This is a genomic window from Gemmatimonadales bacterium, from assembly GCA_041390145.1.
Lineage (GTDB): Bacteria > Gemmatimonadota > Gemmatimonadetes > Gemmatimonadales > GWC2-71-9 > SPDF01.
In genome coordinates this window covers 1-57142 of record JAWKQM010000002.1, presented here as the reverse complement: position 1 = coordinate 57142, position 57142 = coordinate 1, and the positions used below count along the sequence as shown (strand labels likewise).

At 68.1% G+C, this 57142-nt stretch carries 54 protein-coding genes and 1 tRNA gene (1 of these 55 cut by a window edge); 30 read left to right on the top strand and 25 right to left on the bottom strand.

Going from position 1 to position 57142, the window contains the following annotated elements; genetic code table 11:
* The 3 genes in view from R2910_00285 to R2910_00275 are tightly spaced (at most 32 nt apart) and all read right to left on the bottom strand, a layout consistent with a single transcriptional unit that may run on beyond the window.
* A protein-coding gene (locus R2910_00285) for a hypothetical protein (protein ID MEZ4411405.1) crosses the window boundary here: on the bottom strand, positions 1 to 327 show its start. The gene continues 330 nt to the left of window position 1, outside the view; 327 of the gene's 657 nt are visible here — the first part of the coding sequence; its start codon is at positions 325 to 327; the stop codon falls past the left edge of the window.
* Positions 324 to 932: a hypothetical protein gene (locus R2910_00280; protein ID MEZ4411404.1), complete on the bottom strand. Its 609-nt coding sequence runs from the start codon at positions 930 to 932 to the stop codon at positions 324 to 326. The genes R2910_00285 and R2910_00280 overlap by 4 nt, the downstream gene beginning before the upstream one ends.
* 32 nt (positions 933 to 964) lie before the next feature.
* On the bottom strand, positions 965 to 1879 hold the full coding sequence (locus R2910_00275; protein MEZ4411403.1) for a deoxyribonuclease IV: 915 nt from the start codon (positions 1877 to 1879) through the stop codon (positions 965 to 967).
* Between the two features lie 17 nt (positions 1880 to 1896).
* On the opposite strand from R2910_00275, the gene R2910_00270 reads away from it, so the two are divergent.
* Positions 1897 to 3351 (top strand): diguanylate cyclase, encoded by a 1455-nt coding sequence (locus tag R2910_00270; protein ID MEZ4411402.1) that lies wholly within the window; start codon positions 1897 to 1899, stop codon positions 3349 to 3351.
* Positions 3352 to 3356: 5 nt separating this feature from the next.
* Here R2910_00270 and R2910_00265 read toward each other — a convergent pair whose 3' ends face one another.
* From R2910_00265 to R2910_00210, 12 genes are all read right to left on the bottom strand, one after another.
* Positions 3357 to 4496, bottom strand: coding sequence for a peptidoglycan DD-metalloendopeptidase family protein (locus R2910_00265; protein ID MEZ4411401.1), 1140 nt, complete (start codon positions 4494 to 4496; stop codon positions 3357 to 3359).
* Positions 4497 to 4581: 85 nt separating this feature from the next.
* A complete protein-coding gene (locus R2910_00260) occupies positions 4582 to 5451 on the bottom strand; it encodes a permease-like cell division protein FtsX (GenBank protein ID MEZ4411400.1) in 870 nt (289 codons plus the stop codon).
* Positions 5448 to 6140, bottom strand: a complete 693-nt coding sequence (gene ftsE, locus R2910_00255) for a cell division ATP-binding protein FtsE (protein ID MEZ4411399.1) — start codon at positions 6138 to 6140, stop codon at positions 5448 to 5450. The genes R2910_00260 and ftsE overlap by 4 nt, the downstream gene beginning before the upstream one ends.
* Positions 6141 to 6153: 13 nt before the next feature.
* Complete coding sequence (locus tag R2910_00250; protein MEZ4411398.1) at positions 6154 to 7308, bottom strand: PLP-dependent aspartate aminotransferase family protein; 1155 nt, start codon at positions 7306 to 7308, stop codon at positions 6154 to 6156.
* Positions 7305 to 7844: a hypothetical protein gene (locus R2910_00245; GenBank protein MEZ4411397.1), complete on the bottom strand. Its 540-nt coding sequence runs from the start codon at positions 7842 to 7844 to the stop codon at positions 7305 to 7307. The genes R2910_00250 and R2910_00245 overlap by 4 nt, the downstream gene beginning before the upstream one ends.
* Positions 7841 to 8743, bottom strand: coding sequence for an ATP-binding protein (locus tag R2910_00240; protein ID MEZ4411396.1), 903 nt, complete (start codon positions 8741 to 8743; stop codon positions 7841 to 7843). Before R2910_00240 ends, R2910_00245 begins: the two co-directional genes overlap by 4 nt.
* On the bottom strand, positions 8740 to 9690 hold the full coding sequence (locus tag R2910_00235; protein ID MEZ4411395.1) for a PfkB family carbohydrate kinase: 951 nt from the start codon (positions 9688 to 9690) through the stop codon (positions 8740 to 8742). The genes R2910_00240 and R2910_00235 overlap by 4 nt, the downstream gene beginning before the upstream one ends.
* Positions 9691 to 9692: 2 nt before the next feature.
* Positions 9693 to 10664, bottom strand: coding sequence for an ROK family protein (locus R2910_00230; protein ID MEZ4411394.1), 972 nt, complete (start codon positions 10662 to 10664; stop codon positions 9693 to 9695).
* A gap of 1 nt (position 10665) precedes the next feature.
* Positions 10666 to 11676, bottom strand: coding sequence for a lipopolysaccharide heptosyltransferase II (waaF, locus tag R2910_00225; protein MEZ4411393.1), 1011 nt, complete (start codon positions 11674 to 11676; stop codon positions 10666 to 10668).
* 21 nt (positions 11677 to 11697) lie between these two features.
* On the bottom strand, positions 11698 to 13497 hold the full coding sequence (gene lepA, locus R2910_00220) for a translation elongation factor 4 (protein ID MEZ4411392.1): 1800 nt from the start codon (positions 13495 to 13497) through the stop codon (positions 11698 to 11700).
* Between the two features lie 25 nt (positions 13498 to 13522).
* Positions 13523 to 13882 (bottom strand): carboxymuconolactone decarboxylase family protein, encoded by a 360-nt coding sequence (locus R2910_00215; protein MEZ4411391.1) that lies wholly within the window; start codon positions 13880 to 13882, stop codon positions 13523 to 13525.
* A 118-nt stretch (positions 13883 to 14000) separates the two neighbouring features.
* Positions 14001 to 15545 (bottom strand): M20/M25/M40 family metallo-hydrolase, encoded by a 1545-nt coding sequence (locus R2910_00210; GenBank protein ID MEZ4411390.1) that lies wholly within the window; start codon positions 15543 to 15545, stop codon positions 14001 to 14003.
* Positions 15546 to 16156: 611 nt separating this feature from the next.
* Here R2910_00210 and R2910_00205 point away from each other — a divergent pair.
* The 6 genes from R2910_00205 to pdxA are packed head-to-tail and all read left to right on the top strand — an operon-like array spanning position 16157 to position 25896.
* On the top strand, positions 16157 to 17113 hold the full coding sequence (locus R2910_00205; protein MEZ4411389.1) for a DUF58 domain-containing protein: 957 nt from the start codon (positions 16157 to 16159) through the stop codon (positions 17111 to 17113).
* The gene (locus R2910_00200; GenBank protein ID MEZ4411388.1) at positions 17110 to 18894 is read left to right on the top strand and encodes a BatA domain-containing protein; all 1785 of its coding nucleotides are present in this window, start codon (positions 17110 to 17112) and stop codon (positions 18892 to 18894) included. The genes R2910_00205 and R2910_00200 overlap by 4 nt, the downstream gene beginning before the upstream one ends.
* Positions 18891 to 22163, top strand: coding sequence for a transcription-repair coupling factor (gene mfd, locus R2910_00195; GenBank protein MEZ4411387.1), 3273 nt, complete (start codon positions 18891 to 18893; stop codon positions 22161 to 22163). Before R2910_00200 ends, mfd begins: the two co-directional genes overlap by 4 nt.
* 33 nt (positions 22164 to 22196) lie before the next feature.
* Entirely contained in the window at positions 22197 to 23654 is a 1458-nt protein-coding gene (locus tag R2910_00190; protein MEZ4411386.1) for a peptidylprolyl isomerase, read from the top strand.
* The gene (locus R2910_00185; protein MEZ4411385.1) at positions 23654 to 24970 is read left to right on the top strand and encodes a peptidylprolyl isomerase; all 1317 of its coding nucleotides are present in this window, start codon (positions 23654 to 23656) and stop codon (positions 24968 to 24970) included. The genes R2910_00190 and R2910_00185 overlap by 1 nt, the downstream gene beginning before the upstream one ends.
* Positions 24967 to 25896 (top strand): 4-hydroxythreonine-4-phosphate dehydrogenase PdxA, encoded by a 930-nt coding sequence (pdxA, locus tag R2910_00180; GenBank protein MEZ4411384.1) that lies wholly within the window; start codon positions 24967 to 24969, stop codon positions 25894 to 25896. The genes R2910_00185 and pdxA overlap by 4 nt, the downstream gene beginning before the upstream one ends.
* Positions 25897 to 25899: 3 nt before the next feature.
* Here pdxA and R2910_00175 read toward each other — a convergent pair whose 3' ends face one another.
* The gene (locus tag R2910_00175) at positions 25900 to 27297 is read right to left on the bottom strand and encodes a hemolysin family protein (protein MEZ4411383.1); all 1398 of its coding nucleotides are present in this window, start codon (positions 27295 to 27297) and stop codon (positions 25900 to 25902) included.
* Positions 27298 to 27389: 92 nt separating this feature from the next.
* Between R2910_00175 and typA the strand changes: the two genes are divergently transcribed.
* The 9 genes from typA to R2910_00130 all read left to right on the top strand — a co-directional run bounded on the left by typA (position 27390) and on the right by R2910_00130 (position 37273).
* On the top strand, positions 27390 to 29252 hold the full coding sequence (gene typA / locus R2910_00170) for a translational GTPase TypA (GenBank protein ID MEZ4411382.1): 1863 nt from the start codon (positions 27390 to 27392) through the stop codon (positions 29250 to 29252).
* 43 nt (positions 29253 to 29295) lie between these two features.
* Positions 29296 to 29538 carry a hypothetical protein gene (locus R2910_00165; GenBank protein ID MEZ4411381.1) on the top strand — a complete coding sequence of 81 codons (243 nt, stop codon included), beginning with the start codon at positions 29296 to 29298 and terminating at the stop codon, positions 29536 to 29538.
* A gap of 87 nt (positions 29539 to 29625) precedes the next feature.
* Positions 29626 to 29699 (top strand) — tRNA-Ile (locus R2910_00160).
* A 489-nt stretch (positions 29700 to 30188) separates the two neighbouring features.
* Positions 30189 to 30335, top strand: a complete 147-nt coding sequence (locus tag R2910_00155; GenBank protein MEZ4411380.1) for a hypothetical protein — start codon at positions 30189 to 30191, stop codon at positions 30333 to 30335.
* 13 nt (positions 30336 to 30348) lie between these two features.
* A complete protein-coding gene (locus R2910_00150; GenBank protein MEZ4411379.1) occupies positions 30349 to 31164 on the top strand; it encodes a c-type cytochrome in 816 nt (271 codons plus the stop codon).
* Positions 31165 to 31176: 12 nt separating this feature from the next.
* Entirely contained in the window at positions 31177 to 32544 is a 1368-nt protein-coding gene (locus tag R2910_00145) for a cbb3-type cytochrome c oxidase subunit I (GenBank protein ID MEZ4411378.1), read from the top strand.
* Between the two features lie 4 nt (positions 32545 to 32548).
* Complete coding sequence (locus R2910_00140) at positions 32549 to 33385, top strand: AAA family ATPase (GenBank protein ID MEZ4411377.1); 837 nt, start codon at positions 32549 to 32551, stop codon at positions 33383 to 33385.
* 117 nt (positions 33386 to 33502) lie between these two features.
* Positions 33503 to 35386, top strand: coding sequence for a VWA domain-containing protein (locus R2910_00135; protein ID MEZ4411376.1), 1884 nt, complete (start codon positions 33503 to 33505; stop codon positions 35384 to 35386).
* A gap of 120 nt (positions 35387 to 35506) precedes the next feature.
* Entirely contained in the window at positions 35507 to 37273 is a 1767-nt protein-coding gene (locus R2910_00130; GenBank protein MEZ4411375.1) for a chloride channel protein, read from the top strand.
* A gap of 71 nt (positions 37274 to 37344) precedes the next feature.
* On the opposite strand, the gene R2910_00125 is transcribed toward R2910_00130, so the two are convergent.
* The 5 genes from R2910_00125 to R2910_00105 form a co-directional block, all read right to left on the bottom strand.
* The gene (locus R2910_00125; GenBank protein ID MEZ4411374.1) at positions 37345 to 37899 is read right to left on the bottom strand and encodes a hypothetical protein; all 555 of its coding nucleotides are present in this window, start codon (positions 37897 to 37899) and stop codon (positions 37345 to 37347) included.
* 222 nt (positions 37900 to 38121) lie between these two features.
* Positions 38122 to 38883, bottom strand: coding sequence for a hypothetical protein (locus R2910_00120; protein ID MEZ4411373.1), 762 nt, complete (start codon positions 38881 to 38883; stop codon positions 38122 to 38124).
* The gene (locus R2910_00115; GenBank protein ID MEZ4411372.1) at positions 38880 to 39497 is read right to left on the bottom strand and encodes an SCO family protein; all 618 of its coding nucleotides are present in this window, start codon (positions 39495 to 39497) and stop codon (positions 38880 to 38882) included. Before R2910_00115 ends, R2910_00120 begins: the two co-directional genes overlap by 4 nt.
* On the bottom strand, positions 39494 to 40969 hold the full coding sequence (locus R2910_00110; protein ID MEZ4411371.1) for a cbb3-type cytochrome c oxidase subunit I: 1476 nt from the start codon (positions 40967 to 40969) through the stop codon (positions 39494 to 39496). Before R2910_00110 ends, R2910_00115 begins: the two co-directional genes overlap by 4 nt.
* Positions 40966 to 41508: a hypothetical protein gene (locus R2910_00105; GenBank protein ID MEZ4411370.1), complete on the bottom strand. Its 543-nt coding sequence runs from the start codon at positions 41506 to 41508 to the stop codon at positions 40966 to 40968. Before R2910_00105 ends, R2910_00110 begins: the two co-directional genes overlap by 4 nt.
* A gap of 122 nt (positions 41509 to 41630) precedes the next feature.
* Here R2910_00105 and R2910_00100 point away from each other — a divergent pair, with 122 nt between their 5' ends.
* From R2910_00100 to R2910_00050, 11 genes are read left to right on the top strand one after another with little or no spacing between them, the layout of a single operon-like run.
* The gene (locus R2910_00100; protein MEZ4411369.1) at positions 41631 to 41999 is read left to right on the top strand and encodes a DUF488 family protein; all 369 of its coding nucleotides are present in this window, start codon (positions 41631 to 41633) and stop codon (positions 41997 to 41999) included.
* The gene (locus R2910_00095; protein ID MEZ4411368.1) at positions 41996 to 42625 is read left to right on the top strand and encodes a helix-turn-helix domain-containing protein; all 630 of its coding nucleotides are present in this window, start codon (positions 41996 to 41998) and stop codon (positions 42623 to 42625) included. The genes R2910_00100 and R2910_00095 overlap by 4 nt, the downstream gene beginning before the upstream one ends.
* A gap of 3 nt (positions 42626 to 42628) precedes the next feature.
* Positions 42629 to 43711, top strand: coding sequence for an Mrp/NBP35 family ATP-binding protein (locus tag R2910_00090; GenBank protein MEZ4411367.1), 1083 nt, complete (start codon positions 42629 to 42631; stop codon positions 43709 to 43711).
* A complete protein-coding gene (locus R2910_00085) occupies positions 43708 to 44970 on the top strand; it encodes a hypothetical protein (protein ID MEZ4411366.1) in 1263 nt (420 codons plus the stop codon). Before R2910_00090 ends, R2910_00085 begins: the two co-directional genes overlap by 4 nt.
* A complete protein-coding gene (locus tag R2910_00080; GenBank protein ID MEZ4411365.1) occupies positions 44967 to 45281 on the top strand; it encodes a metal-sulfur cluster assembly factor in 315 nt (104 codons plus the stop codon). Before R2910_00085 ends, R2910_00080 begins: the two co-directional genes overlap by 4 nt.
* Positions 45278 to 46156 carry a DUF2249 domain-containing protein gene (locus R2910_00075; GenBank protein MEZ4411364.1) on the top strand — a complete coding sequence of 293 codons (879 nt, stop codon included), beginning with the start codon at positions 45278 to 45280 and terminating at the stop codon, positions 46154 to 46156. The genes R2910_00080 and R2910_00075 overlap by 4 nt, the downstream gene beginning before the upstream one ends.
* Positions 46156 to 46893: a hypothetical protein gene (locus R2910_00070; GenBank protein ID MEZ4411363.1), complete on the top strand. Its 738-nt coding sequence runs from the start codon at positions 46156 to 46158 to the stop codon at positions 46891 to 46893. Before R2910_00075 ends, R2910_00070 begins: the two co-directional genes overlap by 1 nt.
* Positions 46890 to 47141, top strand: coding sequence for a DUF2249 domain-containing protein (locus R2910_00065; GenBank protein ID MEZ4411362.1), 252 nt, complete (start codon positions 46890 to 46892; stop codon positions 47139 to 47141). The genes R2910_00070 and R2910_00065 overlap by 4 nt, the downstream gene beginning before the upstream one ends.
* Positions 47141 to 47512 carry a cupin domain-containing protein gene (locus tag R2910_00060; protein ID MEZ4411361.1) on the top strand — a complete coding sequence of 124 codons (372 nt, stop codon included), beginning with the start codon at positions 47141 to 47143 and terminating at the stop codon, positions 47510 to 47512. Before R2910_00065 ends, R2910_00060 begins: the two co-directional genes overlap by 1 nt.
* Positions 47509 to 48021, top strand: a complete 513-nt coding sequence (locus tag R2910_00055) for a DinB family protein (protein MEZ4411360.1) — start codon at positions 47509 to 47511, stop codon at positions 48019 to 48021. Before R2910_00060 ends, R2910_00055 begins: the two co-directional genes overlap by 4 nt.
* Positions 48018 to 48872, top strand: coding sequence for a bifunctional 5,10-methylenetetrahydrofolate dehydrogenase/5,10-methenyltetrahydrofolate cyclohydrolase (locus R2910_00050; protein ID MEZ4411359.1), 855 nt, complete (start codon positions 48018 to 48020; stop codon positions 48870 to 48872). Before R2910_00055 ends, R2910_00050 begins: the two co-directional genes overlap by 4 nt.
* A 115-nt stretch (positions 48873 to 48987) precedes the next feature.
* Here the strand turns inward: R2910_00050 and R2910_00045 are convergent, their stop codons facing one another.
* The 4 genes from R2910_00045 to R2910_00030 form a co-directional block, all read right to left on the bottom strand.
* Complete coding sequence (locus R2910_00045) at positions 48988 to 50820, bottom strand: CocE/NonD family hydrolase (GenBank protein MEZ4411358.1); 1833 nt, start codon at positions 50818 to 50820, stop codon at positions 48988 to 48990.
* A 19-nt stretch (positions 50821 to 50839) separates the two neighbouring features.
* Complete coding sequence (pepE, locus tag R2910_00040; GenBank protein ID MEZ4411357.1) at positions 50840 to 51574, bottom strand: dipeptidase PepE; 735 nt, start codon at positions 51572 to 51574, stop codon at positions 50840 to 50842.
* Between the two features lie 664 nt (positions 51575 to 52238).
* The gene (locus R2910_00035; GenBank protein ID MEZ4411356.1) at positions 52239 to 53648 is read right to left on the bottom strand and encodes a cytochrome b N-terminal domain-containing protein; all 1410 of its coding nucleotides are present in this window, start codon (positions 53646 to 53648) and stop codon (positions 52239 to 52241) included.
* 3 nt (positions 53649 to 53651) lie between these two features.
* Positions 53652 to 54164 carry a ubiquinol-cytochrome c reductase iron-sulfur subunit gene (locus R2910_00030; protein MEZ4411355.1) on the bottom strand — a complete coding sequence of 171 codons (513 nt, stop codon included), beginning with the start codon at positions 54162 to 54164 and terminating at the stop codon, positions 53652 to 53654.
* A gap of 360 nt (positions 54165 to 54524) precedes the next feature.
* On the opposite strand from R2910_00030, the gene R2910_00025 reads away from it, so the two are divergent.
* The 3 genes from R2910_00025 to R2910_00015 form a co-directional block, all read left to right on the top strand.
* A complete protein-coding gene (locus R2910_00025) occupies positions 54525 to 55199 on the top strand; it encodes a hypothetical protein (protein MEZ4411354.1) in 675 nt (224 codons plus the stop codon).
* Positions 55196 to 56842: a glucose-6-phosphate isomerase gene (pgi, locus tag R2910_00020; protein ID MEZ4411353.1), complete on the top strand. Its 1647-nt coding sequence runs from the start codon at positions 55196 to 55198 to the stop codon at positions 56840 to 56842. Before R2910_00025 ends, pgi begins: the two co-directional genes overlap by 4 nt.
* Positions 56839 to 57142: transketolase (locus tag R2910_00015; protein ID MEZ4411352.1), on the top strand; the 304-nt coding region annotated here is incomplete at its 3' end. The genes pgi and R2910_00015, both read left to right, overlap by 4 nt.

The window sequence follows — 57142 nt, the reverse complement described above, 5'->3', positions numbered from 1 at the left end:
CTTGGCAGGCAATGTCGTGACGCGGACCACCACGTCGGCGCTCGAGGAGTCGGTCACCAGGACGGCGTCGTATTCCCCGTAGAGGAACACCGTCTTCCAGGCGGAGATGGCCTCCTGCACCCGGGCCGGCATGTCGAGCGAGTCTTCCACCCAGATCTTGACCGGGAGCATACTCGCCGGCCAGTGGAAGCTCAGGGTGTCCGTACCCAATTCGGGGCCGAAGAGCCGCCACTCGTAATTTGGCGCGCGCGTCGGCGCCGTCGCCTCCGAGCAGGAGAGCGCCGCCATGGCGAGCAGGGCGAGCGAAATGGTGCGTCGAGCGGTCATGGAACCCAGCCTGCGCCAAGCGCGACCCCGAACCGGGAGACCTGCTGCGAGCCGGAGAATCCGGCGGTCTCGAGGACGGGCGTGGTGAAGAGATGGAAGTCGTATCGAAGGCCGATCAGTCCGGTCCAGCGGTCCGACAGCGGTTGACGCCAGTCGAGCCCCGCGCCGAAGAGCGCGGCGAGTGGTACGCCATCGCGGAACACGCCGGAATCCTGCGACGGCATGTACTGCAGGATACCCAGGCTGAGCCGCCAGCCGAGCCGGGACACCAGTGGTCCGCTGAGGGCCGCCGCCGCCGTCAGGACACCGATCGAGCCGATGTCGGTCGACGCGTCGCCACTCTCGGCTAGGTCGGCGCTGCTGCTCCCGTAGCTGAGGTCGAGGCTGGCGCGGAGCTTGGTGGCCACGGGGAGGGAGGCGGAGAGGAAAAAGGTCGGCGCGAGCGCCGGCTTGAGCTCAATATCCTGAACGATCTGGTCGTTCACCAGCGAGGAACTGCCGGTCACCCCGAGCAGTGCGGCAACCTCGACCTGGGCAGCCAGGGGCGCCTGGGGAGTGGCCAGGGCCAGTGCCGCCGCCGCGGGGAGAGCGTATTTCAGTCGCATCCCCTAAAAATGGCCTCCCCAACGGGGCTGAGTCAACGAACCGGCTTTCGGCCCCCCCGGGCGTAGGCCCGCAGCCTCCGGAGCATCCGGCGGTCGTTGCTGACCATGTCGTCCCCCTTGGGCGTCTCGAGGACCTTGATGATGTCCCCGAAGCGCTCGTCCCGCATGATCCGGCGGAATGGCTCGGCCCCCAGCGACCCCTCCGCGATCAGCTCGTGGCGGTCCTTGTGGGAGTCGAACGGGGTCTTGGAATCGTTCAGGTGGAAGCAGCGCAGGTGTTCCAGGCCGATGACGCGATCCCACTCCTCCCAGACGGCGTCGTAGGCGTTCACCAGGTCGTACCCGGCGGAGTACAGATGGCAGGTGTCGGCGCAGAAGCCGATCCGGTGGCGGAGGTCGTCGGGAATCAGTGCCCGCAATGCGGCAAGCTCGTCGAATCGGCTTCCCAGTGCGGTGCCGGTGCCCGCCGTGGTCTCGAGGAGGACCATGACCTCGCCGGGCGCTGCCCGCAGCGCCTTGGCGTAGGCCCGTGCATTCCGTTGCAGGCCGGCCTCCCGGTCGTCGAGATAGTTGCCTGGGTGCGACACCACCCCGTCGAGCCCCAGCTGGTGACACCGGGTCAGTTCGGCCACGAAAGAGGCGATGGAGCGCTCGCTTAGCGCAGGGTCGGGGGAGGCGAGGTTGATCAGGTACGAATCGTGCGCCACAACCCCATTCATACCACTGTCTTCGTACGCCCGCCGGAACGCGGTCACGGTGCCCTCGTCGAGCACCGGTTCCCGCCACTGGTTGGGCGTCTTGGTAAAGATCTGGATGGCCGTGGCGCCGATGTCGACGCCCCGGGCGGGTGCGGTCTGCACCCCGCCCTGGGTGGACACGTGGGCGCCCAGGCGCTCGTGTGCCCGGGTGGGTTTCTTCTTCGCGGTGACTGGACGGGATGATTTCATGGATCGACAGACCCTCCGTGACTGAACGCGCTCCGGGTGGCGCCCTCGCCCACCCACGAGTCCTGCTGCTCGGCGACCCGACGCTGCGGCCCGATGGCCTTGAGCGCGCGCTGGTGCGCGGCGGGTTCCAGGTGCTCGAGGCCGACCACCTTCCCGAGGATCCGCCGACGGGCATGCTCCCCGACCTCGCCCTGTTGACGGCGGCCGACGCGAACGCCTCGCTCGCCGCCGAGCTGGAGCACCTCCGCCTTGGGGCCTGGAGCGAGGTGCCGGTGTTCGCCCTCCTCGCGTCCGATCAGCCCGACGGGGTGCAGGCGGCGCTCCGTCTCGGCGCGGCCGAAGCGATGTCGGCGCCCGTCAAATTGGGCGAGCTCTGCGCGCGAGTCGAGGCGCGGCTCCGGGGACGCGCCAGCCTGGAATCGCATCGCCGCGAGCGCCGGGTCAGTGGGCTCATGTTCGACATCTTCGCCGAAGTCTCCACGGCCATCCGGCCCGACGAAATCGTGCAGACGCTGGTGCGGCGTGTCGGCTCCGCCCTGGAACTTGCGCACTGCTCCTTCCTCCTGACCCCACCCGGCGAGCCCACTGGTCGGGTCGTCGCGGTCCACGAGAGCCCCGGCCTCCGCGACCTGACGGTCGACCTGGCGCGGTATCCCGAGGTGCAGGAGGCGGTCCGGACGGAGAAGCCGGTCTTCGTGCCGGATGTCCACACCCATCCCCTCTTTGCCGACGCACGCGCCCACTGGACCGAGCACCAGGTGCGGGTGCAAATCCGGAGCGTGCTGGCAATCCCGGTGGCGTTGCAGGGTCACATCGCGGGAGTCTTCCTCCTGCGCACCCGACGCTCCGATCCGGCCCTGGCCCCTGAACAGGTCGCCTTCGCCGAGACGATTACCACCGCCGCGGCCCGCGTGCTCGAGACCGAGGAACGGCGGTCCACCATCTATCGTCGCCTGGCCGGCGTGTCAGCGCACGACCCGCTGACCGGCTGCGGAACCCTCGACGCCCTCGACCGCCGGATCAGGGAGGAGTTTGAGCGGGCCCGCCGCTACGCCCTGAGCTTCAGCCTCATCCTGCTCGACGTGGACCAGCTGCGGTCGCTGAACGAGCGACTTGGCATGGAGGGGGGGGACCGTGTCCTGGCGGAGCTGGGCCGTCTCCTGCAGAGCCAGCTGCGCGCTCCCGACTTCGTGTCACGCTATGGCGGTGACGAATTCGCCCTGATCCTGCCGGAAACGGACATGGAAGGCGCGCGGCGGTCGGTGTGGCGGGTCCGCGAACAGATCCTCGCCTCGCCGTTTGCGGAACTCGCGGCGGAGGATCGGCCGCGGCTGAGCGCGGGTATCGTCACTTTCCCCCATCCCTCCGCCGTGCAGACCGAGGACCTCTTTGCCCTGGTAGAGGCGGCGCTGCTCCGCGGCAAGGCCCAAACCGACGAGCGGATCGGGACCGCCGACTCCGTCGCGGCCTAGGGCCGCTACCGCCGCCGCCGCAGCCAGTCCGACGGGTCGAGGGCAATCGAATTCTCGCCCCGGATCTCGAAGTGGAGATGGGGCCCCTGTTCGGAGTTCGCCCCGCCGACCGTCCCGATGACCTGCCCGCGCGTCACGTCCTGCCCCACGACCACACTCGCGTTCTGCAGGTGCGCATAGAGGGAGCGATAGCCGTTGCCGTGCAGGACGACCACCGTCAGTCCATACGTCCCGATCCGTTGAATCAGGTCCACCCGTCCCGTCTCCACCACCTTGATCGGCGTGCCCTCTGCTGCGCCGATCCCGATCCCGGTCCACCGCACCGCAACGCCGCTGGGGAGTGTGGTGCGCCCGAAGTTGTAAACCACCCGGCCATTGACCGGCCAGTCGAGCTTGCCAATGTCCTCGGTCGTCAGGCCGCCCGGGATGGGCGCTCCGCCGGCGGCGGCAGCGTTTCGGCTGGCACGCTCCAGGGCCGCGAGCACCTCATTCAACCTGGCTTCGTCTCGCTCCAGTGTGCCCAGCTTCTCCTCGGTGGCCTGACCGGAGCGCTGCAGTTGCGAGAGCCGACGGGCCCGCGCCGTCGCCAGGTCGGCGTAGCGCTTGAGCTCCCGCTCCCGGTCTTCCCGCGTGCTGCCGAGCGTCGCCCGGATGCCGAGGAGGTCGTTGCGCTGCCGCCGGACCCGCGCGTTGAGGGCCTCGACATCGTGCACCAGCGCCTGGTCCTGCCGGCTCGTGAGGTAGAGGTACTTGTACCGCGCCAGGAGGTCGCCGAAGGAGGCGGCGGCCAGCAGCGCCTGGAAGGTGTACATCGGGCCGCGCTTGTAGATGTCGATCAACCGCCGCTCCAGCACCGCCTGCTTCTCCTCGAGGTTGTCCTCGGCGAGTGCGAGCTCGCCGCTGACGCGGCCCAGCTCGTTGTTGAGGCCGGAGAGCTGCGACTCGATTTCGTTGACGATGCGGTTGGTGGTTTCGCGCTGGCGTTCGATGTTGCGGAGGTCGGCGTTGACGTCGCGGACCTGGCCCTGCAGCCGTTCCTGCTGCGCTTCCAGCCGCTGCCGTTCCTGCCGAATCGAATCGAGGCGCTGGCGGCTGCGTTGCAGTTCGGTCATGCCGCCCTGCGCCTGGACGGGTGCAACGGCCATGCACGCCAAGACGGCCAGGGACACCAACACAGGACCGGGGGGGATTCGCGACCGGCCGCCCTGCCGCCCTGCCTTCCTGCCCAGCCTAGACATTTCTCAAGTGTCTTCCGACGCTCACGAGGCTTCCCCCGAGCCCGATGGCCACGCCGAAGAGTATGCCCAGCAGGAGGTGTTTCGGTTCGAAGAAGAGCAGGGCATGCACGGCGGTCGTGCTGTTGCGGCGGAAGAGCTCGAACGCGATCCGGGAGAGCACCACCGCCAGGACGCCGCCGAGGAAGCCCTTGACCGCGCCATCGAGGAGGAAGGGACCGCGGATGAACGCGTCGGTGGCGCCGACCAGGCGCATGATGGCGATTTCCCGTGCCCGCTGGAGCACCGTCATCCGGATGGTGACGCCAATGATCACGACCGCCACCGACGCAAACGCCAGCCCGATGACCAGCCCGACGAACCCCGCGAGATTGCGCAGCCGGTCCAGGTTCTCGATCCACTCGCGGCCGAAACGCACGTCGTCCACGAACGAGAAGCCCTCGATCCGCTTGGCCACCGCCGTCACGTGCGAAGCGTCCCGGAAGCCTTCCTTCAGCGAGATCTGCAGCGATGCGGGGAGCGGGTTCACCTGCAGGTCGCGGTAGGCGTCCTTGAACTCAATCAGTTCCTGCTGGGCCCGCTGCATCGCCTCGTCCTCGTCCACGTAGACGACCGCATCGACCTCCGGGAACGAGGCAATGTCCTGCGAGGCCAGCGTGATCGTTTCCGGCGGCGTTCCGCGGAGGAGAAACGCCTCGATTTCCACCCGGTTGCTGATGCCGCGCAGTGCTTCCTGCATGTTCACGGCCACCAGCCCGAACAGTCCCACCGTAAAGAGCGAAAAGGCGATCGTCGTGATCGACAGCGCTGACAGCATCGGCGCCCGCCGGAACGACCGGAACGTCTCGCGGGTCAGGAGGCTCACGAGATGCCTTCCGAGGCGATGCGCTCTTCCGCGCTGTCAAAGACCAGCGAGCCTTCCCGCAGCTCCAGGACGCGATACTGTGTCTGGCGCACCAGCGCGAGGTCGTGGGTGGCCATGACGACGCAGGTCCCGCCGGTGTTGATGTCTCGCAGGAGCTGGAAGACGCCACGGGAGGAGCGCTCGTCGAGGTTGCCGGTGGGCTCGTCGGCCAGGAGGATCGGGGGGTCGTTGACGAGGGCGCGCGCGATGGCAATCCGCTGCTGCTCTCCGCCCGAGAGTTCCGTGGGGTAGGCGCGTCCGCGTGACGCGAGCCCCACCTGGGTCAGCACCCGGTGCACGCGCGTCGGGATTGTGTCGGGCCGCGCGCCCGTGACCTCCAGCGCGAAGGCGACATTCTCCTCCGCGGTCCGGTCCTGCAACAGGCGAAAGTCCTGGAAGACGATGCCAAGGCGGCGCCGGAGCTTCGGCACCTCGCGGGGCGACAGCTCCGCGATGTTGAATCCCGAGACGCGCAGCTCCCCGTGGGTCGGGCGCTGGTCGGCGGAGATGAGTTTGAGGATGGTGGACTTCCCGGCGCCGGAGTGGCCGGTCAGAAATACGAACTCCCCCTTCGCAATGCGGAAGGAGAGGTCCTTTACGGCCATGCCGCCACGCGGGTAGGCCATCGATACCTGCGTAAATCGAATCACGGCTGGAAGATAACTACCTCCCCAAGGCCTGCTCCAGATCGCCGATGATATCCGCGGCGTCCTCGATGCCGCAGCTCAGCCGAAGGAACCCGTCCGGGATGCCGATCCGCGTCCGATCCTCTGCCGAGAGCCCCTTGTGCGACGTCAGCCTCGGCTCGGAGATCAGGCTCTCGACTCCGGCGAGACTCGGCGCGTGCGCCACGAGCTTCAGCTTCTTGAGGAAGCGCTCCGAGGCGCGTGCCCCCCCGACCAGCTGCAATCCGACCATCCCGCCGAAGCCGTGCAGCATCTCCCTGGCATAGGCATGGTCGGGGTGGGCCGGCAGCCCCGGGTAGTGCACCGCCGAGAATTCCGGCTGTGCCGCGGCCCACTCCGCCACCGCCATCCCGTTGGTGTTGTGCCGCTCCATCCGGACCGCCAGCGTCCGGAGCCCGCGCTCCACCAGCCAGGCGGCGTGCGGGTCGATCGATTGCCCCCAGAGCCGCATCAGGCGGGTGACCTCCTCGATAAACGAGGCCGACCCGGCCACCGCCCCGGCGATCACATCGCTGTGGCCGTTCAGGTACTTCGTCGCGCTGCTGATGACGACGTCGGCACCGTGCTCGATGGGCCGCAGGTTGATGGGGCTGGCGAAGGTGCCATCCACCAGCAAGGCCAGCCCGAACTCCTTCGTGACCTGGGCAATCGGGGCGAGGTCGATGATGCGAAGCGTGGGATTGGTCGGGGTCTCGACGAAGATCGCGCGAGTCGACTTGCGTACCGACTTGCGCCACAGGCGATGCTGCGTCGGGTCGACGTAGGAGACCTCGATGCCGAAGCGGCCGAGTTCGTCGTCAAAGAGACGACGGGTGCCGCCGTAGATCCACTCGCTGGCCACGAGGTGGTCGCCGGGACGCAGCACGGCGAGGTGGGCCAGCGCGGTGGCCCCCATCCCGCTGGAGAGGAACACCGCCGCATCCGCGCCCTCGAGGAGGGCGTACTTGCGGGCGAGGTCGACCTGGTTCGGGTTGTTGCCGTACCGGGTGTACAGCACCTCTTCACTGGAGCCAACCGGATTCACGAACGTGGTGCTCTGGACCACCGGATTGACCACCGGGGTCCAGTCGGCGCGGCGATGGGGAATGCCGTGGACAGACAGCGTCGAGGGGCCGGGGCGCGGTGGGGTCATTGGGGGAGGGGGTGGAAGGTGCCGGCCTCTGCGCGCAGGAGACGCAGCAGGGACAGGGTCAGCAAGGCGTCGGCGGCCCGCTCAAGCGTCCACCCGAGGCTGTCCGCGATGCTGCCGGCGTCACCGGCGCCTGTCCGGAAGACGCAGTGGAACACCCGCTGGAGTTCGGGGGTCACCCGGCCGAGGAGCTGCGGCGGCTCATCGGGGCCGGTGATGACCGCGATGGCGAGCGCGTGGTGGTTGAGGACGTGGTCAATCGCCTCGGTGTGGTCTTCCCGCGTGCCGAGCAGCATCACGTAGTGGTCGGTGCCGGGGTCGGTGTCGAGGAGCAGTTTGGCCACGATCTCGTCGGCGCAGCTGAAGTCGAGGAGGCCGACCTCGGTGAAATCGAGCATGGTCATCGGGGCGCTGGACCCCGCGATCGCCTTCTGGATCCAGCCCCGCACGGCGGCGCCGGTGGGGCGGGTGACAAGGTCGCAATACGGCGTAGCGACCGTCTCCCTGAGGACGCGGCCGAGCGGAATCGTCTGGATCACCGGGCGCCTCCTTCCTGGGCCGGGATGACCACCTGCACCTGGGAGCCGGGGAAGAACGGGAGGTTCTCCGCGAGGGGAACATCGTCGTCCCAGGGCGGGACGATCGACAGCCGGGCGGTCCCGCTCCTGATGGAAATTTTCCCGTCCCACCGACTGAGATAGCGCTTGATCCCGGCGAGGCCCTGGCCCCGGCCCGGATCACGGAAGCGGCTGACGCCCTGGATCAGCGCCGCCTCAAGCGCGGCCGCGTCGCCCCAGCGGTCGCCAAATCGCTTGGCCTGGGTGGCCTCCAGCGAACGGCGGAAGCCGAGCCCCGCGTCGCTGACCGCGATGACGATCACGCGCCGCCCGAGCCGCTTCCGGAAGTTATACAGGTGGACGGCCACCCACCCGGAGGTCCCGGCGTGCTCTACAATATTCTGACACGCCTCCGAAAGCGCCATTGCGAAACCCATCGTGGCCTTCGCCTCGAGCCCGAGCTCGTTGCTCAGCATCCGGGCCGCCCGTTCCTGGATGCGGCCTACCACCTGATGCACATCCTCAGACGCCCCGACTGGCGTAATGTCGAGCAGGTGGTCGGAGTCCTCGCTCGCGGCGACCCGGGGCACCTTCCCGTGGATCTCGAAGAGGTCGGCGGCGTGCCGGAAGAACCCGGTCCGGGCCCAGTACCGGCGCACGTCATCGCTGGCGGGCACGGTAAAGAGGGGTTTCTCGCAGTGGGCTTCCCGCAGGGCCTGGGCGGCGGTGAGCATGCCGATCAGGCCGTAGGGTGAGGCCCAGGTGGCGGCCCGGGCATCGAAGAGCATCCGTTCGTCGGGCGGCCAGGCGCCGAACCCCTGCGCGAAGTGGTCGAACGACTTGTCGTCGAAGTAGGCGGGCACCTCGGCGATGCGCGTCATGGCGCCACCAGTTCCCCGCGGAGGTGCCGCACGAGCCCCGCAGCACCCCGGTAGGCTGCATTGCGCGCGGCGAGGGCATTGGCGTCCCGAATGGCGTCGGGCACCGGCACCCCGGCGAGCAGCCGGGCGGCGCACGCCGCCCCGAAGACGTCGCCGCAGCCGGTCGGATCGAGCGCGTCGACCGCGGGGGCGGCCACCAGCGCCGTGCGGACCGGCAGGCCGGCGGTCGCCGCGGCGCCGCGATTCCATCCGTCAAACCCCGGGGCCGCCACGTAGGCGGTGCCGCGCGACCCGAGCGTCACCAGCAGCAGCGACACCCCCGCGCCCAGTGCGGCGGCGGAGAGTCCCATCGGGTCGGGGGAGAGCTGGTGCATTTCATCCTCGTTGACCTGGATCGCATCGAAGCACCCGAACCAGGAGGGGGCGTCGGGAAGGGGCTGGAGCGTTCGCATGCCGTCGCGCTGCATCCCGAGGAAGAGGCTGTGGAGATCCGCATAGATGGGGCCTTGGAAGCCCTGCCGCAATGCCTGGGCGGTGCCGAGGCACATCTCGAAACCGGAAATGAAGTTGACGTACAGGGCGTCGAGATCGCCCACCAGCGGGCCGAGTTCCGGCCAGGTCCATCCTGGCACGCCGCCCTGCATCCGTTCACAGCGGCGCTCCGCCGACTGGTACCGCAGCACCACCCGGTTGTTGGGCGCCGGCACCTCGATGCAGCGCGCCCCCGGCGCGAGCCGGGAGAGTCCACGGAGGAACTCGGCCGCCTGCGGTGCCAGATCCCGTCCCACACGGATCAGGGGCACGATTTCCCAACCGTCGTCCAGCGCGGCGTCCATGCCGGACAACGCGTAGGCAATGCCGCCCCATTCCTCGGTGGGCGGCCCGACCGGGTCCCGCCCGTGAATCATGTCCCAGACCATCGTCCCGATGACGCCGACGCGGCGCATGGTCACCTGGCGCAGCTGTCGAGAAACGAACGAGCCGCGCCATAGACGCCGGCGGATCCCGTCAGTGCGCCGGGCACGATCCGGCAGACTTCCACCGCAGGACGGAAGGCGCGGCGGGTCACTTCGCGACGCAGGGGGGCAAAAAGGCTTTCACCGGCCAGGGTGACGCCACCGCAGACCACCACGACTTCGGGATTGAAGACGTTCACCAGGTTGGCAATAGCCGCGCCGAGGATTCGTGCGGTGTCCTGCACCACCTCACGGGCCAGGCTGTCGCCTGCCTCGGCCGCCTCGTACACCACCTGCGCCGTGATGGACGCGGGATCGGTGTCCAACAGCGCCCGAAGCGAGCTCTCGGCGCCGCGCTCGACCGCCTCCACGGCGCGCCGTGCGATGGCAGGACCCGACGCGTAGGCCTCGAGACAGCCGTAGTTCCCGCACGCGCAGCGGCGGCCGTTCATCTCGATGGTCGTGTGCCCGATTTCCCCGGCGCAATCGGACGCGCCGTGGTAGAGCTGGCCGTCGAGGATGATCCCGCCGCCGATTCCGGTACCGATCGTGATGCCGATGGCCTGGCTCGTCCCGCGGGCGGCACCGCGCCAGTGCTCGCCGAGCACGGCGCAGTTGGCGTCGTTGTCCAGCGACGCGGGCAGGTTGAGTCCGTCCGCCACCCTGTCGCGCAGCGGGAAGTCCACCCACCCGAGATTCGGCGTCAGGAGCACGATCCCCCGTTGGGTGTCGAGGGGGCCGGGTGAGCCGATCCCGACGCCCGACACGCTGGCCCCGGGCACGGCGGCGGCGAGCGCCTCCCGGGAGCGCTGGCCCAGGGCCAGGATGCGCCCTACCACGCCATCGGCCCCTTCCTCGGCGCGGGTCGGCTCGCTCAACAGCCCCTCGAGACGCGAGCCGTCGCTGGAGACGCAGCCGGCGACGAGGTTCGTGCCGCCCACGTCGATGCCGAGGATGTATTCCATGTCAGTGCGCGCCGGCGGCCGAGGCGGACGCGACGGCGGCCAGGACACGCTCCACGCCGATGGCCTGCATACAGGTGTGGTGGCCGAGCGGGCAGGTGGCGGGCCCGTGCGGCGAGCAGGGGCGGCACCAGAGTCCCTTCTCCTCCACGACACGGCTGCCAGCACCGATTGGGCCGAACCCCTGCGCCGGCGTGGTCGGGCCGAACACCGCCACGACCGGCGTGCCCACACCGGTGGCCAGGTGGAGGGGTGCGGAGTCGTTGGTCACGAGGAGGTTTGCGCGGGCGATGACGGCGGCCGACTCACGGAGCGAGAGAGCCCCGGCGGCAGAATGCGCGCGGCCGGCACCCGCCGCGGCGACCTCGTCGGCGAGCGCGCTGTCCGCGGCGCTGCCGAGCACCACGACCGGCTGCTTCAGCCGGGCAACGAGCTCCGCGTATCCCGGCCACCGCTTGGTGCCCCAGATCGACCCGGGTGCCACCGCCACGAAGGGCCCGGCGATCTTCCGTTCCTTGAGCCAGGCGTCGGCGGCTGCCCGATCGGCGTCGGTCAGGGTCAGGCCGACCGCCGGCACCGCCCCTTCGTGGCGTCCGCCGTCGGCGAGGGCCAGGAGGCGGGCGCTCTCGTGGCCCCCGCGGGGGCGTGGCACCCGCTCGGTGTAGAGCATGGCGGCGGGGCTGTCGTCGAACCCGATCCGGTCGGGGATGTGCGCACACGCGGCCAGGGCCGCCGACCGCCATGAGCGGTGGGGGAGGAACACGCCGGCGTAGCGTGTGGCGGCCAGCCGCTCGGCAAGGCGGCGGAAGCCGCCAAGCCCGCTGTCGGTGCCGCGCTTGTCGTAGCGGATCACCTGCCGGACGGCGGGGTGCGTTTCCAGCAGCTCGGCGGCGGCGGGCGTGGTCACGACGTCCACCGGTCCGAACCGCGCCGCGAGCCGCGACAGCAGTGGCGTGGTGAGGACGACGTCGCCAAGGAAGGCGGTCTGGATGACGAGCATGGGGCCGGGGCGCATGGGCATCGCTGGGTGAGAGGGCTAGTCGACCTTCAGCACGGCCAGGAACGCTTCCTGGGGAATTTCCACCGCGCCAATCTGTTTCATCCGCTTCTTGCCTTCCTTCTGCTTCTCGAGAAGCTTGCGCTTTCGCGTGATGTCGCCGCCGTAGCACTTGGCGAGCACGTCCTTCCGGAACGCGCTGATCGACTCGCGGGCAATGACCTTCTGTCCGATCGCGGCCTGGATGGCCACGGCGTACAGCTGGCGCGGAATCAGTTCCTTGAGCTTCTCCGCCATCTTCCGGCCGAACTCGTAGGCCTTGTCCCGATGGATGATGACGCTGAATGCGTCGATCTGGTCGCCATTGAGCAGAAGGTCCAGCTTCACCAGGTCGGATTGCCGGAAGTCGGACATCTCGTAGTCGAGCGAGGCGTAGCCGCGGCTGATCGACTTGAGCCGGTCGTAGAAGTCGAGGACGATTTCCCCGAGGGGAAACTCAAAGTCGAACTCCACGCGCGTCGTGTCGAGATAGTGCATGCCATTGTAGATGCCACGTCGGTCCTGCCCGAGCTTCATGATGGCGCCGATGTAGTCCGACGGCGCCATGATCCGCGCCTTCACGTAGGGCTCGTCGATCCGGTCGATGGACGCCGGGTCGGGAAGATTCGTGGGATTCGACAGGACCGTCATGGCGCCGTCGGTGGTGTAAACGTGGTACTCGACGGTCGGCACCGTCGTGATCAGGTCGAGGTTGAACTCCCGCTGGAGCCGTTCCTGCACGATTTCGAGGTGCAGCAGCCCCAGGAAGCCGCACCGGAATCCGAACCCGAGCGCGGTGGACACCTCGGGCTCGTAATTCAGCGAGGCGTCGTTCATCCGCAGCTTTTCGAGGGCGTCGCGCAGGTTCTCGTACTGATCCGAGTCGGTCGGATAGACCCCCGCGAAGACCATCGACTTCACGATGCGGTAGCCGGGGAGCAGCTCGGTCGTCGGCGTCTCGGCGTCGAGGATCGTGTCCCCGACACGCGCATCGCGGACGTCCCGCAGGCTCGCCACGATGTATCCCACCTCGCCGGCCTCGAGGGCCGGGGCCTCCCGCTGGCCGAGCTGCAGGTAGCCGACTTCCTCGACGCGATACTCGTCCACGGGGTGCGAGCCGAACGCGATGGTCATGCCCTTGCGCACCGTCCCGTCGACCACCCGGATGCTGGGCACGGCGCCCCGGTATCGGTCGTAGTAGGAGTCGAAGATGAGCGCCCGAAGCGGCGCGTCCTCCCGGCCGCGCGGCGGCGGGACCTTTGCGACGATCTCCTCGAGCAGCTCAGGCACGCCGGTGCCCTCTTTGGCCGAGACGCTGAGGATCTCCTCCCGCCGGGCACCGATCAGGTCGATGATTTCCTGGGCCCGCTTCTCCGGTTCGGCGCCGGGGAGGTCGATCTTGTTGAGCACGGGAATGATCTCGAGGCCTGCGTCGAGCGCCAGGAAGAGATTGCTCAGCGTCTGGGCCTGGATGCCCTGCGAGGCGTCGACCACGAGGATGGCGCCCTCGCAGGCGGCCAGGGACCGTGACACCTCGTAGGTGAAGTCCACGTGTCCGGGGGTGTCGATCAGGTTGAGCTCGTACTCGACACCGTCGCGCGCGGTGTAGGCCATCCGCACCGCGTTCAGCTTGATGGTGATGCCCCGTTCCCGCTCGAGGTCCATCGTATCGAGCAGCTGGCTCCGCATTTGCCGCTTCTGGACGGCCCCCGTCGTTTCGATGAGGCGGTCGGCCAGGGTGGACTTGCCGTGGTCGATGTGCGCCACGATGCAGAAGTTGCGGATGCGGGCTTGAGACATGGGCGCAAATATAACGGAGCCCCGGTCAGGCTGAGCCGGCCAGTTCCTCCAGTCGCGACATGGCCCGCCGCAAGTGCGGAACGACGATACTTCCCCCGACGATCAGCGCCACGCTGAAGATCTCCAGGAACTCCGCCTGGGTGACCCCTTCCTCCCGGCAGCGGACGATGTGGTAGGTGATGCAGTCGTCGCAGCGGAGGACCATGCTCGACACCAGGCCGAGCATCTCCTTGGTCTTGACGCCCAGGGCGCCGGCCTCGTAGGCCCGCCCGTCGAGCGCGAAGAAGCGGTTGATGGTCAGGTTGCCGGCGTTGAGGATCGTCGCGTTCATCTGCTCGCGAAAGGCGCGGAACTCGGCGAGGGAACCGGGGGCGGCGTCAGGCATGGGGCATCCCAGTTGGCAGGGTGGCAGCGGGGCGGAAGGGCCGAAAGCAGTTCAGGGGGCCCCAAGGGGCCCCCTGAATTGTAATCGTCTGGTGTGCGTCGAGCGGGTCGGCCGACGCTTACGACGCCGGCTTCGGCGGCTGGACGATCTTGGCGTAGCTCTCCGGGTTCCACTGCGGACGCTGCGGATTGTTGGCCACCGCCTGTCCGAGGTAGAAGAGCAGCTGCAGGATCCGGGACTCCTTGTCGGCGTTGATCTTGTCCGGGGAGTCGGAGGGCTGGTGGTAGTCTTCGTGGACCCCGTTGAAGAAGAACAGGATCGGCACGCCATTCTTGGCGAAGTTGAAGTGGTCGGAGCGGCCGTAGAAGTTCTCCTCGGGCCACTTGTCGTCGATGGCGGTCATCCCGAGCTCCGGATGCTGGGCGTTGACCGCTTCCAGCGTCTGCCCCAGGTCGGAGTGCTCGCGGCCGATGGCCACGATCGTGTCGGGCCAGTTGCGACCGATCATGTCGATGTTGATGTCCGCCACCATGTCCTTGATGGGCACCGTCGGGTTCTCGGTAAAGTAGTTGCTGCCCCAGAGCCCCTTCTCCTCGCCGCTCACCGTGATGAACAGGATGGAGCGCTTGGTCCGGGCGCCCGGCCGGCTGAACGCCTCGGCGAGTTCCATCACGCCGACGGTGCCGGAGGCGTCGTCGTCGGCGCCGTTGTTGATGCTGTCGGCCTTGCCGGACGAAATCCCGACGTGATCCATGTGGCCCGAGTACACGAGGTACTCATGCTTGAGCGTCGGGTCGGTGCCTTCCAGGATGCCGATGGTGTTGGGCGCGGTGGTCTTGTTGAGCACGGTCTCCTTCAGGTCGAGCATCACCTTCAGGCCCGGATCCACCATGGCCACCATGCTGGTGTCGGCGCGGATCTTGGCGACGTCCACGCCGCCGGCCATGAGGATCTCCGCAAACGCCGCATCGTTGACATCGACGATCGGCGCGCGGCCGGCGTCACCCCCGAGCCGCACCCCCTTGCGGTACGGGGCACTGATCCGGTTCGCCCAGTTCGCGGAGTCGCGGTTCGACAGGATGACGACGCCGAGCGGATTCATGCCGAGCACGGCGCCGAACATCCGGTTCCAGCCGCCCGCCACCTGGCCCTTGCTGTAGTCCAGCACCAGCAGGATCACCTTGCCACTGGCGTCCATGTCCTTCAGCACGTCGGCATTCGGAGAGCCGCCAAGGACGACGACCGGTCCACCGATTTCCTTCGTCGGGGGGGTGCCGAACAGGAATCGCGCATCAGTGCTGAAATCGGCGTGCATGTGCTTCCCGCCCGCCATGAAGCCGACATGGGAGGCGGCCGGGTCGAACTGCGTCTGCAGGATCTCATACCGCTGGAACCAGGTGCCCTTCTCCCCGCCCGGCTTGAGTCCGAACGACTTGAACTGATCGGCCACGTACTGCGCCGTCATTTCGAGCCCTGGGCTCGGCGTGTCGCGTCCCATCATTGAGTCGTCTGCAATGATGTTGATCCGCTTGGCCACGTCGGCTGCCGTGATGGTGGCGGCCGCCTTCTTCACCGCCGCACTCGGCGGCGGCACGACGGTGGCAGGCGCCTGGGCGGCGAGTGGGACGGCGGCAAAGAGGGAGAGCGTGAGCAGGTATCGCATGCGTAGTCTCATTCGATAGGTGAGTCAGTCAGTCGGGGATACAGGACGGCCCGGCAGGCAACCTACGCATGCCGGGCCCGGTCTCGCTACGGCCCGAGGGGCTTTGGAGTTTCAGGGCTTGCGACGTTTCAGCTTCGGTTCCCCCGTTGCCTTCGGAGGCGAGCGGGGTTGGCTCGGGCTGGCCCGGGGCGGCGCCGGTCGGGCCTTTGGGGTGCTGCCCGTGGAGGGGCGCTGTGGTGATGCCTGCCCTGGCCTCGAGGGCGAGGCCGATTTTGGCTGTTGCTTCGGAACTGCCTTGGGGGCCGGCTGTTGCGCCTTCTTGGGCGCCGTCTTGGCTGGATCCTGCCTCTGCTTGGCGGCAGGCGCGGCACGAGGCGGCTGCGGCGCCGGAGTGGGCGCGGGAGTCTGAACTGCATACAGCGAGAGGACCAGCAATGGGACCAGCACGAAACCTCCTGGAGGACAACCCCGTCGAGACCTGTGGAAACCCGCAGGGCTCGTGCCACCTTTCAACCGACTCATAATATCATCCCTTACAAGCAGTTGCGCCCCAATCCAACCCTTCCGCAGGTCCCGCCGATGTCCCCTCAGGGGTACAGCCCGAGTCCGCGTTGACTTCGCGCGTCATTCCCCGGTACGTTGCCGCCCGAATGGCCACCACGCACGGCGCCGCCCGGCTCGACCTGCTCGACCCCTTCGAGGTTTCCCGCCTCGGCGGCTTGGAGGTCGTCACGGAAGGGCTGGTGGAGGGGTTCCTGGCCGGCCTCCACCGATCGCCCCGCCGCGGATTCTCGGTCGAATTTGCCGAACACCGGATGTACCAGCCCGGGGACGAGCTCCGGTACGTGGACTGGAAGCTGCTGGGACGCAAGGATCGGCTGTACGTCAAGCAGTTCGAGGAGGAAACCAACCTCCGTGCCATGCTGGTGCTCGACACCAGTCGCTCGATGGACTGGTCCGGCGCCCCCGAGTCCCGCCTCACCAAGTTCGAGTATGCGCGGCGGCTCAGCGCGGCGCTCGCGCTCGTGCTTCTCCGCCAGCGGGACGCGACCGGATTGGTCGCCTTCGACGAGACCGTCCGGCTGACCCTCCCGCCCCGCGTCAGCCGCGCGCACTGGATGCGGCTCGCCACGGCGCTCAGCGGCCTCGAGCCGGGGCGGATGACCGCCGCCGCCCCGGCGCTCCACGGCGTGGTGGAGCGCCTCCGCCGCCGCGGCCTCGTGGTGTTCATCTCCGACCTTCTCCTCGATCGCGCCCCGGCGCTCCATGCGCTGAAGTTCCTCCGGCACCGGGGCCACTCGGTGCTGGTGCTCCACGTGCTCGACCCCGGCGAACTCGAACTGGACGGCCCGGCGGAAGTCCGGTTCGAGGATCCTGAGACATCTGCCGCCGTCGTCCTCCGTCCGCGGGACTGGGCCGAGATCTATCGCAAGACTGTCGGCGAGGCGATCGCTGAATGGCGGCTTGCCCTCCGGCGCGAGGGGATCCGCTACCATGCCATCCGGACCGACCTCCCCTTTGGCCGGGCGCTGCGTGAGGCGCTGGTTCGGCCCGGTGGTGTGGCATGATCGGGTTTCTGAGTCCGCTCTGGCTCTGGGCGCTCCCGCTTTCCACCCTGCCGCTGATCCTGCATCTCGTGGCGCGGCGGCAACCGCCAACCGTCGCATTCCCGGCCGTCCGGTACCTCCAGCAGGTGACCCGCGATCACCGTCGTCGGCTGAAGCTCCAGCATTGGCTCCTGCTCCTCGTCCGGACGCTGCTGATCCTCTCGCTCGTGCTGGCCGCGGCGGGTCCCACCGTCGCCCGCGACGGCCTCTCGGGGCATGCCCCCGCCGCCCTGGTTCTGATCGTGGACAATTCGCCGAGCAGCGGCGCCGTCACCGACGGAACGCCAATGCTCGACCGGCTTCGCGGGGCGGCGGCCGCCGTGCTCGCCAAGGCCACGACGGAGGATGCGCTCTGGCTCCTCACGGCAGACGGAGTCGCCAGGCGCAACTCTGCCGCCGTGCTCCGGACCACGATCGATTCGTTGGCCCCGTCGGAAGTGCGCCTCGATCTCGGGCTGGCCCTGGCCCAGGCCCGGGACATCCTCGCCGACGAGGACAGGCCCGTGGAGGTCGTGGTGCTCTCCGACCTGCAGCGCAGTGCGGTGTCGGAGGTCAAACTTGCATTGCCGGTCGTGGTCGGGGTTCCCGACGTGACCCCTCCGCCGAACCTCGGTGTGGCCGTGCTGGACCCCGGTCCGCAGCCCTGGTCACTCGGCGACAATCGCGCCCGGGTACGGCTTGTCGGCGACTCAGGCCGGAGCTCGCCGATGGTCGTCCAACTCGGGAACCGGGCGGATCGGCCGCGGCTGGCGTCGGTCGGCACGACCCTCGAGGTGCAGCTGCCGGCCAGTCTTCCGGGATGGTGGCCGCTCACCGCCGCACTCGACCCCGACGAGTTCCGGGCGGACGACCATCGAAGCACGCTGGTGCGGGTGCTCCCGCTCGCAAAGGCGCAGTGGGACCCGTCGGACGCCTACCTCGCCGCGGCGGCCGCGACGCTTCGCGATGGGGGGCGGCTGCTGGACGGGAGCGAAGTGTCGCTCGGCTGGTTGGGGTCGGGGCCGTCGGTGGTGGAGCCGCCGGCGGACATTGCGGCACTCGGGTCGCTCAACCGGGCGCTGGAGCGCCGCGGCGTGCCCTGGCGCTTCGGTGGACCGGTGGTGCGCGAGCAGATGAGCGACAGCGGCGCGCTGTTGCCCGCCATCCGAGTGGCCCGTCGGCTCACGTTGTCCTACGTCGGCGGCGCGGCACGCGGCGTCGAGGCCACGGTGGGGGGCGAGCCCTGGATCGTCCGGGCCGGCGACGTGGTGCTGCTCGGGAGTCGTCTGGAGCCGGGCTGGACCGGACTGCCCACCTCGGCCGCCTTTGTTCCGCTGATCGACGCCCTGGCCAATCGACTTGTCCGCGGTGAGCAGGCACTGCTGACCGGCACGCCGGGTGCTCCGGTGCCGCTCCCCGACGACGTGGATCGCGTCACCCAGGATGGGCGGGTGTGGCGGGTGGAAGGGGGCGCGGCCTGGCGTCCCCCTGCGGCGGGGATCTACCTCCTGCAGTCTGGTCCCGACACGCTCGGCGCCCTGGCGGTCAATCTCGACCCGCGGGAGTCCGACTTGGCCACCGCCCCGCGCTCGCAGATCGAGGCACTCTGGTCGGGGGCGCGCCTGGTGCCGCTGGCCCGGGTCGGGGAGGCCTCGTTCGCGGCGGGCGCACGAGGACAATTGCGCGCGCCGCTCCTGTGGCTGGCATTCCTGCTGGGACTCGTCGAGATGGGGCTCGCCAGCTTCCAGAGGCGGGTGGCATGACGCTCTCGCTCCTGCTCGACACCCTCGATCGGACGCCGAGCGCGCTCGAACTGGCGAGCCGCCTACCGAGCCGTGGTGGCCGATTGGCCCTCGGCGGATTGCCCGGCTCCAGCGGAGCCGCCGTCGTGGCCTGGCTCGCGCGCCGATTCCCCGACCGGCTCTTCACCGTCATGGCCACAACACCCGCGGAGGCGGAGCGGTGGCTCAGCGATCTCCAGCGGCTGACCGATGCGGCGACCGCGCTCTATCCGCAGCGGGAGGGCCTCGGCGAGGAAGAGCCGCACCACGAGATCGCGGGCGAGCGCGTCGAAACGCTGCAGGCGCTGGTCGAGGGGCGCATCCGGATTCTTGTCACCACCGCACGCGCTTCCGCCGAACGCACCGGTGTGCCCGCCTGGCTCCGGGCGGCGACGCTCCGCCTCGGTCCGGGCCGCGCAGACACGCCGGGACTCACTGCCGTCGTTTCCGCGCTTGAGTCGATGGGGTACCGTCGCGTCCCGACGGTCACCGAAGTCGCCGAATTCAGCGTGCGCGGCGGCATCGTGGACGTGTACGGCTTCGGCATGACGACGCCGGCCCGTTGCGAGTGGTGGGGCGACCGGCTGGCGTCGCTCCGCGGCTTCGACCTGACGAGCCAGCGCTCCCTCGAGGACCTCGACGAGGTCACAGTGCTGCCGGTGGCCGGGGCGCCCAGGGGCGCCCCGGCAGACGACCGGCGCCCGCCGACCCGCAGCTCCCTGTTTGAACTGCTGGCTGCCGATACGCTGCTGATCGAGGAGGCGGAAGGGCCCGACGCCGACGAGGTCGAGCGCGCCTGGTCCGAGGTGGAGCACCACCTTGAGCTTTCCCGACGCATGGGGGAGGACGTGCCGGGGCGGGGCGATCTCTACGAATCGCCGGAACGGTGGCGGGAGCGACGTGATGCTTTTGCACGGGTCCTCCTGCGCGGCGACCCTGTCGATCTGCAGATGGGGTTCCTGCCGCCGGAACGGGTCGACCGGGAAATTCCGCGGCTGCGGGCTCTCCTGGCGGGTGGGCAGCCGACCCTCTTGCTCTGTGACAACGAGGGGCAGCTGGAGCGGCTCGAAGAACTGTTGAGCGAGGGACACCGGGGACCGCACGCCACGATGGCGGTGGGGGCGCTGGACGGCGGATTCGTGCTTCCTTCGCTCCGGGTCCTCACCGATCACGAGATCTTCCGCCGCGCCCGTCGGCTGCGCCGGCCACGCCGCTATCGACAGGCCGCTCCCACCGCCGCCACCGGCGCGCTCGCCGCCGGCGACTACGTCGTCCATCTCGACCACGGCATCGGCATCTACCGCGGCATCGACACGATCACCGTCGGCGGCGGTCTTCTCGAAGTCGCGGTGGTGGAGTACGAGGGGGGCGACCGTCTCAACGTCCCGCTTTACCGGCTCGACCAGCTGGAACGCTACCGCTCGGCCGGTGAGGACGGGGACCGCCCCCCCCCGAAGCTGCACCGACTCGGCGGGCCGGTCTGGAAGCGCACCCGCGAGAAGACGCGACAGGCGATCCGGCAGATGGCCGCGGAGCTCCTCGATCTCTACGCGCGGCGGACGGTGCAGGCCGGGTACGCCTTCCCACCCGACACCAAGTGGCAGCGCGAACTCGAGGCGAGCTTCCTCTACGAAGACACGCCCGACCAGGCCAAGGCGGTCGAGGAGGTGCGCCGCGACATGGAGCGGCCAGTGCCGATGGACCGGCTGCTCGTCGGCGATGTGGGATATGGCAAGACGGAGGTCGCGGTTCGGGCGGCGTTCAAGGCGGTGCAGGGCGGCAAGCAGGTGGCGGTGCTGGTGCCCACCACCATCCTGGCCGAACAGCATGGGCGGACGTTCACCGAACGGATGGCGGACTTCCCGGTCAAGGTCGAGGTGCTTTCGCGCTTCCGGAGCACCAAGGACCAGAAGGCGGCCCTCGGCCGTCTGGCCTCCGGCGAGACGGACGTGGTCATCGGGACCCACCGCCTCCTCTCTCCCGACGTGACGTTCAAGGACATCGGGCTGCTGGTGGTGGACGAGGAGCACCGCTTCGGCGTCAAGCACAAGGAGCGGATCAAGGCGCTCCGGCTGGCCGTGGACGTGCTGACGATGACCGCGACCCCGATTCCCCGGACACTGCATCTCTCGCTGTCCGGGATGCGCGACCTCACGCTGATCGAGACGCCCCCGCGGGACCGTTCGCCGATCCTGACCTTTGTCGAGCCCTGGGACGACGCCCTCCTCGAGGAGGCGTTTGCCCGGGAGCTCGACCGCGGCGGGCAGGTGTTCATGGTCCACAATCGGATCGACACGATCGATACCTACGCCGCGCGGGTCCGCTCGCTCGCGCCGCGAGCACGGGTCGGGGTGGCCCACGGCCAGATGCCGGCCCAGCAGCTTGAGGAGGTCATGAAGCAGTTCGTGGCGGGCGAACTCGACATCCTCGTCTCCACCATGATCGTGGAGTCCGGCCTCGACGTCCCGAACGCGAATACCCTGGTGGTGCACGACGCCCACCGGTTCGGCCTGGCCCAGCTCTACCAGCTCAGGGGGCGCGTCGGACGGAGCCACCGCCGGGCGTACTGCTACCTGCTGGCGCCCGACGAGGTGGACCTGATTGCCGAGGAGCGGCTGAAGGTCCTGGAACACAACAGCGACCTTGGGGCCGGTTACCGCATCGCACTCAAGGACATGGAGTTGCGCGGGGCGGGGAATCTGCTCGGCGCCGAGCAGTCGGGCCACGCCCACGCCGTGGGGTTCGACCTGTACATGCGCTGGCTCGAGGAAACGGTGCAGGCGTTGCGCGGCAAGGGCGGGGTGGAGGACCCGGTTCCCCCGGAGGTGGTGCTCGACATGCCGGCCCGACTCCCGGACAGCTATGTGGCCGACGACGAGTCCAAGCTCGACATCTACCGCCGACTGGCGCGCGCGGGGTCATCTGGCGACATTCAAGGGCTTGGCGCGGAATTACGGGAGCGGTTCGGACCCCTCCCGCCCGAGGCGGAGACGCTACTCATTCTGAGCCGGCTGCGGGCGGTCGGCGCCCGGCTCGGATTGCAGCACGTGGTGGCGCGGGGCGACGAGGCGCGCGTGACCTTCCGCGCGGGGACGGCGCCCCGGATGGCCGGACTGGCCGCGGCGCTGGACGATGTGCAGCTCGCCGCCGATGTCCGCCGCACCGTCCCGCTGTCGTTGCGCCTGACGCGCCTGGGCGGTGAGGCATTGCTTCCCGCGCTGGTGCGCGCGCTCGAAATGGTGCGAGCCTAGGGGCTCGTGATGAACTTCCAAACTGGAGAAAACATGCGCAGGATCGTGCTGGCAGCCAGCGTGCTCGTACTCGCCGGCTGTTCAAATTTCGGCGACCTCTTCTCGGCCCACGCCGATGTCGCCGCCACCGCCGCCGGCCAGACCCTCCCCGCCGAGGACCTGGCGGCGATGATGGGGAAGGCCAAGGGCGCCCAGATGAACGCCGAGACCGCCGAGTTCATCGCCTCGGTGTGGAGCGACTACACGCTCTTCTCTCAGGCCGTGGCGCGCGGGACGCTCAAGACCGACTCGGCGACGGTCGCCGCCGTGCTCTGGCCCCAGGTGGCCGAGGCGAAGGGAGCGATCTGGTACGACACGCTCGCCGCCCGACGGCAGCAGCTTTCCCCGAGTGCGGCGGACAGCCTCTACCTTGCCGACACGGTCCGCGTGCTCCAGCACATCCTGATCGGTGTCCAGGCGACGGCCTCGCCCGAGGAGCGCGCCGCGGCGCGGAAGAAGGCGCAGCTTGCGCTCAATCAGCTCCAGCAGGGAGCCAATTTCGACCTGCTCGCCTCCCAGCTCTCGGACGATCCGGGCAGCAAGGCGAACGGCGGCTGGCTGCCGCCCGCCAAGCCGGGCGCCTATGTCACGGCCTTCGACTCCGCCGCCTGGCGCCTGAACCCAGGCCAGATGACGGGACTGGTCGAGACGCCATTCGGCTACCACATCATCCGTCGCCCAACGATGGAGGATTCCCGCGACAAGGTGCTGGCCTACCTGACCCAGGAGGCCACCCGCCGGCTGGACAGCATCTACATGGACAGTCTCTCCATCCAATACGACCTCAAGATCTCCTCCGACGCCCCGGCGTTGATGCGCTCTGGGCTGGCCGACAAGAGCGGCAACCAGAAGTCGAAGAAGGCCATCTCCACGTACAGGGGTGGCAAGCTCACGGTGGGCGAATACCTCCGCTGGCTCAGCGCACTGCCGCCGCAGTTCGGGACGCAGGTCGCGCAGGCCAGTGACGAGCAGCTGAACCAGTTCGCCAAGGCGCTCTCTACCAACCAGCTCCTGCTGGCGCAGGCGGACTCCGCGGGCATTACGCTGCCAGCCGACCAGTGGAGCGCCATGCGGGCGAGTTACGACGCCGTGATCGACACCCTCAAGCTGACCATCGGGCTCGGGCCCGACGTGACCGACCCGACCGCGCCGGTCGCCGATCGGGAAAAGGTCGCGCAGCTTCGCGTCGATGACTTCTTCAACCAGCTCTTCGACCAGCGCACCCGACTGCGCCCGCTGCCGGGGGCGCTTGGCCAGGTGCTGCGGGAGCAGGAGGGCGGCAAGTTGAGCCAGGCCGGGCTCGCCCGGGCGGTGCAACTTGCGGCCGCAGCGCAGGCCGCGAACGGCGGACCTGGTGGCCCAGGAGCCGGCGGAGCCCCTGGCCCGGTCGGACCGGGTCAGGGCGTCCAGCCCGCCGCCGGCCCGCCGCCGGTGGGAGGCAGCCAGCCCTGATGAGACGGACCTCGCTCCTCGTTGCGTGCCTGGTCCTCCTGGGGGCTGCCCCGGCAGCCGCCCAGGGGGAACCGGTCGTCGTCGACCGGGTGGTCGCGGTGGTCGGCAACAAGCCGTTGCTGGCCTCGCAGGTGGACGAGGCGCTTTTCGCGCAACTTGCGCAGGGGGCAAAGCTCCCCGAGGGGGACTCGGCCGCCATGCACGCTCTCAGGGCGGCGGCGCTCGAGCAGTTGATCAACCAGGAATTGATGGTGCAGGAAGCGTTGCGGGACACCTCGATCAAGGTGACCGACCAGGAAGTGGCGGCCCGGGTGGACCAGCAGATCAAGCGGGTCCGGGACGGGTTCACCAGCGAGGTGGATTACCGCAACGAGCTCAAAAAAGCCGGGTTCGGGAGCCCCGAGGAATACCGGCGGTGGCTGACGGAGCAGCAGCGGCGGGTCGCGCTGGAAGAGGCGCTCAAGAACTCGCTCCGTGAACGGGACAAGCTCAAGCCGGTGTCCCCGACCGAACAGCAGATGAAAGACTTCTACGAGACGCAGAAGGCGAAGCTGGGCAAGCGCCCGGCCACGATCTCCTTCGAGCAAATCGTCGTTGCGCCGAAAGCCGATTCGGCGGCCAAGGCCAAGGCGTTGGCGCTGGCGGACTCGATCATGGTGGCGCTGCAGGATGGCGCCGACTTCGCCACAGCCGCCCGACGGTTTTCGCAGGATCCGGGCTCCGCCCAGCAGGGGGGCGACCTCGGCTGGCTTCGGCGCGGCCCGCCCCTCGCGCCGGAGTTCGAGAAGGCGGCCTTCGCACTCAAGCCCGGCACCATCTCACGGCCGGTCGAGTCTCCCTTCGGGTATCACATCATCCAGGTGAAGCGGGCACAGCCCTCCGAGATCGACGTCCGGCACATCCTCATCATGCCGGCGGTCACCGAGGCCGACGCGCAGCTGGCCCATGCGCTGGCGGACAGTCTGGCGGCGGCAATCCGGAACGGTGCATCCTTCGACTCCCTCCAGCGCAAGTTCCACGACCAGGCGGAGGAGCGGGAGGCGAAGGGGGTGCCGTTCACCCAGCTGCCGCCCGCCTATCAGGCCGCGCTCGCCAACGTCGACTCGGGCAGCGTGGCGCCGGTGTTCGTGCTGGAGGCCCCCAACAATCGAAGCAAGTATGTCGTGGCGTACGTGATCGGCCGGTCGGCAGAAGGGGATGTCTCCTACGCCGATGTCCGCGACGGCATTCGCAACATGCTGAGTGCGCAGCTCGCCGAGCAGAAGTACATCCAGCAGCTGCGCCGGTCGGCGTACGTCGAGGTGCGGGAGCTGTGAGGCCGCGGATCGCCGTCACCCTCGGCGATCCACGCGGGATCGGGCCCGAAATCGTCGCCCGCGCCCTCGAAGCGCCGCTGGACGCGGAAATTACCGTCCTCGGCGCCGACGACCAAGTCGCCGCGGTGCGGGCCGACCACCGGATCATCGTGGGACCTTGGGGCCTGGGCTCCGGAGAGCAACGCTCCGTGACCCCGGGCCCCTCGCGCGTGGTGCAGGCGGGGCGGCTCGCGGGCCACGCCATCGAGCGCGCGGCGAGCCTGGCCCTGGCCGGGGAGGTGGATGCCATCGTCACCGGCCCGGTGCACAAGCATGCGCTCCACCAGGCGGGGTTTGCCTGGCCGGGTCACACCGAGTGGCTGGCCGACCTGGCGGGGGGAGTCGACGTGGCGATGATGCTCGCCTCGGACCGGTTGCGGGTGGTGCTCGTCACCACGCACATCGCGCTGCGCGACGTGCCGGCCATGGTCACCCAGGAACGGGTGGTGCGCGCCGGGCGGGTCACGCTGGCCGGGCTCCGCGACTGGTTCGGCGTGGCCGAGCCGCGGCTCGCGGTCTGCGCCCTCAATCCACATGCCGGTGAAGGAGGGCTGTTCGGTGATGAAGACGAGCGGGTGCTCCGGCCGGCCGCCAGGGCGCTGGGGGCCGCCGGGCCGCTGCCGGCGGATACCGTCTTTGTGCGGGCGATGCGGGGAGAGTTCGACGCCGTGCTGGCGCCGTATCACGACGTGGGAATGACCGCCATCAAGGTGGCGTCGTTCGGGCAGGCCGTGAACGTGACGCTGGGACTGCCCTTCCCGCGGACCAGCCCCGACCATGGCACGGCGTTCGACATTGCGGGGACGGGGAAGGCGGACGCGGGGAGCATGCGGGCGGCGATTGAACTGGCGGTGCAGCTGGCCGGAAAGGCGGCAACACACCTCTAGGACTCAGGGACTTGCCTCTCTTGCCTCCTCGACGGTCATCCTCACTTCGTTGACCCTTCGCCCCTCCATCGACACGATCTCGAAGGTCCGTGGTCCCACCACGACCCGGTCCCCGACCCGGGGGAGCCGGCCCAGCTCGCCGAAGAGAAATCCCCCCAGCGTGGTGTAGTTCCGGTCGTCGAGCTCGGCGTCCCACTGGTCGTTGAATTCGGAGAGGGTCATGGCGCCCTCGAGGAGCGGGGAGCCGCCGGCTGCCGGCGTCAATTCGTCCGGCACATCGTGCTCGTCGAAGATTTCGCCGACAATTTCCTCCAGCAGGTCTTCCATCGTCACCAGCCCCGCCGTGCCGCCGTATTCGTCGAGGACGACCGCGAAGTGCGTCTTCAGCCGCTTCATGTCGGTCAGGACGTCCTCGACTTCGCGGGTGCCGGGCACGAACAGCGGTTCGCGCTTGATACTGCCGACCGTGGCGGTGGGGTTGGCCCGCAGGGCGCGGAGGACATCCTTGGCCAGCACCACGCCGGTGATCTCGTCGAGGCTCGAGACGTAGACCGGATACCGGGAGCGGCCCGCCTCGGCGATGACGTCGGCGGCTTCCGTGACCGGCAGGTCGGCGGGGAGTGCAACGATCTGGGTGCGTGGCGTCATCACCTCTTCAGCGGACTTCTCGCTGAACTCGAAGACGCCTTCGAGGAGCCGCGCGTCTTCCGACTCCATGGTGCCGCCGACCTGGCTCTGCTCGACCAGCATCCGGATTTCCTCGGTCGAGTGGAGGCGTTCGTGGTCGCCGCGGGGGTGGATCTTGAAGAGGCCGAGCAGCCAGTTCGCGGTGCCGTTGAGCAGCGAGATCGGCCCGGCCATGAGCCACCCGAATCCGATCAGCGGGCCGGCCACCCAGCGGCTCACGTCCTCCGGATACAGCAGGGCAAGGGACTTGGGGACCAGCTCGCCGAGGACGATGTGCAGGGCCGTGATGATGGCGAAGGCGGTGGCGGCGGAGACGGCATGGGTGGTCCAGACCGCGGCGGGCTCGGGGAGGAAGGCAAAGAGCCCGTCGAGGAGGCCGGCCAGGGCCGGCTTCCCGATCCAGCCCAGGCCGAGGGAGGCCAGGGTGATCCCGAGCTGGGTGGCCGAGATGTACCGGTCGAGGTGGCGCACCGCCCGCCGGGCCAGCGCCGCCTTGCGATCGCCGGACTGGGCCATTTCGTCGAGCCGGGTGCGGCGTGCGCCGACGAGGGCAAATTCGGCCGCCACGAAGTAGGCGTTGGCGAGGACGAGGAGGACGACGGCGATGAGTCCGGTGCCGATGGCGGGTGTGGTGGACGGGTCCATTCCGGCAAGGTAGCGGCCCTCCCGTTCCCCCGCGAGGTTTTGCCCCCTTCCCCGGGGGGCTCTGGCCATTGCTCCCGCCAGTGGACTGCGCTATATATGCCGCCGTTGGGAGGGGGTGGAATGGGGTCTGGTACGCAGTCTCGAATGAAGTGCAGGGGCAAATGGCGGGTACAGAGCAGATTCGCAACATCGCAATCATCGCGCACGTGGACCACGGCAAGACCACGCTGGTGGACCAGATGCTTCGTCAGGCGGGGGCCTTCCGGGCCAACCAGCAGGTGGACGAGCGCGTCATGGATTCCAACCCGCTCGAGCGGGAGCGGGGCATCACCATCCTGGCCAAGAACACGGCCGTGCGGTGGAAGGGTGTCAAGATCAACATCGTGGACACCCCCGGCCACGCCGACTTCGGTGGCGAGGTCGAGCGGATCCTGCGGATGGTCGACGGGGTCCTGATCCTGGTGGACGCCGCCGAGGGGCCGATGCCGCAGACGCGATTCGTCACCCGGAAGGCACTGGATCTGGGGCTGCTTCCGATCGTGGCCATCAACAAGATCGACCGGCCGGACGCCGAGCCGATGCGGGTGCATGACGAGGTCCTGGGGTTGTTCATCGACCTCGAGGCGAGCCACGAGCAGCTGGACGCGCCGTTCCTCTACACCTCGAGCCGCCACGGGACGGCCACGGCGGAGCTCGACGAGCCGGGCCCCGACCTGGCGCCGCTGTTCGACGCCATCCTGGCCCACGTGCCGCCGCCGAGCAGCGACGCCAACGGTCCGTTCCAGATGCTCATCTCCACCCTCGACTTCACGACCTTCCTTGGGCGGATGGGGATCGGGCGGATCGAGCGGGGGACGCTGAAGGTGGGCGACCAGGTGGCGCTGCTGCCGATCGGGGCCCCCGGCCTTGTGGGACCGGAGGAGGCGGTGGAGCGGAGCCGCATCACGAAGCTCTACACTATCGATGGCCTGCACCGGGTGGAAGTGCAGGAGGCGGTGGCGGGCGACATCGTGGTACTGGCCGGGCTGGAGGGGATCGAAATCGGCCGGACGGTCACGGCGATCGACCACCTCGATCGCATGGAGGGCATCGCGGTCGAGGAGCCCACCATTTCGGTGGACTTCATCGTCAACAACAGCCCGTTCGCCGGTCGCGAGGGCAAGTTCGTCACCAGCCGTCAGGTCCGGGACCGACTCTTCAAGGAGCTGGAGCGGAACGTGGCGCTGAAGGTGGAGCCGACCGAGAGTCCCGACACGCACACCGTGTCCGGCCGTGGCGAGCTGCACCTGGCTATCCTGATGGAGACGATGCGGCGCGAGGGCTTCGAGTTCCAGGTTTCACGGCCCCGAGTCATCACGAAGGTCGGCCCGAACGGCGAGCGGCAGGAGCCGTACGAGGAGCTGATGATCGACGTGCCCGAGGAGTACATGGGGGCGGTCATCGAGAAGCTCGGGCCCCGGCGCAGCGAAATGCTGGAGCTGAAGAACCCGGGGCAGGGCATGGTCCGCATGATGTTCCGGATCCCGGCGCGCGGCCTCTTCGGCTACCGGTCGGAGTTCCTGACCGACACTCGCGGCACCGGCCTCATCCATCACCGGTTCCTCGATTACGGACCGTGGGCGGGACCGCTGGCCGGACGGAAGCGGGGCGTACTGGTGGCGGACCGCGAGGGCAGCGTGGTCGCCTTCGCGCTCGGCAACCTGCAGGAGCGGGCGCAGATGTTCGTGGCACCGAGCGACCAGGTGTACGAGGGGATGATCGCGGGGGAGAACAGCCGGCCCGGCGACCTCGACGTGAACGTCACCAAGGAAAAGAAGTTGTCGAACATGCGGACCACCGCGTCGGACGACAACATCATCCTGGAGCCGCCGCGGGACATCACGCTGGAGTATGGCCTCGAGTACATCGAGGAGGATGAACTGATCGAAGTCACGCCGAAGACGATCCGGCTCCGCAAGCGGAACCTCTCGGCGATCGACCGGAAGCGAGCCAGCCGCGCCAGCCGCGTGGCCGACGCTTCCTGAGTGTCGCAGGATGCCAGTCAGTCACTTATCGCCGGAGGGAGTTATGTGGGCCTGGGAGACGTCGACCGCGGTCGTGGGCAGGAAGCCCCGATTTGACGAGGATGCCGACGAGTTCGAGGATGATGGTTTCAGTTTTGATGACGACGAGGACGAGGACGATCTCGACGACGAGGATCTCGACGACGAGGACGCGGAAGATGACGACATCGATGACGAGGAATTCGACATCGATGACGACGACGATCCGAAGCCACGCCGCAAGCGCGGGGGCGACTGGGACGAGTAGCGGCCGTGGGGCCGCCAAAGTTGCATCGGCCCCGCAGCGCCGTTATCCTACCGCCTCCCCGGGCTGGCCGAAGGTGGCCGGCGAACCGGGCCTGTAGCTCAGGTGGTTAGAGCGCACGCCTGATAAGCGTGAGGTCGGAGGTTCAACTCCTCCCAGGCCCACTGATCTGAAATATCGACCCCGCAACAGCTTAGGTGCTGCTGCGGGGTTTCTGTTTCGTGCCCGAGTTGCGTTCTTTCGCGGTTCCTTTCGCGGTTGCTCAGGCTTTGAGGCGAATTCTCGAGTCGAGCGCGTTCCGCATCCGCCCTGCACGGCCTGATCCCTCTGTTGATATGCGGGTCCCAGGAGCACCCGGGGGCCTCGTGACTGCTCCCGCTGACGCAGACAGCTTGGTGCCTCAATCCGGATCGGGCGAAGCGCCTCACGCCACTCGAAGTGGAGCGCGTCTGCTCCAAGCGGGTCATCGCCGACCTCAGGGTGGACCGCTGGTTCCCGGAAGGGGTGAGCGCAGAACAATCCCGACGCCGGCGCATCTGCGGTCCGGTGCTGGAACGCCGGACGCGGCTTGCGCGACCACCGGGCGGGTGATATGCTATCGCGTCTGCCCTCAGCCAATCCACGGCACGCGCCTGACGACCTGGAGATCAGTGATGGAGCATACTCCCGCAGCACCGGTCGCTGGAGCCGATTCGCGCCTCACCAAGGCGCTCTGCGTTTCTATGCTTCTCTTGATGGCCGCCGCCGCCGGCTATGGTGGCTTCATGGCTCTCCAGTACTTCCCACGGATCGGCGTGTGACTCAGGTGGCCTCATGACCAAACGACAGACGCGCGCATTCTTTCTCGGGTCTACGGTGCTGTTTTCCCTCATCTTCGTCGTGCTGACCGTCGATAGTCATCGGCAGTTTCCGGCGCTGACGCACAGCGACCAAATCACGCCCGAGGTGCTGGCCGGGAAGCATGTTTGGCACCGGAAGAACTGCATCAACTGTCATACGCTGCTTGGGGAGGGCGCGTACTACGCGCCCGACCTGACCAAGATTGCGCAGCAGCGGGGGACCGCGTACCTCAGCGCCTTCCTCGCGGACCCCGCCAAGTTCTACAGTGCGGAGCGGGACCGGCGCCTCATGCCGAACCTCAACCTGTCGCCCCAGGAGATTGCCGAGGTCATCGCGTTCCTGGAGTGGGTCGGGAACATCGACACCCACGGCTGGCCTCCCCGGCCCATCCTCGTCTCGGGCAGCGCAATTCCCGGGGCGGACATCGGTGGGGCATCGCCGGAGGCGGCGTCGACCGATCCAGTGGCCGTGGGGCAGGCGCTGTTCGGCCAGTCCCCGCCCGGGTGCTTTGCCTGTCATTCCACGTCGCCAGGGGTGAACATGGTGGGGCCCTCGCTCGCGGGCATCGCGAGGACGGCAAGCGAGATCGTCACGAGCACGGCATACCAGGGCCAGGCGAAGGACGCCGCGACGTACATCCGCGAGTCGATCGTGGACCCGAACGCGTTCCTGGTGCCGGGAGCAAACTTTTCCAGCAACGGTCAGTCGCTCATGCCGTCCGGCTTCGACCAATCGCTGCAACCTGCGCAGATCGATGCACTGGTCGCCTACCTCATGACTCTCAAGTAGTCCGGAGCGGACATGCGTTATCGCACGCAGGCCGTCGCCTATCCCTACTTCGTCGTCGCCCTGCTCCTGTTCGGCCTCCAGATGGTGTTCGGCATTCTGTCCATCACCAAGTACCTCGGGCCCGACCCCATCCAGGCCATCCTGCCGTTTGATGTGAGCAAGGAGATCCACACCAACCTGCTGCTGGTGTGGGTGCTGACCGGATTCATGGGCGCGACGTACTGGCTGGTGCCGGAGGAATCGCGGACGGAACTGTACTCGCCGCGACTCGCCTTTTGGCAGCTCGGGCTCTGGACCCTGGCCGGGGTGACGGCGGTGGTCGGATATCTCTTTGGCTGGACCGAGGGCAACAAGCTGCTCGAACAGCCGATGCCGGTGAAGCTCGCGATCGTGGTCGTGATGTTGATGTTCCTCTACAACATCGGCATGACGATCTGGAAGGCTCGGAAGCTCACCACCACGGAGGGGGTCCTGGTGGCGGGGCTGGCGCTGACGGCGCTGCTCTACCTGCCAGCGCTCCTCACGTTCAACAATTACACCGTCAGCATCTACTACCGCTGGTGGACGGTGCACCTCTGGGTCGAGGGCGTCTGGGAAATGGTGCAGGGGGGTCTCCTGGCGTATCTCCTGATCCGCCTCTCCGGCGCCGACCGCGAGGTCATGGAGAAGTGGCTGTACGTGATCGTCGGACTCACCTTCATCGCCGGGATCCTGGGGACCGCCCACCATTACTACTGGGTCGGTGTGCCCGCCTACTGGCTGCCCCTCGGCGCGTTCTTCAGCGCGCTGGAGCCGCTCGCCTTCCTCGGCATGGCGGTCTACGCGTACATGGCCATGCGGCGCTCAGGCCTGAGTCACCCGAACCGCCTGGCCCTGCACTGGACCATCGGGAGCGCCGTGTTCTCTGCGCTGGGCGCCGGGGTGCTGGGACTGGCGCACACCTGGCCGTCCGTCAACAAGTGGACGCACGGCACGATGATCACTGCGATGCACGGACACATGGCGTTCTTTGGCGCCTACGTGATGATCGTCCTGGCGATGATCACGTACGCGGCGCCGGGACTCTTCGGTCACGACGAAGAGCACACCGATTCCTCCGCGGGGATCTGGGCGTTCTGGCTGCAGGTCGGCGGCATGTTCGGCATGACCATGGCATTCGCGGCGGCCGGGATCGGCCAGACCTACCTCGAGCGGGTCCTGGGCATCGGCTACCTACAGACCCAGCAGAAGATCCAAGTCCATTTCCTGATGGTGCTGGCCACCGGCCTGGTGTTCGTGCTGGGCGTCGCGCTCTATCTCTACGATTTCTTCCTCCTGGCGCCCCGGCGGTCCACCCGGCTCGCCAATTGGCCGGCGGCGGGGGCAGGCACCCCAGAATGATGAAGTGAGCGCGCAGGGGCTTTCCGCGTCCGCGCGGACGCTGCCGGACGGGCTGCGCCATCCGGGCGGAGCGGAGCCCTACTATCTGCCGGTCGGAGATGAGGTCACGATTTTCGGCGAATGCCACCGCCGGGGATTGGCCGTCATGCTCAAGGGACCGACCGGGTGCGGCAAGACGCGGTTCGTCGAGCACATGGCCTGGCGGCTCAACCGCCCCCTCGTGACCGTGGCCTGCCACGACGATTTGTCGGCCAGCGATCTCACCGGACGATGGCTGGTCCGGGGCGGGGAGACATCCTGGCAGGACGGGCCGCTGGCGCGCGCCGCCCGCCTCGGGGCGATTTGCTACCTCGACGAGGTCGTCGAGGCGCGGCAGGATGTCATCGTGGTTATCCATCCCCTGACAGACGACCGCCGGATGCTGCCGGTCGAGAAGACGTCCGAGTTGATTGAGGCCGCGCCGGGCTTTCAGCTCGTGGTGTCCTACAATCCCGGATACCAGCACGTCCTGAAGGACCTCAAGCCGAGTACGCGCCAGCGCTTTGTCGCCCTCGAATTCGATTTCCCCCCTCCCGAGGTGGAGGGTCGGGTCGTGGCGCACGAGGGTGGGGTGGATCACGGCACGGCGGCCGCGCTGGTGGAGCTGGCCCAACGGATCCGGCGGCTCCGGGACCGTGGACTTGTCGAAGTCCCCAGCAGCCGGCTCCTCGTGGCCACCGCACGCCTCATCGCCGGCGGTATCGCCCCGGCACAGGCCACCCGCGTGGCTCTGATGGGGCCGCTCACGGACGATCCCGACCTCCTCGCCGCCATCGGCGACTTGATCGCCGCGACTTTCTAGCGGGTGGCGGAGCCCGAGGACGTACTCGCCGAGGGTGCGCTCTACGCTACAAAGCTGGTGCGGGAGCTCTGGGCACGACGTGCCGATGGCACCCCTCAGCCTCCGGGTCTCCGTGAATTGCGCCGGCGTCTGGAACTCTTCATCGCTGCCGTCTTTCCCGACGCACCCGACATCGGTGTGGCAGAGGCACCGGCGCTGCCAAGCTTTCTCGCCAGGGTCGCCCACCGTCGCGTGGCGCACCGAACCCCTTCCGTTCCCATCGCATCGCTTCAAGGAAATCAGATTCGGCTGCCCGACCGTCTTGACTCGCTGCCGGAGGCCCGGGTGGCTGGCCGCTATCGGCTGTTGGCCCTCGAACAGGCGGCGCGGGCGCACCGGGGCACCCGAATCGCCGCACCCCGACGGGACACGCTGGTCCGGGATCTCTACTTCCTCGCAGAGGCGGCGGCCATCGACGCTTGGCTCCTGCGGATGTTACCCCGTCTCACCGAGGAGTTCAGGGAGGCGAGACGGGACGCGGCGTCAACCCGGCCGGAACGAGGACGGATGTCCGAGCAGGACCGCGCGGTGGAACGACTGGTGCTCGCGCTGCTCGCTGCCGATCCGACTGGACCGCCGCCGCCTTTTGTCGAGGCTGCCACTGCGGCCCATTCGTGCGCCTGGGCCGTTGCCCACCAGCAGAGGGTGTCCGCGCTCGCCGGTCCCTATCGCGGGATGGCCCCCGTGCCGCTCTGGGGAGCCATTGAGGACGTGTCGGACACGGCGCCGGCATCGACCCCGACCGGCGCGGGTGATGCCGCTCCCGCCGCGGGCCGAAGTCGAATCCTTCCTCGGCGCCCGCGCACTCGGGACGCCGACTCCGACGAAGACGACGACACGCCGGGAACCTGGATGGTGCGAGCCGATGACGTGCAGGAGAAGGCAGAGGATCCCGCCGGGCTGCAGCGACCCGCCGATCGGGATGACCAGGCCGACCCGGGCGATCTGGCGGATATGCTCGCAGAGTTGCCTGAGGCACGGCTGGTCCGCCGGCCAGGCCCCGTCTCGGAGATTCTGGCCGGCGAAAATCCACTCGCTCGCGTCCCGGGGGCCGCTGCGGCGGCCGGACCGGGTGGCCTGGTGTATCCCGAATGGGACTGGCGGGCGGCGGCCTATCGATCGCGGGCGTGCGTGCTTCGCGAGCGGCTGGCCGAGGATGGCGAGGAAGCGTGGGTGAGTCGCACACTGCGCCGACATGCCTCCATGATCCGCGCTGTGCGTCGCGATTTCGAGCTGCTCCGGCCCCGGCGGATCGCGCTCCGGCGGCAACCGGACGGCGCCGAACTGGATGTGGATGCCCTGGTCGCCGCGCACGCCGACCGCCGGGCCGGGAGCACCGCCGATGATCGCTTCTACATCGACGTGCGTCCAATGCAGCGAGACACCGGCATCGCGCTGCTGGTTGATGTCAGCGCCTCCACCGATGGGTGGGTCACCGGGCAGCAACGGATCATCGACGTGGAGAAGGAGGCGCTCCTGGTGGTGGTGGAGGCCCTCGCCGCGCTGGGCGACCCACACGCGGTGCTGGCCTTCTCGAGCGAAGGGCCATCCCGGGTCGTCGTCCGCGTACTGAAACGCTTCGGGGAGCCGACCGGGATGGCAGCCGTTCGTCGGCGAATCGCGGGCCTCGAGGCGGATGGATACACGCGGACGGGGGCCGCCCTTCGGCACGCCACCGCCTCCCTGGTGCAGCAACCCGTCCGGCATCGGTTGCTGCTCCTTCTCTCTGATGGGCGCCCAAACGACGTCGATGAATACGAGGGCCGCTATGGGATTGAAGACACGCGCATGGCGGTCGCGGAGGCGCGGATGCAGGGCGTTCACGTGTCCTGTCTCACCGTGGACCGGCAGGCCCCGACGTACGCCACCCGGATCTTCGGGCGCCACTTTACCGTACTTTCGCGGCCGACACAGTTGCCGAGCGTCCTGACGAGTCTCCTTCGCGGGCTGGTCCGCCGGTGACGCCAGGCCGGGCCGATGCCGGTATGGGCCCGGCACGCTGTTGCACGCAAACCGGGCGCCTCCATCCATTCATCGGGTGCTGCAACATCTTCCCGGACGGTGCTATTTTCGTTGCCATCAATGTCGACGCACTCCGCCCCTGAATCCGCGCCGCTGGCCGACCGACGCCTCCTCCTGGTGTCGGGGCTGGCCATTGTCATTGCCCTCGGTGCCGGCGTGCTGGCCGAGGCGCTCATGGCGCTCATCGGACTCGTCACCAATCTGAGCTTCTACGGGCGGTGGTCACTCGCCTTCACGTCACCCGCCGGCAACGCCCTCGGTGCCTGGGTGATTGTCGTGCCGGTGGTTGGTGGGCTGATTGTGGGCGTGCTGGCGCGCTGGGGTTCGCCTGCCATCCGTGGCCACGGCATTCCCGAAGTCATGGAGCGGGTCCTGGTGGGCGAAAGCCGGATACCGCCCCGTGTCACCCTGTTGAAACCTGTCGGGAGCGCCATTTCGATTGGCACCGGTGGTCCCTTCGGCGCGGAGGGCCCGATCATCGCCTCGGGCGGCGCGCTGGGCTCGCTCGTGGGACAGGCGCTTCGCGTCACCGCCGACGAACGAAAAACTCTGCTGGCGGCCGGCGCGGCGGCTGGCATGTCCGCCGTCTTCGGCTCCCCCGTTTCCGCGACCCTCCTCGCCGTGGAACTTCTCCTCTTCGAGTATCGCCCGCGCTCGCTGGCCCCGGTGGCCCTGGCCTCGGCTGCCGCCGCCGGATTCCGCATTGCCGTGCATGGCCCGGCGGCGGTCTTCCCGATGGAGTTCATCGCGACCCCGTCGGGGATGGCCCTGGCCGCCTACACCGTCATCGGCGTCCTGATTGGCTGGCTGGGCGTTGTGATCACCAAGGGGCTTTACCGCATCGAGGACGCCTTCGAACGGCTCCCCATTCATTGGATGTGGTGGCCGGCCATCGGCGGGATCGTGGTGGGATTGATGGGATACCTCTCCCCGCGGACGCTCGGCGTCGGGTACGACAACATCCAGCAGTTGCTGGACGGCAGCCTGGCGGGGCAGGCACTGCTCCTGCTGGTCGTCGCCAAGCTCATCTCGTGGTCGATTGCCCTTGGCAGCGGGACCGCCGGCGGAACGCTCGCGCCGCTCTTCACCATCGGCGGCGGCGCCGGGGTGTTGGTGGGTGCGGGGGCTGCCGCCGTCCTCCCGATGCTCGGCATCGATCCGCGAGTGGCGGGCCTCGTCGGCATGGCGGCGGCGTTCACGGGGGCCTCCCGAGCGCTGCTCGCATCGGTGGTGTTCGCCTTTGAGGCGACGCACCAGCCAATGGGGCTCCTTCCCCTGCTGGCAGGGTGCACCGGTGCCTACCTGATTTCACTCCGGACGATGCGCTACACCATCATGACGGAGCGACTCGCCCGGCGCGGCACGCCAGTCATCACCGAGTACTCTGCGGACTTCCTGGAACGTCTCCTTGTGCGGGACCACGCGACGCGGGCGGTGGTGACCCTGTCCGCCGATGCCACCGTTGCCGAGACCCGGGCCTGGCTGTCGGGGGAAACGGCGTCCACTCACCAGGGATTTCCAGTTGTTGAGAGCGACGGCCGGCTGGTCGGCCTCTTGACCCGACGGGAGATTCAGAATCCCGAGGTGGCAGGGGATGCGTTCCTCCGTGGCCTGATTCGCCGGGTGCCCATCGTGGTCCAGGGGCACCAATCCCTCAGGGACGCCGCGGATCGCATGGTGCAGGCCAAGGTCGGCCGCCTGCCGGTCATGGCGGAGGATGGATCCGGCCGGGTGGTAGGGATTATTTCCCGGAGCGACCTGCTGACGGCGCACGAGCGCCGACTGGACGAGACGGAACGGGTGGCGGATGCGACGCTGTGGGGGTGACGATCAGCGGGTGCAAGTAGCGGGCGGCGACCCTGAGATTCAGGTGGTCGCCCCGACGGTGTTCGAATCCGTCATCCTGCCGGAGGTCGACGCTGGCGCATCAGTGCCAGGAGGCACAGGACGGCAACGGTGGCCGTCGACACCAAGAGCAGCCCTGCCGATGGCACGGCCAGCCACTCCAGCGATTCCTTCGCGGCGCCGGTGCTGCCGAGCGCGGGAGCCCGGAATCCGGCCCACATCCAGAAGACGGCGTACCCTAACCCACCGGCACCGAGGCCGATGCTGATAGCCCGCGTCACGGCAGGCGAGGTGCCGAGCAGGATGACCAGGATAGTTAGCGCCACCGCCGCCGTGCCGAGGCTTCCGGCGTGCAAGTGGGCGCGCTGCATGTACGACCAAGACTTGTTGACTACAGCGCGGGCCTCGGCATCGTCTCCCTGATAGACCGATGTCTGCACGGCGGCCGCGGAGGCTGAGAGGCGCGACCTGATGGCATCCTCGTTGAGGCCGAAGATGCCCCCGAGGCCGAAGCCGAACAATAGAGTCAGTACCGCCAGCGTGAGGCCGGGGAGGGCGGCCAGAATCAGCGGCGCTGTCGGTGGAGGCGCCGTGGATGTGTGTGACATGATGGGCGTTCCTTCCTCACGGGCGTGGTCATCAGTCGCGACGATACTGCGGGGAAGAGATGGCCTGCAGGGCCTGCGGGGAGCGTGAGATAGGTATGAAGTTCCGTTCAAGCAGGCCGGTCCGCGCCCTGATACTTGGCACCACGATCGTCGTTCAGGGACACCAGTCCCTGCGTGACGCGGCGGATTGCCTGATGCAAGCCAAGGTCGGACGCCTGTCCGTCATGCCGGGTGCGACGCTGTGGGGGTATGAGGTTGCGGTGTCACTCCGAGCGCTGCTTCCAGGGCGCCCTCGTGGCAGAGACCCCGGAGTCGAGCATCCTCGTACCTGCTCGCGACGTCTGGGGACAGCCCGGCGGGGGTCCACTCCGGGTGATCCGTTGCGGGAGGCAGGCCTCCCGGCAGGGGTGGACCTGATTCAAAGCGTCCCATGAGCAGCTTCCAGCCGATCCAGGCCAGCAACCCGCCGCCCAGCATGAGCAGGTACCCGCCCAGCCGTTGCTGGTCGCTCAGTCCATAGTTGTTGCACAGGCGGATGGGTGACACGCGGTAGAGCCAGCCCAGCCGGAAGCAGGTCGCCACGACCTCCGCCAGGAAGACACCCCGGACGACAAAACCCATGCGCGGCCAGCTGAGCGCGAAGGGTAGCCCGATCAGCAACGGGACGGTCAGGTACTTGGCGACGGCCATCAGCGGCCGCACCGTGGAAGCGTCGAGCGACCTGGGCAGCATCCAGCACGCGGCGACGAGGGAGGCCAGCACGAGCCCGGTGACGCCCCCCTGGTTCCATCGATGCAGGCGCGCACGGAGGGCGGGGGAAACCGCGGGAGCGACCAGGGCACCAGCCGCGACCAGGAGCGGCAGTTGTCCCAGCATCTGCGCGGTCATGCTCGATTCGAGTGCGTGGCGCACCGGCGGCACCAGCGCCATCACCGCGAGCAGGCTGGCGCCGCACATCGGTCGGGACCAGCGCCCGCCTGTCATGACCCCAGCCGAGCCAGCACTGCCTCTTTCACCTGATCCACCTGTCCAACATCAAAGATGTCCACGAGTTCACCCGCCGGATTCACGAGGAGAATCCCCGCGTTGTGGGTAAAGCCGCCCATGCTGTCCGGGATCACGGTGAGCCCAAGTGCACGCTTCAGCCGTCCGAGTCCTTCCGCGGTGGTTGGTCGCGCTGCCTGCCACGCCGGATTCCGGTTCCGGAACCGCGCGAGGTAGGCTGACAGCTCGGCCGGTGCATCGTGGGCGGGATCAAAGCTGATGCTGAGGAGCTGCACCTTTCCCTCGGCAATCGGGATGGCCAGTTGCCTCTCCAGTTGCGCGAAGTCGCCGCCGAGCGTCATGCAGAGCGTCAGGCAGCGTGTGTAGATGAAGTCCACCAGGATCCACCGCCCCTGGAGGTCCGCCAGGGTGAACGGCACCCCGGCTTGATTCTCGAGCGGCACCGCCGGCACCGGCACCGGGTGGCGACGCACCGCAACGCGGCGGGCCGTCTCGGTGGTGAAGGCATGGAAACCATCCGTGGCCACGGCCAGCCCACTCCCACCCGCGAGCACCAGCACGACGGACAGCAGGATGGTGCGCAGGGCTGTCACCCGCTCAACGCTGGTTGAGACCGGGACGCTCGATGCAGCAGGCCGCGGCAGATGCGCACGGTAAAGAGCGTCAGGGCGAGGATCACCAGGACGGCCCCGATTGAGGCCACGCGGTCGTACGATTGCCATTCCGCGAAATGCACGGCCCAACGCCTCGGCACGCTGGCGTGGCCCCCGGCAAGGAACATCAGGACGAAGGTCAGGCCGCCGAGGATATAGGTGGCAACACCGAGCCGGTCGCTTCCGCGCTCGGGGCGATCGGCGTCTGCCCCGATGACGTGATACATGAAGGCCAGCAGCATGGGCAGGACGCCCAGCAGGAGATAGAAATGGAAGTGGCCGGGGACCCAGAGGGTGTTGTGCATGACCCGGTTGACGCTGATGGTGGCGTCGATGATGGCGGGAACGATGCCCGCCGCCCAGCCGAACATCGACAGGATGAGGAGCATGGCCGGCGTGCGCCAGCGCAGTCCGGAGCGGTAGATGTTGGTCAAGGCACCATACGCGGTCACCGTGAAGACCGGGAGGCCGCTCGTGTAGGAGACGACCTGGCCCATCACGGCCATCCAGCGCGGCATGGCGAAGTCCATCAGCAGGTGGTGCGGGTAGACCGTCAGCACCATGACGGTACTCGCCGCCCATCCCCACAGGAACGGCCGCGAAACACCCCACGGCCGTCCGGTGTAGCGGGGAAGCAGCTCGTACACCGCGATCACCGCCATATAGATGCTGATGTTGATGAAGACGTGCCCGAAGAAATAGATGAGATTCTTGGCGAAGAGGGCGTTCAGGACGATGTCGGAGGCGTAGGCGTTGATCAGGCTCATGACCAGCACGACCGCGCCGCCGAGGATCCCGAGCGAGTTGACGATGACCACCATGGTGCTCGCGACCACGGTCGGCGGATGGCTCTTGTCGATGGCGCCGCCGAAAAGCCACTGCACGCCGAGGGCGCGGCCCAGATTGCCGTAGACCCGGATCATGGCGCGCATGGCGTCGAGGTAGAAGAGCAGGAAGCCGACCCCGATGAGCAGGTACCCTACCATGAAGAGGGCCGCGGACCCGACGCTCCAGATGCCCATCGACTTGACGGGCAGCGGATACAGGAACGTCCATCCACCGGCGTAGTGCCCCAGGAAGGTGGCCGCCAGGAGCAGCACGGCGCCGACCATGAAGAGGAGGTAGTTCGCCAGGAAGATGGGGGTGCTCAACGGCACGAACTTGCGCAGGAAAAACCACATCACCGCGCTGGCGCCCAGCGCCACGGTCCCCACCATCCCCGCGCCGTGCGCCGTCATCAATTGGTAGAACAGCGTGGCCGGAAGGTCGAGCCAGGTGCCTTGTGCCAGGCGCATCAGGAGTCCGAACACCATCAGCACGAGGAAGAGCACCAGCGTGGTCACCAGGTAGAGGGTGAGCACGCGGCGCTCGCGTGGGGGCAGCGTCTCGTTCTCGGGATAGAGCATGCTCATGGCTGCCCCTCCGTGCCAGCGACGACTTCGAATTCGGTGATCATCCCGTGGTGGGCCAGGCCGCAGTACTCCAGGCAGAGGATCCGGTATTTGCCCGGCTGGGCAAAAGTGTACACCAGGCGGTTGGTCACGCCCGGCATCGCCTGCGTCTGCGCCAGCAGCCGATCGCCGGCGTCATAGATCCCAAGGCCGTGGTTGACGTCGGCGCTGGTGACCGCGAACGCCACCGGTGTTCCGGCACGGATCGGTCCGGGGTCCATTTGCCAGGCCCACTGGTGACCGACGACCTGAATGACCTGCGGCGCCAGCGACGGCGTGTGCTGCGGGGCAATGGGGAAGGGCCGCAGGCTGGCGCCGGTCACCACGATGCCGAGGAGGATCAGCCCGGCAAAGACCCACCGGCGGAGGGCATAGGCCCGGGACTGCACCGCGGACGGCTCCTCCTGTCGGCCCGACTGGCTGATGACGTAGAGGAACGCCAGGGTGACCCCGGCGATTCCGACGAGGGTGGTGAGCCAGATCTTGTCTTGAAAGGACATGGGGAACCCTTTCGGGGGTGGGTGCCTCAGTATTCCCTGTGCTCGGTCATCCTACAAGTCGACCCCATAATTGTCAAGGTAAATGACTTGACAAACCCGACGCTCACATCCATTCTGCTTCCATGATCCACATTCGACGCGCCTACGAGCCCACTGTCAGCGACGGCTCGCGCACAATCCTGGTTGACCGTCTCTGGCCTCGCGGCGTGCGCAAGAGCGCGCTCAAGCTGGATGCCTGGCTCAAGGACGTGGCGCCCAGCACCGAACTCCGTCAGCGGTTCGGACACGATCCCGAGAAATGGCCGGAGTTCCGGCGGCGCTACACCCGGGAGCTGGAGCACAACCCCATCGCCCTCACCCCGCTGCTCGTGGCCGCCGCCGCCGGCGACGTGACGCTGCTGTATTCCGCCCACGACGCCGAGCACAACCAGGCGGTGGTCCTGAAGGAGTTCCTCGACGCGATGATGACCGATCAGGTGAGACACCGATGATCAGCGCTCCCGGTCTCGGTGAAAGTCAGCAATCCATCCTCGATCTGCTCAAGCGTCGCGGCCACGGCACCATTCCCGAGCTGGCCGCCGAGGTGGGTCTCAACATCGAAACGGTCCGGGGACACCTCAAGTCGCTCATCGCTGCCGGGTTGGCCAGGCGCGAGGGGAGTCGGAGCACTGGACCGGGGCGCCCCGAGGTGCTCTACGGGTTGACGCCGGAGGCCGATGGGCTCTTTCCTCGCCGAGAGGGAGACACGCTCCGGGAGCTTGCGGCTCACCTCGTCAAATCGGGCAAGAGCGAGGTCCTCCGCGAATTTTTCGAGCGGCGCATTGGCGGTCGGCGCGCCGATGCGCTGGCCCGGGTGCAACACCTGCAGGGACGGGCGCGGGTCGAGGAAGTGGCCCGGATCTTCTCGGAACTCGGATTCATGGCCGTGGTTGAGGATGACGACGGCGCGCCGCGGTTGCGTCTCTGCCATTGTCCGATTCGCGAACTGGTCCGCTCCACGCGCATCCCCTGCGTGGCGGAGATCGGCCTGATCCGCGAACTGCTGGGCGAGGGCCTGACGCGGGTGAACTACATCCCGACCGGCGACAGTTCCTGTGCCTACCGGGTGGAGGCCTAGGTGTTGAGCGAGGACGCCGTGCAGGCGGCGCTGGCCGACGTCCCCTATCCGGGGCTGACACGGGATATCGTGGCGTTGGGGTTGGTGCGCTCGATTGCCGTCCGGAACGACCGGGTCCACGTGTCACTCAGGTTGGCTACGTCACGCGAAGACGTTCCCGCCCTGCTTCGCGAGGCCATCGGTGCGCGCCTGGCGCAGGCCGGTGCCATTCGCTCCGAAATCCAGATCCTCACACCTGACGCGCACGCGACCTCGAGGCCATCCCCCGCCGCGGACCGGGTCCGGATGCCTGGCGTCGCCAAGGTCATTGCCGTCGGCGCCGGCAAGGGCGGGGTGGGGAAGAGCACCGTGGCGGTCAACCTTGCGCTGGCCCTCCAAGAGGCAGGACTCCGCGTCGGCGTGCTGGACGCCGACATCTACGGTCCCTCGGTGCCGGTGCTGCTGGGCATCGAGGATGGTGCCCAGCGGGTTCGGATGACGGCCCAGCACCAGATCCTCCCGCTCGAGGCGCTCGGGATGGCCGTCGTTTCATTCGGATTCTTTCTCGGCGCCAAGTCCCCTGCGGTCTGGCGCGGCCCGCTGGTCGGGAAGGCCGTCAAGCAATTTGCGCGAGGCGTCGTGTGGCCAGCGCTGGATGTGCTGGTCGTGGACCTGCCTCCCGGCACTGGCGATGTGCCGCTCTCGTTGGCCGAGGCCATCGAGGTGGACGGCGCGGTGGTGGTGACCACCCCGCAGCGCCTGTCGGTCCTCGAGGCGGGCAAGGCCATCGAGATGTTTCGTAAGCTCGGGGTACCGGTGCTCGGCGTGGTGGAGAACATGAGCGAGGCGGTGTGTGCGTGTAGCCGGACATCCCACCCCTTTGGGGAGGGGGGCGGCGCGGCACTCAGCGAGAAGATGGCGTGTCCGCTCCTCGCGAGGATTCCCTTCGAGGAGAGCACCGTCCGCGGTGGCGATGCCGGCGCACCGGCGATGGTCGCTGAACCCCACGGCGCGTCGACCGCTGCGTTCAGGACGATGGCCCACACGGTCCGTGAAAGCCTCGACCTTCTTCACCGCGCGGCGGCCAAAGGGGTGCACGCGCCATGAGCGCCCCGGCCATCGGCCTCGCCGCGTCCAAGGCGCCACCCTTCCGCTTGCCCGGCGAGCACTTCACGGCGGCCCTCGTGTTCCTGGTGCTCGGGGCGGTCGGGCTCGTGGTGGTCGCCCCGGATCTCGCGGCAGGTGCCTATCCCCTGCCATCCATTGTGGGCGTCACTCATCTCTTCACCCTGGGATGGATTACCACCTCCATCATGGGTGCCCTCTACCAGTTCCTGCCGGTGGCGCTCGGGGAACCCATCCGGTCCATCTCCGCCGGTCACTTCACCTTCCTCATCTACGTCCCGGGAGTAGCGGCGTTCGTGGCGGGGATGGTCCTCGGCGTTGCGCCCCTCATGCTCGGTGGCGCGGCGTTGTTGGGCACTGGCCTGCTCGTCTTCATCGTCAATCTCAGCGCCACCCTGCTGCGGCCCACGGCGCGTGACATCACGTGGTGGGCGCTGGCCGGAGCCGACGTCTTCCTGGCGGTCACGCTCGCGCTGGGCCTGGCGCTGGCCGGCAACCTCCACTGGGGATACCTGGGCGCCGCCCGGCCCATCGCGCTCGGCACCCACCTGCACGTCGCCTTGTTCGGCTGGGTACTGCTGGTGATCGTCGGCGTCGCGCACCGCCTCCTGCCGATGTTTCTCCTCAGCCACGGCGCCAGTGAACGCCACGCCAAGGTATCGGTGGGGTTGCTCGCGGCCGGTGCGGCGACGCTCACCGTCGGTCATCATGCGCCGCCGATCGTCAGCCGCTGGCTGCCGACGCTCCTGCTCGGCGGTGGCCTCTTCGCGCTGCTGCTCCAGGCACGGGCGTTCTACATCCACCGGCACCGACCCGCGCTCGATCCCGGGATGCGCTCCGCCGCGCTCGCCCTCGGTGTGCTGGCGGTGGCGCTCGCCCTCGCCGCAGTCGCGCTGTTCATCGATGCCTCGCCGCGCGCGTCGACGGCCTATGTGCTGGCGCTGGTGCTGGGCATCAGCCTCTTCGTCGCCGCGCTCTACTACAAGATCGTCCCGTTCCTTGTCTGGTACCATCGGTTCGGGCCACTGACCGGCAAGCGGAAGATTGCACGGGTGAGCGATCTCTACTCGGCGCGCCTGGCCGGCGCCGCCGGCGCCCTGCTCCTGCTCGGCGTCCTCTTGCTTCTGGCAGGGGTGATCGCCGCCCAGCCAGCGCTCGCCCGAGCGGGCACCCTGATCCTGACCGCCGGGGTGGTGGTCGAAGCCCTTCAGATGCTCGCACTGGCACGGAGGACACCATGAACGAGACGTCCCTTCCCAAGGCGCCCGACCCGGATGTGATCTGGGACGCGCTGCGCACGGTCATCGACCCCGAGATCGGGCTCGACATCGTGACCCTGGGGCTGGTCTATGATCTCGAAGTCAACGGGCCAGTCGTGCGGGTCACCTACACCCTCACGACACCCGGCTGCCCGATGGAACAACTCATCACTGCAAACATCCTCGAGTCTCTCTCGCTGGTCCCCCAGGTGGCGCAGGTGGAGCCGAACCTGGTCTGGGACCCGCGCTGGCATGCAGGAATGATCAACGAGAACAAGGAGGTCAGGAAATGAACCGCAGACGGACGGACGCCCTGAGGGCACGGTCAGCGGCGGGGGCGACGGTGACGGCGGTCCCGCGGCCGGAGGCGCTCGATACCATCCCCCCCGACCAGCTCGTCGAGCTCGACGTGCGCGAGGAGCTTCGGAACGGGCGGGAACCCTTCAGTCTGATCATGGCGGCGCGGCAACGCGTTCCCAAAGGCGGCGCCCTGGCGGTGCGCGCCATTTTCGAGCCGGTGCCCCTCTACGGCGTGATGAGCAAGCAGGGCTTCGAGCACTACACAGAACAGTTGGGCCACGAGGACTGGCAGGTGTGGTTCTATCCATCGGCACAGGCTGCCGCCATCCCGACCCCCGCCGCGCCCGTCCCGCCGAACGAGGAGCCGGACCCCGGGGTCATCGTGCTCGACGTACGGGAGATGGAGCCGCCGGAGCCGATGGTCCTGACACTGGCGGCGCTCGAGACGCTTCCGCCCGATGGCACGCTGTTGCAGATCAATGTCCGGGTCCCGCAGTTCCTCCTTCCACTCCTCGAGGAGCGCGGCTTCTCGTACGAGGTTCGTCAGCAGGCTCCCGACCTGGTTCGGGTGTTCATCCGCCATCGGGTGGCGGGCACGCCGGACCAGCCACATCAATCACGAGGTACACCGATGGCTACGGCACGCACCCTGGACGTTCGGGTCATTCCACCCCGGGAAAAGCATCCCACGATCTTCAGCACCTTTTCCGCGCTGGCGCCTGGGGAGTCGTTCGTTTTGGTCAACGACCACGACCCGAAGCCGCTGCGCTATCAGTTCGACTACGAGCACGCCGGCGAATTCGGCTGGGAGTATCTCGAGCAGGGGCCATCGGTGTGGCGGGTGGAGATTTCACGCACGGAGGGCTGATGCGGCTCGGGCTCTCTTCGGAGGCGGCGCCCGATGCGCCACTCAACGATCTCATCCTGTTCGCGCAGCGGCGCGGGCTTGCCGCGCTGGAATTGCGTGAAGGTGATGCCCATGGGGTTGCTCCGGATACCAGTGCGCCTGGTGCCGTGATGGCGGCGGAGTTGGTCCGGACCGCCGGACTCACGCTCACGGGATATCGGACCCATCAGCTGGAGGATGAACGTCGCCTGGCCCGACTGTCCGAGGCGTTGGACGCCCCCGTCCTGCTGGCCGGCCCGGTGCCGCTCGCCGTGCGGGTGGCACGCGCCGAGCGGATCAGGCAGGACGGCGGCCAGGTGGCCATCCTCCTCCGCGGCGAGTCGGCAGTCTGGGACGGCATCGTCTGTCACGCCGCTGGGGTAGCCCTTGCCTGGGAGGCCGATCCGCAGTTCGGTCCGCTTGGAGCCATGGCCGAGCCGCTGCTCGAGCGGTTTGGGAACGCCCTGGGCCACATCCGCCTGATCGGCGGGGGGCCCGAGACCGCCTCGCAGGATGGCGCGGGGGTAGGGGATCTGATGCGACGGCTCGCCCTGGCGTCGTACTCGGGAACGGTGACCCTGACGCCCAGCGCGCCCCGCTACGGGGTGGCCTGGCAGCATTGGCTGGGACGCCGCGGGGGATGGGGCTGCGGAAGCAGCGGCACGGCGTCGTCGCCGGTGCCGCTGAGAGGACCTCTAACGACAGGAGCACGGGAATGACCGACCTGGTTACGCTGGATATCCGGCCCGTGGAACCAAAGGATCGGTTCGACCGGATCATGACGGCATACGAAGCGCTCGCCGAGGGGGCCACGCTGGATCTGACGGTGGACCACGACCCGAAGTGCATGTACTACGCGCTCAAGGCGACTCGGGGTGATGATGCGTTCGCCTTCGACTACCTCGAAAACGGACCGGAAACCTGGCGGGTACGTGTACAGAAGCGGCCAACAACGGTGGAGGCCTGATGTCTTCGATCGAACGACCGCTTTCCGGTGACGTGGTGATCGTGGCACTGTCGGGAGGTGGCGAGGAGCCTTCGCCAGGCGGTCGACGTGCACGAACGTTGATCAAGAATGGCCTGATTCGCGCGACGCTGGTGACCGTGGCGGCCGGCGCGGAGATTCCGGAGCATCAGGCGGACGGCCCGATCACGGTCCAGCCGCTGCAGGGCCGACTCCAGTTCTCGGCCGCCGGCAACACGCACGATATCGGCCCGGGCCAGCTGCTCTCACTCGGGGCTGGGGTACGGCATGCCGTCGCCTCGGCGTCTGGCGCGACCTTCCTCCTGACGGTGGCATCGGTGGGGGCGTCCGGCGACCCTCCCAAGTCTTCATGATCGGTATCGAGGCCTGGCTCGATGGACCGGTGGAGGGGATTCCTCCGCTGCTCATGCCGGTGGCGCACGCGCTGATCCAGACGCGCCGGGATTTGGAGTCTGCCGCGGCCGACCTGACCGGTGACGAACTCTGGGCACGGCCGGGCGGGGCGGCCGCCGTGGGCTTTCACCTACGTCACATTGCCGGCAGCACGGACCGGCTCGTCACGTACGCCTGCGGAGTTCCACTGACCCCGGACCAGGTTAGTGCCATCAAGCTGGAGGGGACCCCGGGAGAGCCGCCGGCGTCGGCGAAGGAATTGCTCGCCTCGGTTACCAGGGCGGTGGACGCGGCGCTGGCCGTGCTGCGCGAGACGCCAGCTGAGCAGTTGCTTGAGTTCCGTGGGGTCGGGAAGGCGCAGCGGCCGAGTGATGTGATCGGCCTGTTGTCACATGCCGCCCAGCACGCCCAGCGACATGCCGGACAGGTCGTCACCACGGTCAAGATTCTTCGGGGACCGAGCCGGTGATCCTGGACGGATTGGCGCTCGCCCGGTCCCGCGCGCCAGCGCTCGCGGCGCGGGGCCAGCGGGTTGCCGAGCGCCTGGGTCGACGGCCGCGGCTGGTGCTGGTCGCCTTTGCGGACAGGCAGGGCGAGGCGGCCTTTGTCGCGCGCAAACTCCGAGCGTGCGCCGCTGCCGGGGTCGACGTCGTGCCGCTGGTGCTCCCAGCGGAAACGCCGTCGTCAGAGGCGGAGCATGCGCTGCGGACGCGTCTCAGCCGCGAGGTGGTGGACGCGGTCTTTCTGGAATTTCCGTTTCCGGACGGAATCGACGGTGATGCACTCACGGACCTGGTCCCGGCGGCGGACGACGTGGATATCATGACGGCGAGGCGCATCACTGAATACTTTGCGGCTCCCGATGGGCTCCCGCCGTTGACCGTATCCGCCGGATTGGAGCTGCTCGACGGGCATGGCGTAGACATTCGAGGGCGAGCCGGCGTGGTGGTGGGTCCCGACATCCCCTTCACGAGGATGTTCAGCGAGGCGCTCGCCCGTCGAGGCGCCAGGATGCAACCCATCCTGCCGGCGGACGACGCCGACCTCCTGCAAGGGGTGCAACAGGCGGCGCTCGTGGTGGTGGCCGCCTCGGATCCTGGCGTCGTGCCGTCGACGGCGCTCGCCGCCGGCTCGATCTGCATCGATGTCGGCTACTTCAATTCCGGAGGGCGGGGCGATGTGGACACCTCCGGCGGAGTGGCGCACCTGGGAGCGTTCTCCCCCGTGCCGGGCGGTATCGGGCCGATGACGGTATCGGTCCTGATCGAACGGGTGATTGCGTTCGCGGAGCAGGCCGCGAGCGTCCAGCCTCTCGAGTGAGCCGCGCGCTCCCCCTGATTCGACTCTTCCCAGGCCCACTGTCGAACGCATGTAACCCCGCAACAGCCTAGGTGCTGGTGCGGGGTTTCTGTCTGGAAGGGGTCTGCGGGTCTTCCTATTCCCCGACGTCCAAACTCACGTGCGAGGGATAGCGGGGCGAGCGATACACGCGGTGCGTCTGCGCCCGAAAATCACCGGCCGTGGCCTTGAAGATGTTGGGCACCCACGTCTGGGGATTGCGGTCGATGATCGGGAACCACGAGCTCTGCACCTGCACCATGATCCGGTGGCCCTTGAGGAACCGGTAATCCTGGGTATGCATGTCCACCGTGAAGGCGACCACGCTATCCGACGGAATGGGGGTGGGATGCTCCCAGCTTTCGCGATAGCGCCCCCGCAGGACGTCGTTGGCCACCATGAGCTGATAGCCGCCCAGCTTCGGGTCGGGCGCATACTGTTCCGGGTAGACGTCGATGAGCTTGACCACCCAGTCGGCGTCCTGGCCGGTGGTGCTGGCAAAGAGGTGGGCCGCGATGTTGCCGCGCACCACGACATCCTCGGTGAGCGGGTCGGTCTCCCAGACCAGCACGTCGGGCCGGGACGAGGCCAGGCGCTGGTCCTGCAGCAGCCAGGTGGACCAGCCGGATCCCCCCGGGTAGTAGGTCGGCTCGATGGGCCGCCGGCGGTACGGCACCGGGTCGGCCGGGTCGGAAAGGTAGCTGTCCACGCTGTCGGGGGAGGTCAGTGGGGCGTCGAACGAGAGTTTGCCCCCGGCCCGGAAGTAGAGCTGCTTCTGGCGCACCCCTGACGTTGCCGGCCAGGCGTCGTTCCTCACCCACCGGTTGGCGCCGGATTCCCAGGTGAGCGCCTCGGGCAGGGTCATTTCGCCCTGGTCCTTCAGGTAGTACGCGAAGAACGGCGCCTGCACGCTGTCGCGGAAGTACTCGCCGGTGGGGCTTCCGAAGTCGATGTTTCCCAGCTTCTGCCCCGGACCACCTGCCCACCCGCCGTGATTCCAGGGGCCGACCACCAGTCGGCTCAGGTGCTTCGTGTCTGCCAGCTCCATCGCCTCGTAGATGTGGATCGGTCCGTAGAAGTCTTCCTGGTCCCACCAGCCGGCGACATTGAGGGTGGGCACGGTCACCTTGGTGAGATATGGCGCGATGGCCTGGCGCTGCCAGAAGGCGTCGTAGTTGGGATGAGCCACGAAATCGTTCCAGGTGGGGAGCGAGCCGTGAAGGATGCTGTCGTTGACGTGGGAGAGGGGCCCCAGCTCCCGGTACCAGTCGTAGGTGTCGTAGCGGTCGAAGCTGAAGTCGCTGTTGGTGTCCGATGCTTCGGTGAGCACGGCGTACTCGAATCCGTAGCTCAACCGGAACGCCCCCTGGTGATGGAAATCGTCACCCATCCACATGTCGGCCGGCGAGGCCTGGGGCGACGCGGCCCGGAGCGCGGGGTGCGGATCGATCAGCGCCATGGCCGTGGTCCACCCCGGATAGGAAATCCCCAGCATCCCCACCCGTCCGGAGTTGCCGGGCACCTGCTTGACCAGCCAGTCGATCGTGTCGTAGGCGTCGGTGCTCTCGTCCACCGCCTTCTTGTCGGTGAGGTGGAGGGGTGGCCGCTGCATGACGAAGGTGCCTTCGCTGCCGTACCTACCCCGGATGTCCTGATAGGCGAAGATGTAGCCGTCCCGGGCCAGCGCGGCGTAGTAGCCGCGGAGGTTGCCGGCCAGGCGATGGTCGATGCCGTACGGGGTGCGGGTCAGAATGATCGGCAAGTTGCCGGCGGCATTCTTCGGCACGTAGAAGATGGTATGCAGCTTCACCCCGTCCCGCATGGGGATCATGACCTCCGTCCCGACGTACGCGCTGGTGTCCTGCTGTGCGGCGAGGGGCGCAGCGAACAGCGCGAGGGCCATCAGGTGGAACGGCGTGAGTCGGTGCATGGAACTCTCGTGTCGTGGGTCAGGAGCGGTGAGTCGCCTTGAGCAAGCCAAGTTTCTTCAGTCCTTCGGCATCCACTCGACGCGGGCCGCCGTCCAGGCCGTAGACCACGGCGCCGGCGTCCCCGATCAGGGAAAGCTCTCCGCCTTCCACGCGGAGTGCGGTGCCTTCGGGCAAGCCGACCACCGGCATGCCGGGGTTGGCGTGGACAAACTCATGCAGTCGGTCCACCCGGGTCTCTCCGCCGTAGTCTCCGAGGCGGGCTTCGGTATAGTGGGCGTTGATCTGGAAGGGCACCAGGCCCAGCGCCGACAGTCCCGGCGGCTCGACGATCGGCATGTCGTTGGTGGTGCGGATGGTGGGGCAGGCCACGTTGGAGCCGGCGCTCCACCCGACGAAGGGCGCCCCGTTCAGGGCCGAGGCGCGGATGGCGCTGATCAGTCCGGTGGCGTGCATCTGCGCGAGGAGCTGGAAGGTGTTGCCGCCACCGACAGCGACCGCGTCGGCCTCGGCCAGCGCGGCCACCGGGTCGTCACACTCATGTGCGCCCACCACCTCGTACCCCAGCGAGCCGAAGACCTCCCGCACCCGGTCAGCGTATTCGTCCCAGGGGATGGTCACGCCGGCGAATGGCACAAACAGCACCCGGCGCACCTTTGTGCCAAGGAAATCGCTGATGTGTGGACGGGCCCAGGCGAGATAGCCCTGGCCGGGCAGCATCGAATTGCTGAGGAGCAGGAGGCGCGGGTCGGGCATGGTCACCTCGGCAGGCCACGTGGGAGCATAGCCTGAGGATAGCCCTTCGAAGCCCGGCAAGGAAAGGTGGAACCGCGGAGAAGCTTCATCTGCACGCCATGGCGAGGGAGGTCGGCAGCGGCCGGAACTGAACCACCTGGAGGCGACCTGCGCCGATCCGCCACCCCCTATGTGAAGCGCGCCCTCCGCCGCGCCTCGCCCGGCTGCCCCACCACTCTGCGCCGCGGGGGTTGTCCCCCCTCTATTCGCCCGCGTCCGCGACCTCGCGACCGCAACACGCCGGGAAGGACCCGCATGGCACTGAGGACTTCGGCGTTGCGCACTGAGACGGGTGGTGGCGGGCGCTGGACTGTGGTCGGATGATTCCGGCAGCTCGCGACGCCAGTCAACGGCCTCTGCCGTGTTGTGGCAGGAATCCCCACCACTGACTGCGTCCCTGACAAGCGTCAGGTCGGAGGCGGAGCTTCGATGTTCCCCAGTTCAACCCCTTGCAGGCCCACGGTCAAGCACCTCTGACCCCGCAGCAGCTTCGGTGCTGGTGCGGGGTTTCTGTTTGGTGCCCGCACCACGTTCGTTGGCGATTGCTCAGGCTTCGAGGCGCATTCTCGGAGCGAGCGCGTTCCGAAACGTCACCGAACCCGACGCCTGAGCGCCGGAGCTCCGTCTAGTCGTTGGAGCGTATCGGGGGCGCGCCGGCGGCGCTGGAGTCGACGCTCTGGCTCAGCAGAAATGCCACCAGCGCGTGGACCTTGGCGCTGTCGAGGCTGGCAAAGCTGGGCATCACACCGGTCGGGAAATGGGATGTCGGGTCTTGAATCTGTTGCGTGAGCCAGGCAACCGTCCGCCCGCGGCCCCGCTCGTTCGACAAGTCGGGACCCACAACGCCTCCTGTGCCGTGGATCGCGTGGCAACCATGGCACCCCAGCGACACGAAGAGCTTGGCGCCTGCGCGGGCCTCGGACGAGAGGTGGGAGGCCGAGGCGACCGGAGGCCCGGCACCCGCATGTCTGGCGCTGGCCGGGCCGCTCTCAACGCCGACGACGGTCAGGGTGACAGTGACCACGATGAGCGCCATCATGAGCGTGAGGACGAGCGGGCGTCGGCGCGGGTCGCGATCGGGCCGGCGATCGATGAACGGGAGCGAGAAGAGGAACAGGACGAGGACCAGCGGGATCCCGACGGTGCCGAGCGGTTCGAGCGCGCCGGGAAAGAACTTCAGCGCCTGGTACAGGAACAGGAAGTTCCACTCCGGCTTGGGAACGAACGAACTGTCGGTCGGATCCGCAGGCCCCGACGTCGGCGGGGGGGAGAAGATCGACAATCCAACCAGGAGCGCCAGCACGATGCCGGCCAGGATCAGGTCCTTGGTGACCTGGTCGGGCCAGAAGAGGCCCCGTCGGGCGGCGCCACGCTCCTCCGACCACGGGCCGGCGCTGCCTGCCGTTCGGAAGGCGATCAGGTGCAGGACCACCATCCCCACGAGCGCCGCCGGGATCAACGCCACGTGCATGACAAAGAATCGAGACAGGGTGAGCTGCCCCATGGAGCTCCCGCCGCGCACCAGGGCCAGCAGCCATCCGCCGACAAGCGGCACCGTGCCGATCATCTCCGTGCCCACCTCGCCCGCCCAGAACCCGCGCTGATCCCAGGGCAGCGGCGCGCCTGTAAAGCTCATGAGCATCGAGAGCAGGAGCAGCAGCACGCCGAAGAACCAGACCATTTCGCGGGGCCGTTTGTAAGCACCCCAGACCACCACTTGGAGCATGTGCAGCGCGACGAGCACCACCATCGCGCTGGCGCCCCAGTAGTGGAGGCCATGCAGCAGCCACCCGAACGGCACCTCCTTGACGAGGTACTGGAGGCTGTCGTAGGCGTGGTCCACCGTCGGCACGTAGTAGAACAGCTGCCAGACGCCGGTCGCGACCTGGATCAGGATGATGAACAGGACCGCGCTGCCCAGGGTGTACATGAAGCTGGCGCCCCCGGGGATCTCTTCGTCGAGGCCGACATGCAGGAGCTTCTCGACGGGCACGCGTTCGTTGAGCCACCGCCAGACGGTGGCGCGTCGGCCCATGGCCTAGACCTCTTCCCGCGTGGGAATCCCGCTCTTGAACAGCTCCCAACGGACAAAGAGCGTCCCGTCCCGGATCTCGGAGGGCAACGGATCGAGGGGCCGAGGGGCGGGGCCGGCAAGGACGGTACCGTCGAGCGCAAATTGGCTGCCGTGGCAAGGACAGGCAAAGCGGTGATCGGCGGCATCCCAGTCGTAGCGGCAGCCGAGGTGGGGGCAGATGGGGGAGAAGACCGTGACCGTCCCGCCCGGCTTGGCCACCGCCCACGCATGTCGCATCGCGTCGTTGCTCAGGTAGGCATCCGCGGTGACATCATTGAACGTGACTTCGGTGGGCTGGCCCACGGGGAGGGTGGCCACCGGCCCCACCTTTGCGAAGGCGGTGAGCCGCAGTTTCCGGAAGCTGGGCCCGATGGCGGTGCCGACGAGCGGCACCGCCAGAATCATTCCCTCGATCGCCGCCAGTGCGCCGGCCACCCGGATCAGGAAACGACGGCGCGACGATCGTTCAGGATCCACGGAAGCCTCCTGGGACTCGGTAAGTTGGGGCCGGAGCTGACGTGCACCACCATCACTTCCACAACATATCGATGCCGCCGCGGAACGCCAGCGGGTTCCGACTGCCCACCGTTGGTCTTGACCGCCTGCGCGATGGCCGGATGGACATCGATGTGCGGGTTAGACGCGAGAACGCGACCGCTGGGACCAGGGAAGCATCTGTCGTGTCGGGAAGAACGGAGCTTACTGCCTGTACCTGACAGTTGCCTGACAACCGGAGTCGCGGTGGACACCAGGCCACGATGGCCCGGTTGTGGTGCGGCGAAATGTGGGCTAGGGTTCAGGAGAAGAAGTGAACGCCATCAGTGATTGGGAGCCGTCGTGGGTATGCTGGATGACGTGGTATTTCTGCTTGACTGCGACAATACGCTGCTCGACAATGATGTGGTACAGGAGGACCTGCGCCGCCACCTGACCTCCGAGTTCGGGGCCGCGAGCTGCAAGCAGTACTGGACCATCTTCGAGCGGCTGCGCGGCGAGCTTGGCTACGCCGACTACCTCGGCGCGCTGCAGCGATATCGGTTCGAGGTCCCCGGGGACCCGCGCCTGCTCCTGATGTCTTCCTTCCTCCTGGACTATCCCTTTGACAACCGGCTGTACCCGCGCGCCCTGGCGGTGCTCGCCCACCTGCGGCAGTGGGGGAGGACGGTCATCCTCACGGATGGCGACGTGGTGTTTCAGCCGCGCAAGGTCCAGCGATCCGGGCTCTGGGACGCCGTCGAGGGTCGGGTGCTGATCACCGTCCACAAGGAGCAGGTCCTTCGGATGATTGCCGACCGGTACCCGGCCAGCCACTACGTCCTGGTGGACGACAAGCTCCGCCTGCTGAGCGAATTCAAGCGGCAGTGGGGCAGCCGGGTGACGACCATCTTTCCCCGGCAGGGGCACTACGCCCTCGACCCGAAGAACGTGGCGGCGTATCCGGCGGCCGACCTGACAATCGAACACATCGGCGACCTGCTGGATCATGAACTGTCCGGCAAGGGGCTCCGATGAACACACCCGCGCCCACTCCCCTGACGTCGCGCCCCGCCTGGGCGGCGCTGGCCGCGCACTACGAGCAGCTGCGGCACCAGCACCTGCGCGAGCTCTTTGCCGACGATCCCGACCGGGGCACCCGCCTGGTCGCCGAGGCGGCCGGGCTCTACCTGGACTACTCGAAGCATCGGGTGACCGATGAGACGCTGCGGTTGCTGATGTCGCTGGCGAGCAACTGTGGACTGCCTGGCCGCATCGCCGCGATGTTCGCGGGTGAGCGGATCAACGTCACGGAGCAGCGTCCGGCGCTCCACGTGGCCCTGCGCGCGCCGAAGGATGAGCAATTGCTGGTGGACGGCGTCGACGTGGTGCCAGACGTATGGGCGGTCCTCGAACGGATGGGGGCCTTTGCGGACGAGGTGCGCAGCGGCCGGTGGCAGGGCCACACCGGTCGGCCGATTCGCAATGTCGTCAACATCGGAATCGGCGGCTCCGACCTGGGGCCCGTCATGGCGTACGAGGCGCTGCGCCACTACACCCGAAGGGACATGACCTTCCGCTTTGTCTCCAACGTGGACGGCACCGACTTCGTGGAGGCCACCCGCGACCTTGACCCGGCGGAGACCCTGTTCATCGTCTGTTCCAAGAGCTTCACGACGGTGGAGACCCTTACCAACGCCCACGCGGCCCGGGCGTGGTGCCTCGCCGGCCTGGGCGATGAGGCTGCCATCGCAAAGCACTTCGTCGCCGTCTCCACCAACGCCGAGGGGGTCGCCAAGTTCGGCATCGATCCGGCCCACATGTTCGGTTTCTGGGATTGGGTCGGCGGGCGCTATTCGATGGACTCGGCGATCGGTCTGTCGACCATGCTGGCCCTCGGCGCAGAGCAATTCCACGACATGCTCGGGGGCTTCCACGCGATGGATGTGCACTTCCGCACGGCGCCGCTGGAGCGGAATCTCCCGGTCATCATGGGGCTCCTGGCCGTCTGGTACGGCGATTTCTTCGGCGCGCAGTCGGCGGCGGTCATTCCTTACAGCGAGTACCTCAAGCGGTTCCCGGCCTACCTCCAGCAGCTGGTCATGGAAAGCAATGGGAAGCACGTCACCCTCGACGGCCATCCCGTGGACTACCAGACGGGCCCGGTCATCTGGGGCGAGCCGGGCACCAACGGGCAGCACTCCTTCTTCCAGTTGATCCACCAGGGGACCAAGCTCATACCCTGCGATTTCATCGGCTTTTGCCGTCCCCTCAATCCGCTCGAGGGCCACCATGATCTCCTGATGGCCAACCTCTTCGCGCAGTCCGAGGCGCTCGCCATGGGCAAGACGGCCGGGGAGGTCGCGGCGGAAGGGACGCCAGCGTGGCTTGTCCCGCACCGCGTCTTCGAGGGAAACCGGCCGACGACCACCATCCTGGCCGAGTCCCTGACTCCCGCCACGCTCGGCGCGCTCGTCGCGCTCTACGAGCACAGCGTGTTCACGCAGAGCGTCATCTGGAACATCGACGCCTTCGATCAGTGGGGGGTCGAACTCGGCAAGGCACTGGCCACCAGGATTGCCGACGAACTGCGGGGCGGCGGCACGGCCGCGGGGGCGCACGACAGCTCCACGTCGGCGCTGATCCGTCGCTACCTGGCGACAAGGGGAAAGACGACATGAGCAAACCCGGCGCTTCACTCGACGAGCTGTGCATCAACACGATCCGCACCCTCAGCATCGACGGAGTGCAGCACGCCGACTCGGGGCACCCGGGCGCCCCGATGGGCGCGGCGACGATGGCCTACGTGCTCTGGACGCGGCACCTGCGCCATGATCCGGCCACCCCGGACTGGATCAACCGCGACCGGTTTGTGCTCTCGGCCGGGCACGCCAGCATGCTGCTGTACAGCCTGCTGCACCTGACGGGATACGCACTGACCATCGAGGATCTGAAACAGTTCCGTCGGTGGGGCAGCCGAA

Bases quoted from the DNA above. Each gene is read 5' to 3' on its own strand.
- R2910_00280 (MEZ4411404.1), bottom strand. From the start codon at position 932: ATGCGACTGAAATACGCTCTCCCCGCGGCGGCGGCACTGGCCCTGGCC.
- R2910_00275 (MEZ4411403.1), bottom strand. From the start codon at position 1,879: ATGAAATCATCCCGTCCAGTCACCGCGAAGAAGAAACCCACCCGGGCA.
- R2910_00265 (MEZ4411401.1), bottom strand. From the start codon at position 4,496: ATGGCCGTTGCACCCGTCCAGGCGCAGGGCGGCATGACCGAACTGCAA.
- R2910_00250 (MEZ4411398.1), bottom strand. From the start codon at position 7,308: ATGACCCCACCGCGCCCCGGCCCCTCGACGCTGTCTGTCCACGGCATT.
- R2910_00240 (MEZ4411396.1), bottom strand. From the start codon at position 8,743: ATGACGCGCATCGCCGAGGTGCCCGCCTACTTCGACGACAAGTCGTTC.
- R2910_00235 (MEZ4411395.1), bottom strand. From the start codon at position 9,690: ATGCGCCGCGTCGGCGTCATCGGGACGATGGTCTGGGACATGATTCAC.
- R2910_00230 (MEZ4411394.1), bottom strand. From the start codon at position 10,664: ATGGAATACATCCTCGGCATCGACGTGGGCGGCACGAACCTCGTCGCC.
- waaF (MEZ4411393.1), bottom strand. From the start codon at position 11,676: ATGCGCCCCGGCCCCATGCTCGTCATCCAGACCGCCTTCCTTGGCGAC.
- lepA (MEZ4411392.1), bottom strand. From the start codon at position 13,497: ATGTCTCAAGCCCGCATCCGCAACTTCTGCATCGTGGCGCACATCGAC.
- R2910_00215 (MEZ4411391.1), bottom strand. From the start codon at position 13,882: ATGCCTGACGCCGCCCCCGGTTCCCTCGCCGAGTTCCGCGCCTTTCGC.
- R2910_00210 (MEZ4411390.1), bottom strand. From the start codon at position 15,545: ATGCGATACCTGCTCACGCTCTCCCTCTTTGCCGCCGTCCCACTCGCC.
- R2910_00200 (MEZ4411388.1), top strand. From the start codon at position 17,110: ATGATCGGGTTTCTGAGTCCGCTCTGGCTCTGGGCGCTCCCGCTTTCC.
- mfd (MEZ4411387.1), top strand. From the start codon at position 18,891: ATGACGCTCTCGCTCCTGCTCGACACCCTCGATCGGACGCCGAGCGCG.
- R2910_00190 (MEZ4411386.1), top strand. From the start codon at position 22,197: ATGCGCAGGATCGTGCTGGCAGCCAGCGTGCTCGTACTCGCCGGCTGT.
- R2910_00185 (MEZ4411385.1), top strand. From the start codon at position 23,654: ATGAGACGGACCTCGCTCCTCGTTGCGTGCCTGGTCCTCCTGGGGGCT.
- R2910_00175 (MEZ4411383.1), bottom strand. From the start codon at position 27,297: ATGGCCAGAGCCCCCCGGGGAAGGGGGCAAAACCTCGCGGGGGAACGG.
- typA (MEZ4411382.1), top strand. From the start codon at position 27,390: ATGGCGGGTACAGAGCAGATTCGCAACATCGCAATCATCGCGCACGTG.
- R2910_00165 (MEZ4411381.1), top strand. From the start codon at position 29,296: ATGTGGGCCTGGGAGACGTCGACCGCGGTCGTGGGCAGGAAGCCCCGA.
- R2910_00155 (MEZ4411380.1), top strand. From the start codon at position 30,189: ATGGAGCATACTCCCGCAGCACCGGTCGCTGGAGCCGATTCGCGCCTC.
- R2910_00150 (MEZ4411379.1), top strand. From the start codon at position 30,349: ATGACCAAACGACAGACGCGCGCATTCTTTCTCGGGTCTACGGTGCTG.
- R2910_00145 (MEZ4411378.1), top strand. From the start codon at position 31,177: ATGCGTTATCGCACGCAGGCCGTCGCCTATCCCTACTTCGTCGTCGCC.
- R2910_00130 (MEZ4411375.1), top strand. From the start codon at position 35,507: ATGTCGACGCACTCCGCCCCTGAATCCGCGCCGCTGGCCGACCGACGC.
- R2910_00125 (MEZ4411374.1), bottom strand. From the start codon at position 37,899: ATGTCACACACATCCACGGCGCCTCCACCGACAGCGCCGCTGATTCTG.
- R2910_00120 (MEZ4411373.1), bottom strand. From the start codon at position 38,883: ATGACAGGCGGGCGCTGGTCCCGACCGATGTGCGGCGCCAGCCTGCTC.
- R2910_00110 (MEZ4411371.1), bottom strand. From the start codon at position 40,969: ATGAGCATGCTCTATCCCGAGAACGAGACGCTGCCCCCACGCGAGCGC.
- R2910_00105 (MEZ4411370.1), bottom strand. From the start codon at position 41,508: ATGTCCTTTCAAGACAAGATCTGGCTCACCACCCTCGTCGGAATCGCC.
- R2910_00100 (MEZ4411369.1), top strand. From the start codon at position 41,631: ATGATCCACATTCGACGCGCCTACGAGCCCACTGTCAGCGACGGCTCG.
- R2910_00095 (MEZ4411368.1), top strand. From the start codon at position 41,996: ATGATCAGCGCTCCCGGTCTCGGTGAAAGTCAGCAATCCATCCTCGAT.
- R2910_00085 (MEZ4411366.1), top strand. From the start codon at position 43,708: ATGAGCGCCCCGGCCATCGGCCTCGCCGCGTCCAAGGCGCCACCCTTC.
- R2910_00080 (MEZ4411365.1), top strand. From the start codon at position 44,967: ATGAACGAGACGTCCCTTCCCAAGGCGCCCGACCCGGATGTGATCTGG.
- R2910_00075 (MEZ4411364.1), top strand. From the start codon at position 45,278: ATGAACCGCAGACGGACGGACGCCCTGAGGGCACGGTCAGCGGCGGGG.
- R2910_00070 (MEZ4411363.1), top strand. From the start codon at position 46,156: ATGCGGCTCGGGCTCTCTTCGGAGGCGGCGCCCGATGCGCCACTCAAC.
- R2910_00065 (MEZ4411362.1), top strand. From the start codon at position 46,890: ATGACCGACCTGGTTACGCTGGATATCCGGCCCGTGGAACCAAAGGAT.
- R2910_00060 (MEZ4411361.1), top strand. From the start codon at position 47,141: ATGTCTTCGATCGAACGACCGCTTTCCGGTGACGTGGTGATCGTGGCA.
- R2910_00055 (MEZ4411360.1), top strand. From the start codon at position 47,509: ATGATCGGTATCGAGGCCTGGCTCGATGGACCGGTGGAGGGGATTCCT.
- R2910_00045 (MEZ4411358.1), bottom strand. From the start codon at position 50,820: ATGCACCGACTCACGCCGTTCCACCTGATGGCCCTCGCGCTGTTCGCT.
- pepE (MEZ4411357.1), bottom strand. From the start codon at position 51,574: ATGCCCGACCCGCGCCTCCTGCTCCTCAGCAATTCGATGCTGCCCGGC.
- R2910_00035 (MEZ4411356.1), bottom strand. From the start codon at position 53,648: ATGGGCCGACGCGCCACCGTCTGGCGGTGGCTCAACGAACGCGTGCCC.
- pgi (MEZ4411353.1), top strand. From the start codon at position 55,196: ATGAACACACCCGCGCCCACTCCCCTGACGTCGCGCCCCGCCTGGGCG.